The following is a 55,742-nucleotide window of genomic DNA, read 5'->3' on the forward strand; positions in this document are numbered from 1 at the left end:
GCGCGCCCGAAAGGAAGGCAGGGCATCCAAGGCGCTGGTGGCGCGCGATATCGTGCGCTTCGTCACGGCGGGCACGCTCACTGAGGAATCGTTGCTGGAGCCGCGCCGCGCCAATGTGCTGGCGGCGGCCTGCGATCTGCGCGGCGTGGTCGGCATTGCCGCCTGCGACATCTCCACCGGGCAGATGGTGCTGGAAGAGTGCCCGCCCGAGCGGCTGGGCGCCGCGCTGGCGCGTCTGGGCGCGAGCGAGCTGGTCGTGCCGGAAGGCTGGGAACTGGCGCCAGACGGTGCGATCCCGCGTTCCGCGCATGAGTTCTCCTCCGATGGCGGCGATGAGCGATTGAAGCTGGTCCACGGCGTTGCGACGCTCGACGGCTTCGGCACGTTCACGCGCGCCATGCTGGCAGCGGCGGGCGGCCTCATCGCCTATCTCGACCATGTTGGGCGCGGCAAGCTGCCGCTGCTGCTGCCGCCCGAGGCGCGCAGCAGCGATGCGGCGCTGGCGATGGACGAGGCGACCCGCGCCAGCCTGGAAATTCTCGAATCGTCGCAGGGCGGGCGCAAGGGCAGTCTGGTCGAGGCGATCGACCGCTGCGTCACCGGCGCCGGCGCGCGCCAGCTTGCGGAAGACCTCTCTGCCCCGCTGATGGACCGCCATGCCATTGCCGAGCGGCTGGAACTGGTCGAATGGCTCCACGACGATGCCCTGCTGCGCGAAGACATGCGCGCGGCGCTGCGGGCGCTACCGGATGTGGGCCGCGCGCTGGGCCGCGTGGTGGCGGGGCGCGGTTCTCCGCGCGACCTGGGCCAGCTTCGCGACGGTCTCTCCGGGGCGCGGCGGATCGGTGAGCGGCTGGCCCAGATGGACGGCCTGCCGGTGCTGCTGGAGCGGCTGATGCCTCACCTCGGCGGCCATGCGGCGCTGACCGACCATTTCGCGCAGGCGCTGGTGGAGAGCCCGCCGACCGAGCGCGGGCAGGGCGGCTATATCGCCGGAGGCTACGACGCCGCGCTCGACGAACTGCGCGTCACGTCGGGCAATGCCCGCCGTGCGATCGCCGCGCTGGAAGCGAAGTACCGCGAGGAGACCGGCGTCGCCGCGCTGAAGATCAAGCACAACAACGTGCTCGGCTACTTTATCGAAGTGCCGCAGCGCCATGCCGACAAGCTGCTGGAGCCCGACAGCGGCTTCTCGCACCGCCAGACGATGGCTGGCGCCATGCGCTTCAACGCGCTGGCCCTGCATGAGGAAGCGAGCCGCATCACCGAGGCGGGGGCTCACGCGCTCGCCGCCGAGGAGGCGCATTTCGAGGAACTGGTGGCCGAGGCGGTCGCCGCCCGCCACGCCATTGCCGGCACTGCCGCCGCGCTGGCGCGTCTCGACGTGGCCGCCGGGCAGGCGGAGCGCGCGGCCGAAGGCGGTTGGACGCGGCCCGAAGTGGTGGACGGCCTTTCGCTCGACATCGAGGGCGGTCGTCATCCGGTGGTCGAGGCGGCGCTGAAGGTTCAGGGTGAGCGCTTCGTCGCCAACGATTGCCGTCTGGCGAGCCATGACCGGCTCTGGCTGATCGGCGGGCCGAACATGGGCGGTAAATCGACCTTCCTGCGCCAGAATGCGCTGATCGTGCTGCTGGCCCAGGCAGGCGGCTTCGTGCCCGCCCGGTCGGCGCGGATCGGCATGGTGGACCGGCTGTTCAGCCGCGTCGGTGCGTCCGACAATCTCGCGCGCGGGCGTTCGACCTTCATGGTGGAGATGGTGGAGACTGCCGCGATCCTCTCGCAAGCGACCGAGCGCAGCTTCGTCATCCTCGACGAAGTGGGGCGCGGCACTTCGACCTATGACGGCCTCGCGCTGGCCTGGGCCGTGGCCGAAGCCGTCCACGAGACAAACCGCTGCCGCTGCCTGTTCGCCACGCACTATCACGAGATGGCGCGGCTGGGCGAAACCTGCGAGGCGCTGTCGCTCCACCATGTGCGTGCCCGCGAGTGGAAGGGCGATCTGGTACTGCTGCACGAACTGGCCGAAGGGCCTGCGGATCGCAGCTATGGCCTTGCCGTAGCACGCCTTGCGGGGGTTCCGCCCAAAGTCATCAGTCGCGCCAAGTCGGTGCTGGAAAAGCTGGAGAAGGGCCGCGCCGAAACCGGCGGCCTCGCGGCGGGGCTGGGCGATCTGCCGCTGTTCGCGGCGGCGCAGGAAGCGCAGGAGGAACAGTGCGACGTGCTGCGAGACAAGCTGCGCGATATGGATATCGATGCGCTGTCACCGCGCGATGCGCTGGAGATTCTCTACGATCTCAAGCGCGAGGCAGGCACGGAGTCTTAACCGGATCGCGCTTATGCCGGGCGCATGTTCGGACCGGGAATCAGGAATGTCTTCAGGAGCCGCTGGCATGCGCTGTTCTGGTCGGCGAGCATGCTGCTGACCGCCTATTGCTCGGTGCCCGCACCGGACGATGCGGCGCAGGACGATAAAGGGCTCGAGGGCGGGGCAGCCAAAGTCGCCGCGAAACCTTCGCACAAGAATCCATGGGCGAAGGATTCGGCGGCGAACTGAGTGTCAGCTGTCGTCGTCGGCGAAATCCTCGTCAGCCGCGTTTTCCTTGCCGTAGCGGTCTTCGAGGTCGTCCATGGTTTCCTCGCCGCGATAGGCCGACATGTCGATCACGCCGCTCGAATCCATCTGGTTCATGTGATCGACCAGATCCTCGATATCGTCCTCGTCGGCGATGCCGCCCTTCACTTTCTCGCTCTCCTCGAGGCCGAAGCCGCTGGAGGCGCGGCCTTGCGCTTCTTCCGAGAAAGTCTGAGCCTGGGTGTCTTCGTCTTCCTGCTCGGGATTGACCGTTTCCGGGGCGCGGTCGTCGGGGCGTTCGCTCATTGCAGGTCTCCTTTGCCGCATTAACGGTTAGGCCGCGCGCCGGGTTCCGGTCTTGTATGAAGCGTTCCGAAAGGAGGGCTCAGCGGGAGGGGACGGGAACCTCGCCGGAGTAGTCGTAGAAACCCCGGCCCGTCTTGCGGCCATACCAGCCCGCCTCGACGTATTTCTGGAGCAGCGGCGCGGGCCGGTATTTCGGATCGCCGGTAGTGGCCTGGAACACCTTCATGATCTCGTAGAGCGTGTCGAGGCCCACGAAGTCGGCCAGGGTCAGCGGGCCCATCGGATGATTGGCGCCCAGGCGCATGCCCGCATCGATATCCTCGACCGAGGCCAGCCCTTCGCCCAGCACGAAGATCGCCTCGTTGAGCAGCGGGCAGAGGATGCGGTTGACCACGAAGCCCGGCGCGTCGCCCGCCAGCACCACGGTCTTGCCCAGCGCCTCGCCGAAGGCCTTCATCCGCGCGGTCGTCTCGTCCGAGGTCGCAAGGCCGGGGATCACTTCGACAAGGCCCATGACCGGCACCGGATTGAAGAAGTGCAGCCCGCAGAACCGTGTCGGATCGGGCGAGGCCGCGGCCATGCGGGTGATCGGGATCGAACTGGTGTTGGAGGCGAGGATCGCGTTCGCACCCAGAACTTCGCCCACGGCGGCGAAGATCTTGAGCTTGATGTCCTCGCGCTCGGTGGCGGCCTCGATGATGAGATCGCAGTCACCCATCGTGGAATAGTCACCTGCGGTGGCGATGCGGGGAAGCAGCGCGTCGACCTCTGCCTGCGCGATCTTTTCCTTGGCCACCAGCCGGGCAAGGCTCTTGGCGATTCCGGCCTTGCCCTTCTCGGCATTTTCGATCGAGATGTCGGACAGGACCACGTCCATGCCTTTGCTCGCCACGGTTTGGGCGATGCCCGAACCCATGATGCCCGCGCCGATGATTCCGACTTTGCGCACTGCCAAACTCCTCTGATGATCCCGTTGTGCCGGAACGATTATCACCGGCCTTCGGGAAGGGAACCTAGCGATAGATCTAACGATTCTGGCCGGGCACCCAAAGCACGTCGTCGGCGCCATTGGCATTCACCGCCCGGGCGAGGACGAAGAGATAGTCGCTGAGCCGGTTGAGATAGCCGAGCGCGGCCGGGTTGGCGGGGACTTCGGCCGCCATGGCAACGGCGGCGCGCTCGGCCTTGCGGGCGGAGGCGCGCGCAATGTGGACGCGCGCGGCGGCCTCGCTGCCGCCGGGCAGGATGAAGCTGCGTAGCGGCTGGAGATGGGCGTTGATCGCGTCGATCTCGCTTTCCAGCCATGTCACTTGCGAGGGGACGATGCGCAGGGTCATTTCGCCGGGGGTGAAGTCCTCGCCGGGCGTGGCGAGGTCGGCGCCGAGGTCGAACAGGTCGTTCTGGATGCGCGTGAGCACGGCGCCATGCGACGTTTCGGCAAGCGCGCAGACGGCAAGGCCGATCGCGCAATTCGTCTCGTCCACCGCGCCGATCGCTTCCATGCGCGGCGCGTATTTCGGCAGGCGGGAGCCGTCGACGAGGCCCGTGGTGCCGTCGTCACCCGTGCGGGTGTAGATCTTGTTGAGCTTTACCAAGGTGGAATCCCTAACGCGCCATCGCAAGGAGGATGGCGCAGACGATCACCGCCGCCGCCTGATACTTGATGCGGTTGAACATCATCTTGTTCTGGAGAAGCTGGTTCGCGGTCGGTTCGGTCGAACCCGGATCGCGGTTCAGGTCTTCCTTCGTGCCCCGCATGAAGGCCACGATGCCGCGCACGAGGCTGACGACGACCAGGATCATCAGGATAATGATGATCGGGATGAGAATGGTGCTCATGCCTTTTGGTCTACGCCTGCCGAGAGCGAAATGCCAGCCGGGAAGCGGCCTAGGCGGAGCGCCTCCACGATGGCTGGCCCATCCTCTCCGGCACGCCTGCGATCGCCGAGCGAGGGCGCGCCGCGCCGCTTGGCGAGCTTGCGGCCGTCCGGTTCGATCAGCAGCGGGTGATGGTGCCAGAGCGGCACCGGCAGTCCGAGCAGAGCCTGTAGCAGGCGGTGGACATGGCTGGCCGGAAACAGGTCCATGCCGCGCGTGACGAGGGTGATGCCGTCTTCCGCATCGTCGAGCGTGGCGGCGAGGTGATAGCTTGCCGGCAGGTCTTTGCGCAGCAGAACGACATCGCCGAATATCTCCGGTGCCGCCGTCTGCGTGCCCGCTGCTTCGTCGGTCCATTGGAGCGGGCCGGTCAGGTCGAGCGCGCGCGTGACGTCCAGCCGCCAAGCCGCGCCATCAGGATCGACGCTTTCGGAAGTGCCGGGGCGATGGCGGCAGGTGCCGGGATAGACCGGGCCGTCCGGGCCCATCGCGGTCGCGGCGGCGGCGATCTCGGCGCGAGTGCAGCGGCAGGGGTAGAGCAGGCCCATGGCCTTCAGGCGCTCGCCCGCCGCGGCATAGCTTTCCAGTCGGCGCGACTGAAAGCGGACTTCTCCGTGCCAGGCCCCATCCCGGACGAGCCCGAGCCATGCGAGATCGAGGAAGAATTCCTCGACGAACTCGGCGCGGCTGCGCTCGCCGTCGATGTCCTCGATCCGCAGCAGGAACTCGCCGCCCCTATCGCGGGCCAGATCATGCGCGACCATGGCCGCATAGGCATGGCCCAGGTGAAGTGGGCCGTTGGGGCTGGGGGCGAAGCGCGTGCGGATCATCGTCTTCGCTCCTAGCCGGGCGGGCGTCGGTCGCAAGCGGGTAAGCTTCTGGACAAGAGCTGGGTAATGTTGGGACAGACTGTTGGCAGCCTGTGGACCGTCTGTGGAATCCTTGTGGCAAACCTGTGGATTGTTGTATGGAGCGCACCCCGGCGCCGCTTGACGGCGACTCGCGCAAATGCTGCAAAGAAACACATGAGCTGCCATGAAACCGCAATCAGGGCCTGCGACAGGAGGCCATGCTCAAGTCGGAGCTGATAGAGCGCGCGGCCCGGTTCCGCAGCGCGGAGGATGATCCCTCCCGAAGTCTTTCGGACTGTCCTGCTCTAGTGCTCAATGCGGATTACACGCCGCTTTCCTATTACCCGCTCAGTCTCTGGCCCTGGCAGACCGCGATCAAGGCGATTTGTCTCGAACGGGTGGACATCATTTCCAGTTACGACCGGGTGGTCCACTCGCCCAGCTGGTCGATGCAGATCCCCTCGGTGATCGCGCTCAGGCAATATGTCCGGCCTTCCGAATTCCCCGCCTTCACCCGCTTCAACCTCTTCCTGCGCGACCGGTTCAGTTGCCAGTATTGCGGTTCCCCCCAGCAGCTGACCTTCGACCACGTCGTCCCGCGCCGTCTCGGCGGCAGGACGAGCTGGGAAAACATCCTCACCGCCTGCGCGCCCTGCAACCTCAAGAAGGGCGGCCGCACCCCCAAGCAGGCGAACATGCCCCCCCTGGTGGCCCCGATCCGGCCGACCAGCTGGCAACTCCAGGAACGCGGCCGGGCCTTCCCCCCGAACTACCTCCACGAAACCTGGCGCGACTGGCTCTACTGGGACATCGAACTGGAGGCTTGAGGGGGCGGGATGCAGACGTTTCGAATCCCGCTTGGCGATCTCGCGCGACGAGCGATGGAAACCGTCGCCCTCGTGGCGCCGCTTTTGATGGGTTGCTTGTACCTCGTCGCGGCAGTCGTGCTGCCGTTCGGCGGCGCGTTCGAACAAGGCGAAAGTTCCGTGCATGTGGCGGCGGCGCTGTTCGTCTTGTCAGCCGCGGTGGGGCTTCATCTGATGCGCCGCAACACGATCACCAGCATTATCGGCATTCTTTGCGCGGGAATGGCGCTGATCGTTATCAGCTATACCTTTGCCCGGCATCAACTGCTGGGAAGCGCGGGTTATTGGCAGGCCTTTGCCGTGCCCGTCCTGAGCGCCATGTTCTGTGGATGGCATTTGCGCGAAAGCAGGCAGGCTCGCACCGATCCGTTCTGACGTAGCGAATTCGGGCCGACTTCCGGCATATCGCATCCGTTTTCGGTTCCTTCCATGATGGCGTTTCGCGAGCGGCGCCGCTAGAGAACGCCCGAGGGAGCCGCGCAAGCGGTGCGGAAGATCATCCGGCATTAACGAGACAGTCTCCAAGGGGAGGTCATGAGCAAGCAATTCTTCGGCACCGACGGCATTCGCGGCCGTACCAATCAGGGCGCGATGACCGCCGCCATTGCCATGAAGGTCGGCCAGGCGGCCGGCACCCGCTTCCTGCGCGGCACGCACCGCCACCGCGTGGTGATCGGCAAGGACACGCGCCTGTCCGGCTACATGCTGGAAAACGCGATGGTCGCGGGCTTCACCAGCGTGGGCATGGACGTGGTGCTGCTCGGCCCGATGCCGACCCCGGCGGTCGCCCTGCTGACCCGCGAACTGCGCGCCGACGTGGGCGTGATGATCTCGGCCAGCCACAACCCTTACGAGGACAACGGCATCAAGCTGTTCGGCCCCGACGGCTTCAAGCTCTCCGACGAGGATGAGCTGGCGATCGAGGCCATGCTGGCGCAGGATATCCCGCTCGCTGCATCCGAAGACATCGGCCGTGCCCGCCGCATCGACGACGCGGGGGGGCGCTATATCCACGCCGTCAAGCGCTCGCTGCCCGAGGCAGTGCGCCTCGACGGCCTCAAGATCGCGCTCGATTGCGCCAATGGCGCCGCCTATCAGGTCGCGCCTTCCGCCCTGTGGGAACTCGGCGCGGAGATCGTCGCGGTGGGCGTCTCGCCCAATGGCCGCAACATCAACGCCAAGTGCGGCTCCACCCATGTCGAACTGCTCCAGGAAACCGTGGTCTCCTCGGGCGCCGACATCGGCATCGCCCTCGATGGCGACGCCGACCGTCTGATTGTCGTGGACGAGAAGGGCAAGACCGTGGACGGCGACCAGATCATGGCGCTGATCGGCACCCAGCTTGCCGCGCGCGGCGCCCTGCGCGGCGGCGGCGTGGTGGCCACGGTCATGTCGAACCTCGGCCTCGAACGCTATCTGCAAGGGCAGGGGCTGAAGCTCGAACGGACCAAGGTGGGAGACCGCCACGTCCTCGAACGCATGCGCGCGGGCGGTTTCAACGTCGGCGGCGAACAGTCCGGGCACATGATCCTGCTCGACCACGCAACGACCGGAGACGGCACCGTGGCCGCGCTCCAGGTGCTGGCGGCGCTCGTCCAGTCGGGCAAGCGGGCGAGCGAACTGCTCCACCTTTTCGATCCCGTGCCGCAACTGCTGCGCAACGTGCGCTTCTCGGGCGGGAAGCCGCTGGAGGCGGCAGGCGTCAAGACGGCCATCGCCGAGGCGGAAGCCTCGCTCAACGGCAGCGGACGGCTGGTCATCCGCGCCTCGGGCACCGAGCCGCTGATCCGCGTCATGGCGGAAGGCGACGATGCCGGACAGGTTGAGGCCGCCGTCGCCTCGATCTGCGCCGCCGTGGAAGAGGCTGCCGCCTGATGGCCCTGGAAATGCGCCCCGACTGCGAACGCTGCGGCACCGACCTCCCGGCCGATGCCCCCGGCGCCTTCATCTGCAGCTTCGAATGCACCTACTGCGCGGAATGCGCGGACGACCTCGACGAGCTTTGCCCCAATTGCGGGGGCGAACTGCTCGACCGGCCGACGCGGGCAAAGCGGCACTTCGATTCTGCGCCGCCTTCGAAAGAGCGCAGGTTCAAGGGGTAGAATTAAGCAGGGGAGCCCTTCGGCGAAGCTCAGGATAAACTTCGCCCCCTGCACCCCCGATACCGTCTAGGTCACGCGCGCCAACGCCGTTGTGCGCTCATGGTGGCGTCGGGAGACTTAATGGCTGCGCCGCAGGGAGCGCACGACGGACAGGCGGCGCGCAGCGTTTACATTTAGAGGGTCTGGGGGATCATCCCCCAGGACTTCCCTTTTCTCTTCTCTCGACACCGCCCCAACCAGACGGCAAGGGAGCGCCATGATCACACCGCCCCGCATCCTCTCCATCGCCGGTTCCGACAGTTCGGGCGGCGCCGGTATTCAGGCCGATATCAAGACCATCGTGATGCTGGGCGGCTATGCCATGACCGCGATCACCGCGATCACCGCGCAGAATACCTGCGGGGTGACGGACGTGGTGGCGCTCTCGCCGGAGATGGTGGCGGCGCAGATCGATGCCTGCCTCGGCGACATCGGCGTGGACGCGGTGAAGATCGGCATGCTCGGCAGTCCCGAGATCGCCCATGTCGTGGCGGACCGCATTGCCGGGCTGGGCGTGCCGGTAGTGTTCGACCCGGTGATGATTTCCACCAGCGGCTCGGTTCTGGCCGACGCGGCGACGGTCGAGGCATTCGAGCGCTTGATGGCCGTCGCCACGCTGACCACGCCGAATGTGCCGGAGCTGGCGGCGCTGGGCGGGGACGGAGCGATGGCGGCGCGCGGTGTCGCCTACATCGCCAAGGGCGGCGATGCCGAAGGTCCGATCGTGGAAGATCGGTTGCTGCGGCCCGGCGAACTGCCGCTGTCCTGGACGGCACCGCGCATCGATACGCGCCATACCCACGGGACGGGCTGCACGTTTTCCAGCGCCATCGCCACCTTCATGGGGCAGGGTGCCGGGCTGGAAGCGGCGATTGTCGGCGCGCGAGATTATGTGCGCGCGGCGCTGCTCAATGCACCCGGCTTCGGCGCGGGGCATGGGCCGCTGGGGCACCACGTTCGGGGGTAGATTTGTTCCCCAAGCTATCAACCAGAACACACGTCATCCTGAACTTGTTTCAGGATCCATCGCGCAGCCGAGACCGTCGGTCTGATCGGCGAAATGGATCCTGAAACAAGTTCAGGATGACGATGTGTCATGTGATGGCTTGGGGGCAGGAAGGGAGCAGGCCGCAGCCCACTCCCCAAACCCTCAGCAGCAGTCCAGGTCGTAGAACTTCTGCACCACTTTCCAGCCTTCCTCGGCGGTTTCGCACCAGTGGAACAGCTTGAGGTCGGCGGCGTTGATCACGCCTTCCTCGGCCAAGGCCTCGAAGTTGACCACGCGTTCCCAGAATTCCTTGCCGTAGAGCAGGATCGGCAGCGGCTTCATCTTGCCGGTCTGGATCAGGGTGAGCAGTTCGAAGAACTCGTCGAACGTGCCGAAGCCGCCGGGGAACACCGCCACCGCGCGGGCGCGCAGCAGGAAGTGCATCTTGCGCAGGGCGAAGTAGTGGAACTGGAACGAGAGCCGCGGCGTGACGAAGAGGTTGGGTGCCTGCTCATGCGGCAGCACGATGTTGAGGCCCAGCGATTCCGCGCCCACTTCGCTCGCACCGCGATTGGCCGCTTCCATGATCGAGGGCCCGCCGCCCGAGCAGACCACGAACTGGCGCATGCCCTTTTCCACCACCGAGCACTGGCTGGCGAGGCGGGCGAGCTTGCGGGCTTCCTCGTAGTATTTCGCCTTGGCGACGAGGCGTTCGGCAACCTTCTTTTCTTCGTCGGTCTTGGCGCGGGCGAGCACATCGTCGCACTGGTCCGGCGCGGGGATGCGGGCCGAGCCGTACATCACCATGGTCGAGCCGATATTGGCCTCTTCCAGCAGCATTTCCGTCTTGAGCAGCTCAAGCTGGAAACGCACCGGGCGTAGTTCGTCGCGCAGCAGGAATTCGGTGTCCTGGAAGGCGAGGCGATAGGCCGGGTTCTGGGTCTGGATGGTGCCTTCCTGCGCATCGGCGAAGGTGGCTTCCTGCTCCGCCTTGTAGAAACGGCGGTTGGTTACTTTCTTGTCTTCTTTTTCGGTCATCTGCATTCCATGGCCGCTCGGAGGCGCGGCGTCGAGGGGTAAGGATTTAAGTTCCTTACGGTTGCGTGCAAGTATGGGCTTCCCTAGCCTGCCTTCATGTCGAAACAGATACTGACGCGGCGCTCGGTTCTCGCGGGTGGGAGCATGGCCTTGGCGGCGAGCATGCTGCCTGCGCTTCCGGCCCTCTCCGCGCCTTCGCGCAAGCTGGTGAAGCCGCCGCGTCTGCGCGAGGGTGACGTGCTTGGCCTCGCGGCGCCTGCGCGTTTCGTGGGGGACCGGTTCGGGCTGGATTCGATCATGGCCACCGTTCGCGCCATGGGTCTGGAGCCGAAGGCGGCGCCGCATCTGCTGGACCGCGAAGGCTATCTGGCCGGTTCGGACGCGGCGCGGGCGGGCGATCTCATGGCCATGTTCACCGATCCGAAAGTGCGCGGGATCATGTCGGTGGCGGGCGGCTGGGGCTGCGCGCGAATCCTGCCGCTGCTCGATTTCGACCGGATCGCGGCGAATCCCAAGATCTTCGCCGGCTTCAGCGACAATACCGCGCTCCACCTCGCTTTCGCGGCGCGCACCGGAGTGGCCAGCATCCATGGCCCCAACGCCTCCGCCTCCTGGCCGCCTGCCGCGTGGGATTCGTTCCATGCGCTTGCTTTCGAAGGGGCGACGCCGACTTGGCGCGTGCCGGAAGGAGCAGGCGCGAACCTTTCCGGGCGGGGCAAGGACTTGCGCACCTTTCGCGGCGGCAAGGCGCAGGGGCGCCTGCTGGGCGGCAATCTCACCGTGCTCACCGGGCTGGTCGGCACGCCCTATCTGCCCGACTTTACCGGCGCGGTGCTGTTCATCGAGGATACCAACGAATCCGAATACCGGATCGACCGGATGCTCACCCAGTTCGCGCTGGCGGGGGTGTTCGACAAGGTCGCGGGCGTCGTCTTCGGCCAATGCACCGGCTGCCGGAACCCCGACGGCGGTTATTCGAACTTCACGATCTACGAGGTGCTGGACCGCCAGTTCTCCGCGCTCAAGGTGCCCGCGTTCCAGGGGCTCCAGATCGGCCATGTCGCCGCGCAGCTGAGCGTGCCGGTGGGCCTCCCAGTAGAGATCGACGCCGATGCCGGCACCATGCGCCTGCTGGAACCGGCCGTGATCTGAGTTTGGGAGTCCGTTTGGAAAATGCCCGTATAGGCATTTTCAGAGCGGCACCGGCCCACGCCCCCACCCTACCACCCGCAGGATACTACCGTTGGGTGGTAGGGTGGGGGCGTGGGCCGGTGCCGCAAAATTCGCATTCTGCGAATTTTCAAACAGACTCTGTGAAAACCCCGAGTTCCTCCAAATGGCTTCAAGCGGTCTGGGGACCCGCTCTTGAGCCATGCGGAAGTGGCTGTTATCGCAGGCGCCATGTCCAACTGTGACCTGTGCGTCGTTCGTAACCGGGCGATCTGTTCATCCCTCGATGCGAAAGAGCTGGAGGCGCTCAACGCGATCGGGCGCACGCGCACGATCGAACCCGGCGAATCGCTGATCTGGGAGGGCGAGGATTCGGTTCTCGTCGCCAATGTGATCGAAGGCGTGCTCAAGCTATCGACCAATACCGAGGACGGGCGCGAGCAGATCGTGGGCGTGGTTTACCCTTCCGACTTCATCGGCAGGCCCTTCGGCGGCACGACCGGCCACGGCGCCACGGCCCTGACCGAGGCCAAGGTCTGCGTCTTCTCGCGCCGCGATTTCGATGCCTTCGCGCGCGAGCATCCGGCGCTGGAACACAAGCTGCTGGAACGCACCCTCGCCGAGCTTGACCGCACGCGCCGCTGGATGCTGCTGCTCGGCCGCAAGTCGGCATCGGAAAAGCTGGCCAGTTTCCTGCTGGAAATGGACGAGCGGCTCCAGCCTCCGGGCTGTACGTGGAATTTCGAGGATGCCGCGCCGCGCCGCATCACCCTGCCGTTCTCGCGCCAGCAGATCGCCGACGTGCTGGGCCTGACCATCGAGACGGTGAGCCGCCAGTTCACCCGTTTCAAGAACGACCGCGTGATCGACCTGCCCTCGCGCCGGGACGTGACGATCCTCGACCATGCGGCGCTGGTGGCAGAGGCGGGGTAGACGAAGAAAGGGGAGCACGAAGCTCCCCTTTTTCCTTTTGGATCTCGGCGCCGTTCAGAAGCGGTAGGATACGCCCGCGCTGAGCACCCAGGGATCGAGGTCGTGGCGCGTCTTCAGCGCCAGGTCGTCGCCTTCGTAGAACGATGCGGTGGGCTTCACCCAGTACTTCTTGGCGTCCAGCGAAAGGCCGAGGCCCTTGTCGTTGATGGCGATGTCCATGCCCGCCTGCAGCGCGAAGCCCAGCTTGTTCGACATCTTCACTTTGTCCACGCCCAGCGAACGCGCGGTCGCGCCGGGCTTTTCGTCGAACACGAAGAACCAGGCAGGGCCCGCGCCGACATAGGGCTTGAAGGGGGTGCCGGTGTCGAGGTGCGCCTTGGCGGTCACCGTGGCGGGCAGGATCAGCACGTGATCGACGAGGCCCGCGCCCGCGATATCGCCGGTTCCGTTGACATGGTGCTGGGTGAAACAGCAGATCGTCTCCACCGAGAAGGCCTTAGTGAAGAAGTATTCCACCGCCAGCGTCGGCACGACGTTGTCGTTGGCCTTGGTGCCCACGGTGTCGAGCGTGGCCAGGGTGCCGCCGAGGGTGGTGTCGGTGTCGATCGACTTGATCTTGTCGATTCCGCCGTCCGGCAGCACGGCGGTGCCGAGGACCTTGACCTGCCACTTGCCGTCCGGGCTTCCGGCCATGGCCGGGGCGGCGATCGCGGTGGCGGCGGCAACGAAAGCGGTAGCCGCGAGCAGGGTCGTCTTGCGCATGTTCGGTCTTTCCTGCGCCGCCGGGGCCGCACCGTGCGGGTCCCCCCTCTTGAGCGGCAGCAGGGACGCTTTGGTCCCATTGGCGGCGCGGGGAATTGATCGCGCGCAAAAATCGGCGAATTTCCGCCGATCGGCGCAAGTTGATCGAACGCAATGACGGCAGGGGCGGCGCGCGCGATGCTGCGGGGCATGTGGACCTATCATCCCGAGCTGCTGGCGATCCCGGTGCCCCGCTACACCAGCTTTCCCACGGCGGCGGAGTTCGACGAGAGCGTCGGCGCCGATGCTTTCGTGCAGGCGCTGTCGGGGGCGGGGGGCGAGGTTTCGCTCTACGTCCATATCCCCTTCTGCGAAAAGATCTGCTGGTACTGCGGCTGCAACACCAGCGTCGCCAACCGCACCGACCGGGTCTCCGGCTATCTCGACGCCCTGCACCGGGAGATCGGCCTCGTTGCCGAGCGGCTCCCGCAAGGCGCGCGGGTGACGCGGATCGCGTTCGGCGGGGGCAGCCCCAACGGCATTGCGCCGGTCGATTTCGTGCGGCTGGTGGATGCGCTGGCGCTGCAGTTTTCCGCCTCGAACCCGGTCCTGTCGATCGAACTGGACCCGCGCACGATGCGCGCTGAATGGGCGGCGGTGATCGGCGCAGTGGGGATCACCCGCGCCAGCCTGGGCGTCCAGACGTTCTCCGAAGACCTCCAGCAGGCGATCGGCCGCGTGCAGCCGGCGCGGATGATCGAGGAGACCACGGCCATGCTGCGGCAGGCCGGCGTCGATTCGCTCAATTTCGACCTGATGTACGGATTGCCCGGGCAGACCATGGCGCATCTGGAGGATTCGCTTCGCCGCACCGTCGCGCTCGGCGCGGACCGGATCGCGCTGTTCGGATATGCCCATGTCCCCCACCTGATCGCGCGCCAGCGCAAGATCGATGCCCATGCCTTGCCCGGCGCCGAGCAGCGCTTCGCCATGGCCGCGCGGGGTTATGCGCTGCTGGTTGACGCGGGCTATGTGCCGATCGGCTTCGACCATTTCGCCCGGCCGGGCGACGCCCTGGCGCAGGCCACGCTTTCCGGCAGGCTGCGCCGCAACTTCCAGGGCTTTACCGAGGACAGGGCGCCGGTGCTGCTGGGCCTCGGCGCGTCCTCCATCAGCGGATTTCCCGATCTGCTGGTGCAGAACGAGAAGAACAGCGGGCGCTACCGCATGATGCTGTCGCAGGACCGGTTGACGGCCAATCGCGGTATCCGGCGCAGCGCGGAAGACCGGCGGCGCGGCGCGGTAATCGAAGCGCTGCTATGCCGGGGCAGGGCACGCATCGACCCGGACCTTCAGTGCGAGGCCTGGCCGCTGCTCCTCCCCTATTTCGAGGCGGGCCTGTGCGACGGCGACGGCGCCGACCTCGTGATCCTGCCGGAGGGCCTGCCTTACGCCCGCTCGATCGCGGCGCGCTTCGACCCCTACCGCAAGGATTCGCTGCGGCGCTTCAGTTCCGCGGTCTAGGGGCGCACGGCACTAGGCCACGTGGACAAATCCGCTCTGAATGAACTTCCTCTTTCGGGCAGGTACGCAAACTGGGTGAATGGCAGAGAAGTCGGGGTTAGCGGATATGTTCACGCTTGCCAGGATTTAACCCCACCCCCGCTCAGGCTGAGCTTGTCGAAGCCCGCCCGCAACGCCAGACTTCCCACCCGATGGCGTTCCACACTTACATTCTGCGTTGCCGGGACGGCACGTACTACGTCGGCCGTACCGATGACCTCGAACGCCGCATTGCCGAACACCAGAGCGCCGCATTCCAAGGATACACGTCCCGGCGCTTGCCGGCGGTGTTCTTGTGGGCTCAGGATTTTCAGACCCGCGATGAAGCCTTTGCGGCAGAACGCAAACTCAAGGGTTGGAGTCGCGCCAAGAAGGAAGCGATGATGGCTGGGGATTGGATATTGGTCAGCGAACTGGCCCGTAGCGCCTCGCCGCAGGGGGCTTCGACAAGCTCAGCCTGAGCGGGTGGGGAGGTCAGCTTTGTTGGGGGCGGACAGGCAGCTATTGGCTGCAATGTCAGCGTGACCTGAATAGCGGATTTCAGGAGAATTTCCCAGATAGCCACCGCTGCCATGCGTCCTCGAATGTGCCCATGCAGCCTAGGAGCCGGTGTCGAATTCCACGCCGATGACGTTGCCTTTCACCCAGCGCACCAATCCCCAGAGTTCCCGGCCGTCTCCCATGACCGCGCGGACGACGGCGTTGCAGTGGGGCGGAGTTCCCGCGCAGGCGGCGCTGAGGCCGCGCGAGGAGAGGTTGCGGACCATGACGTCGATGGCATTTCCCGCCGAATCGGTCAGCGTCACATGCGTGCAGCGCTTGCGCCGCCGTGGGCGCGGGATCGGCGTCGGCTGGAATCTGGGGGCGTCCATGAAGACCGTAACGACCATCGCGGCGGATTTTTAAGCGATGGGCCGGATTTTCAAGCGAGTGGTTTGACCGCGATCAATGCGGGTTCGCGATTCGGCGGCGATAAGGGCCTTGTCGGTCGCGCACCGCCAGGGCGAACCTTGCGGGCGGTGTGAAACCGCTTCTCCCCAACTTCGGGCGGCTCCTCGTGGGTCGCCCGTTTTTCCGTGCCCGGCCCGGTCTCGCAATTGCACCGCGAAGTGATTCGCGGGCTGCGCGCCGTGATGGGCGCAGCGCTTGCGAGCGGCGCAGCCAAGGCAGGGAGTGCCCGAATTTCAGCGATTTAGGGAGAATTGGATGCCCCGCGAGGATTCGAACCTCGATAGACGGAATCAGAATCCGTAGTCTTACCATTAGACGACGGGGCATCGGGAGGCGCCCCTCTAGTAGGGCTTCTGATTCGCGTCAAGCACCCTTTTTGCAGTCAGGGTTGCTCCATGGGCCGGGGGGCGTTAGCATCGCCTCAGGTATCCGCCACGTATGGCGGTAAGATTTATTCGAACGAGATTATTTATCATGGCGGAGCAAGATCCGCCGGCAGCAAGAGTCGATGTGTCGGGCCGCACGGGAAGGCGGCGCAAGGCGAGGAAGGGCAAGTCACGCTCAACTGGACCCGGCACGGCCAAGGACAAGGCGCGCCCGCCGGGCAGCGCCGCCGAGGCAGGCGGAGCGCCGCGCGAAGAGAAGACATCCGGTTCGCAGGCGTCGCCCCGCCAGTCGGAATCACGCCGAACCGGCAGCCGCAAGCGGGGCTCCCGCAAGAGCGGTGCGCGTTCAGCGAAGAAGCCGCGCGTTCAGACCAAGGCCGCTGAAAGCAAGGTCGCGGAGAGCGCCGCGCCTTCCGCCGCGCCCGCATCGCTTCCCCAGAACGGCGTGCTGGGGCCGATCGGCGCCCGTCCCTACCGGCAATCCTATGCGGCGATCGATCTCGGCACCAACAACTGCCGCCTGCTCATCGCCCGTCCCTCCGGCGAGAACTTCACGGTGATCGATGCCTTCAGCCGCGTCGTGCGGCTGGGCGAGGGGCTCGCGCAATCGGGCAGGCTTTCCGAAGAGGCGATGGAGCGCACGCTGGCCGCCCTGCGGGTCTGCGCGGACAAGCTGATGCGGCGCAATGTCTATCTCGCGCGCTCGGTGGCGACCGAGGCCTGCCGCCGTGCGGAAAACGGGCCGGAATTCATCGAGCGCGTGCGCGAGGAAACCGGCATCGCGCTGGATATCATCAGCGCCCGCGAGGAAGCGCGGCTGGCCGTGCTCGGCTGCCACGTCCTGCTGGAAGAGGGGATCGGCCCGGCGATGATCTTTGACATCGGCGGCGGTTCGACCGAGCTGGTCCTGATCGAAAGCACCGATACGGTGCCGCGCATCCTGGACTGGCAATCGGTGCCCTGGGGCGTCGTCTCGCTGACCGAAAGCTGCGGCCCCGAAGGCAATACGCTGGAAGAGCGCCTGGAGCGTTACCGGCACATGCACGGCCTCGTGTCCGACAGTTTTGCCGCCTTTGCCAAGCGCGTCGCCACAGCGCGGGAGAGCGCCGCGCAGACCGGGCCGCTGCGCCTGCTGGGCACCAGCGGCACGGTGACGACGCTGGCCAGCCTTCATCTCGAACTGCCGCAGTACGACCGGCGCATGGTCGATGGGCTGATCGTGCCCGCCGAATCGATGCGGTCGATCAGTTCGCGGCTCTCGTCGATGTCGATCGAGGAGCGGCGCGAGGTGAACTGCATTGGCCGCGAGCGGGCGGACCTTGTCGTCGCGGGCTGCGCTATCCTCGAATCGATTCTCGACCTCTGGCCCGCCGCGCGTCTTGGCGTGGCCGATCGCGGCATCCGCGAGGGCATCCTGCGCAGCCTCATCGCCTCGCATTCCAGCGGCAAGAACCCCGCCATGACCGGCAGACCGGATCACCTGGCCCATCATTTGGAGAACCGGCCATGAGCCGTTCAGGACGCGACCCCAACGAGCGGCTTCGCACCGCCAAGAAGCGGACCACCAGTTCCGCGCGCTGGCTGACCCGCCAGCTCAACGATCCTTACGTCAAGCAGGCCAAGGCCGACGGCTATCGCAGCCGCGCGGCCTACAAGCTGATCGAGCTCGACGAGAAATTCGACTTGTTCAAGGGCGTCACCCGCGCCGTCGACCTCGGCATCGCGCCGGGGGGCTGGAGCCAGGTGCTGCGCCTGAAGTGCCCCAAGGCCAAAGTGGTCGGCATCGACCTGCTGCCCACCGATCCCATCGAGGGCGTGACCATCTTCGAGATGGACTTCATGGCCGATGAAGCCCCCGCCGCGCTGGAAGGGGCGCTGGAAGGCGCGCCGGACCTGGTGCTTTCGGATATGGCCGCCAATACCGTGGGCCACAAGCAGACCGACCACTTGCGCACGATGGGCCTGGTCGAAACGGCGGCGGACTTCGCGATCCAGTATCTCGCGCCGGGCGGCACTTTCGTGGCCAAGGTCTTCGCGGGCGGCACCGATACCGAACTGCTCGGCATCCTGAAGAAGCGCTTCACCAGCGTGAAGCACGCCAAGCCGCCGGCCAGCCGCAAGGGCTCATCGGAATGGTACGTCATCGCCAAGGGCTTCAAGGGGCCGGTGGAAGCGTCCGAATAAACTGATCGAAAATCCGATCGACCAAGAAAAACGGTCCGCGAGGCGCCTGCCTTGCGGACCGTTTTTCTGTCGGGCCGAAATGGCTTACTGCGCGGCGGCTTCGCCGGCTTCGGCAGCGGGGGCGTCGGCTGCGGGTGCTTCCGCGCCTTCCGACGGGGCAGCGGCAGTGTCGGCCGCCGGAGCAGCCGCATCGGCGGCAGGCGCTGCGGGAAGCGGCAGGTTGGAGCCCTGCGCGTTGAGATAGGCGATCACGTTGGCGCGGTCCTCACCCTTGGGCAGGCCTGCGAAAGTCATCTTGGTGCCGGGGGCGAAAGCCTTGGGGTTCTTCAGCCAGTCGTTCAGCTTGTCGAAGTCCCAGTTGCCGCCGACTTTCTTGAGCGCGTCGGAGAAGGCAAAGCCGCCCACGCCCTTGCCGATCGCTTCGCCGACGACGCCGTGGAGGTTGGGGCCGATGCCGTTGGCGCCGCCCTGGTTGATCGTGTGGCAGGAGGCGCACTTGGCGAAGGTCGCCTGGCCCTTGGCCGGATCCGCGCTGGCAAGGAGCGTGGCGATCGGCGGTTCCGCGCCTGCTTCGCCTTCCTGTTCCACGCCTTCGATGGCGTATCCCATCGTTTCGGGGCGATGCGGCTTGTCGGCACTGAAGTAATGAGAGCTTACGGTGGTCAGACCAAGACCGACGATACCGGCGAACAGCGCCCAACCGGCAATGGTGTTGAAACGATCATCCATTTCTTGTTTGCCCTTGCCCCACGGGTGGAGTTTTTTATCATCCTCTTTGGTCACAGGCTCTAGAGTTGCCAGCAAGTTAGCGCAAGAGCCATTGCGGACATCGCCTTTGCGGCTTAATCGCCCGGTCGCTATGCATTCCTATCCCGAACCCGCTCTCGATCTCGTTGCCCGCATGACGGAGGCCGCTGCGGGCGATCCTTCCCGCGCCGCAGCCTTTCAGGGCGCCCCCGGATGCAATTCGCACCGCGCGGCGCTGGAGCACGATCCCGATTGCCTGCCGCTTCCCTGCTTCTCGTTCGAGGATGCGTTGGACGCGGTGAAGGAAGGGCGGGCCGACCGGGCGATCATCCCGATCGAGAATTCGCAGCACGGGCGCGTGGCGGATATCCACTTCCTCCTGCCGGAAAGCGGCCTGTCGATCGTGGGCGAACACTTCATGGGCATCGAGCATGCGCTGATGGCGCTGGGCGAGGGGCCTTTCTCCGCCGCCTACAGCCATCCGCAGGCGCTCGGCCAGTCGCGCCACTACTTGCGGGCGCGGGGCATCGTGCCGATGGCCTATGCCGATACCGCCGGTGCCGCCGCCTTCGTGCGCGAGCAGGACGATCCCGAGGCCTGCGCCATCGCGCCCCGGCTTGCCGCCGAGCTTTACGGTCTGAAGATCGTCGAGGACAACGTGGAGGACGCCGCCGACAATACCACGCGCTTCGTGGTGCTGTCGCGCGAGCCGCTCGATCCGTTCGAGATCAAGGGCGAGAAGGCGATGACCACGTTCATCTTCGAGGTGAAGAACATCCCCGCCGCGCTCTACAAGGCGCTGGGCGGCTTTGCCACGAACGGCGTCAACATGACCAAGCTGGAAAGCTACCAGATCGGTGCCAGCTTCGCCGCGACGACGTTCTACGCGGATATCGAAGGTGCGCCGGGCGAGCCGCGCATCGACATGGCGCTTCAGGAACTGGCGTTCCATTGCAAGTACGTGCGTCCGCTGGGGACTTATCGTCAGGCCCGCGCGCGGGGGTGAGGTCGGGCCAGGTTTGAAAATCCGCCGCAGGCGGATTTTAGCGGCACCGGCCCACGGCCCCACCCACCACCCAACGGTAGTATCCTGCGGGTGGTGGGTGGGGGCGTGGGCCGGTGCCGCAAGCTCGTCACGGATGTGACGAGCGCACTCAACAAAGACTCCCGCTCCCAACAACGACTCCCATCGCGGATTTCCAAACAAACTCCTCCAATTCCCGCAATGCCTTGCGCAGCCGATCCCCCCATGCCAATCATCGCGCCGGTATGGCTGATGGGGCTCAGATGTCAGGTGCGAATGCGGCCGGGAAGGCCGCAAGCGACTGGGAAGCCGTGCGGGGCGCGGCCGATGTCCAGTATGCGCCGCTCGCGCCGGTAAAGCCGCCCGAACCGGCGCAGGTCCCCGAGTGGCTCCAGGCGTTGGGGCACCTGCTGGAGGCGATCTTCGCGCCGGTCGGCAGGCTGCTGGGCATGTCCTGGCCGGTCTTCTCGAACATATTGATCGTGCTGGCCGTGGTTCTGGCGCTCTTCGTGCTCTGGCGCATCTTCGGCCCGGCGATCGAGGCCTGGCGGGGTCGCAGCCGCGAGGAAGCGCCGGAAGGCTGGGTTCCCGCCGAAGCGGAAGCCCTGGCCCTGCTGGAAGATGCCGATCGTCTGGCGGCGCAGGGCCGCTTTGCCGAAGCCACGCACCTGCTCCTGCGCCGCAGCGTCGGCCAGATCCGGCAGGCGCGGCCGGACTGGCTCCACCCCGCCAGCACCGCGCGCGAGATTTCCGTGCTGCCGATGCTGCCGGATACCGGGCGCGAGGCCTTCGCCACGATCGCCACGCGCGTGGAGCGCAGCCGCTTCGCCTTGCGGGACCTCGACGCCGGAGACTGGGCCGCCGCGCGCGAGGCCTATGCCCGCTTCGCCCGCACGGAACTGCGCGCATGACCGATATCGCAAGCAGCGCGCCCGAGAGCGCTTCGCCTCGGCCGGACCTCCATCCCGCCGTTGCCGTGGGCGCCAATCCCTTTTCGCGCTGGGCGGTGCTGGCACTGGTCCTGCTCGGTTCGGCGCTGTTCCTTGCCCTGCTGTGGATGATCGGCACGGGCACCGGTTTCGGCACTACCAACGACGGGCAGGCCCATGCCGACGGGCGCGGCCTCAATGGCTATGCCGCCATGGCGCGCTATCTCGAACGGCGCGGTCATCCCGTCGTCCGCGCGCGCAATGCCGGGCAGCTCGACAAGGCCGGCCTGCTGGTGTTGACGCCGCCTGCGGGAGCGGACGGCAAGGATATCGAGAAGATCGTGTCCGGGCGGCGCTATGTCGGGCCGACCCTGGTGATCCTGCCCAAGTGGATGGCGCTTCCCGCAGGCCGCCAGCAGAAGGACGCCAGGACCGGCTGGGTCAACCTGCAAGGCATGCGGCCCCTGGAATGGCGCGGTTTCCTAGACGACGTGTCGCTCGTCCAGGGCGATGTCGATGCCAATGGCCAGCCCGCGCGCTGGGAGGGGCTCGGGCTGGCGGGGATCCTGCCGAGCCGCAAGCACCTGCAATCGGCGCGCGGCGAGACCCTGGTGCCGCTGGTGCGGGAGCAGGACGGGCGGACCCTGGCGGGGTTCATCGACGACGGCGGCAGCTATCCGGCGCTGGAAAAGGCGGCGCTGGGCCCGCGCTACGCGGATGTCGAGGACGAGGACCTCTATCCGCTACTCGTCGTGTTCGAGCCCGATCTGCTGGACAACTGGGGCATGGCCGATCGCCGCGCCGCAGGGTTGCTGGAGGCGCTGGTCGCGGCGGGCGAACTGGAGCCTGGCGGCACGGTCACTTTCGATCTCACCATGAACGGCTTCGGCCGCGCGCAGAACCTGCTGACCCTGGCCTTCACGCCGCCGTTCCTGGCCGCCACGCTGTGCCTGCTGCTGGCCGCGCTCGTGCTGGGCTGGCGGGCGTTCCTGCGCTTCGGCCCGCCGCTCGCCGCCGAACGGGCCATCGCCTTCGGCAAGCGCGCGCTCGTGGCCAATTCCGCCGGGCTGGTGCGCCGTTCGCGCCGCCTGCACCTGATCGGCGGGCCTTATGCCGACCGGGCGCGCGAACGGCTGGTCCATGCCCTGGCCCTGCCGCGCACGCTGGCGCCCGAACAGGCCGATGCCGCGATCGACCGGGCGCTGGCCTCGCGCAAGGGCGATGTCGAACCTTTTTCCGCGATTGCCGCGCGCCTCAGGCACGCGCGCAAGCCGCATGATCTCGTCAAGGCTGCGCGCGATCTCCACGCGCTCGAAAGGATGCTGACTCGATGACCGATCTCCCATCTCCTGTTCCCGGGGGCGATCTCACGGCCGATCGCGCCATCGACCTCGCCATCGACCTCGGCGGTGTTTCGGCGCTGGCCGGGCGTATCCGCGAGCAGATCGCCAAGGCCGTGGTCGGCCAGAGCGAGACGGTGGAGCACCTGCTGATCGCCCTGCTGGCCCGCGGGCACGTGCTGCTGGAAGGCCCTCCGGGAACCGCCAAGACCTTCCTTGCGCAGTGCTTCGCGGCGACGCTGGGGCTGGATTTCGGCCGCATCCAGTTCACACCGGACCTGATGCCGGGCGATATCCTGGGTTCCAACCTGTTCAATTTCCAGACCAGCCAGTTCACCCTCACGCATGGCCCGATCTTCTGTGACCTGCTGCTGGCGGACGAGATCAACCGCACGCCGCCCAAGACCCAGGCGGCGCTTCTCGAAGCCATGCAGGAGCGCCGCGTCACGCTGGACGGCACGGCCCATGCCCTGCCCGAGCGGTTCATGGTCGTGGCGACGCAGAACCCGATCGAAAGCCAGGGCGTCTACCCGCTGCCCGAGGCGCAGCTCGATCGCTTCCTGTTCAAGCTGAACGTCGATTATCCGAGCTTCGAGGAAGAACTGCGCATCGTCGCCCGCTTCGGCGAGAATCGCGGCGCGCCCAGTCCCGCGGCCTGCGGCGTCGAACCGGTGGCCGACCACGGCGTGATCGCGGCCGCTTCGCAGGCGGTCTCGCAAGTGACCCTGGCCGAGAGCGTGACCGACTACATCGTGCGCCTGGTGCGCGCCACGCGTGAGAGCCCGGACCTTGCCAGCGGGGCCAGCCCGCGCGCGGCCGTGTTGCTGGCAGGCGCTGCCCGCGCCCGCGCCGCGCTGGACGGGCGCGACTATGTGGTGCCGGACGACGTCAAGGCGCTGGCCGGATCGGTGCTGCGCCACCGCCTGCTGCTCAGCCCCGCCGCTGAGATCGAAGGCAAGCAGGTGGAGGCGCTCGTCGCCCAGCTTGTCGAGCAGACCGAGGCGCCGCGCTGACCGGATGAGCGTGATTCGATGAGCCTCGGTTCCGCCCCCATGGTTCCCACCGCGCGCGCGGCCGGGCTACTGGCGCTGGCCGCGCCGGTGGCGCTGGTGATCGGCGCCACCCGGCCAGAGGCCTGGGTCGTGGCCCCCCTTTTCGGGTTGGTCGTGCTGGCGCTCATCGTCGTGGATGCGCTGCTGGCCGGGCGGCTCGGGGATCTGCGCGTCGCCGTTCCGGGCGATGTCGAGGTCGGCGTTCCGTTCGACGCGACGGTTACGCTGGACTTGTCCGGCGCCCGCGCCGCCCGCGTGGAACTGGCGCTGGAATGCGATCCCCGGCTGGCAAGCGGCGGCAGGGCGGGCCTCAGCCTGACGCGCGGGCCGGAAAGCTGGGGCGGAACCCTGAAGCTTCAGGCCTCCCGGCGCGGTACCGGGCGGATCTCGCGGACATGGCTGCGCTGGACCGGGCCGATGGGCCTTGGCGCGCGGCAGTTTCGGGGTGATCTGGACAAGGACGTGCGGGTATGGCCGAACATTGCCGCCGTGCGCTCGCCTGCCTTGCAGACTTTCCTCAAGGACGCGCAGTTCGGTCTGATCGCCCGCCGCATCCGGGGCGAGGGTACCCAGTTCGAATCGCTGGCTGAATATCAGCCGGGCATGGACCGTCGCCGGATCGACTGGAAAAGCTCGGCGCGCCACGTCCATCTCTATGCCAAGGAATACGAGACCGAACGCAACAACCAGATCGTCTTCGCCTTCGATTGCGGGCAGACGATGTGCGAGCCGATCCAGGGTATGCCCCGGCTCGACCGCGCGGTCTCGGCGGCGCTCGCCACCGGCTATGTCGCGCTGAAGGGCGGCGACCGGGTCTCGCTGTTCGGTTTTGCGGCGCGCCCCGAAGTGGCGACGCCCTTCGTTACCGCCTCGCGCGATTTCCACCGCCTGCAGCGCGCGGCGGCCGGGTTGGAGTATCGCTCGGAAGAGCCCAACTTTACGCTGGCCCTGGCGACTCTGGCCGCGCGGCTTCAGCGCCGCTCGCTGATCGTGGTCTTCTCTGACTTTACCGATCCCACCAGCGCCCAGCTCATGATCGAATCGATCGGACGCCTCGTCTCGCGCCATGTCGTGCTCTTCGTCACCATGGCGGACGATGAACTGGAGGCGATCTCCGGCGCTGCGCCGGACGATCTGGAAACGCTGTCCATGGCGGTTTCGGCCGATACCCTGCTGCGTCAGCGCGCGCTGGTGACGAAGAAGCTGCAACAGCTGGGCGTCGACGTGATCGAGGCACCCTATCATACGATCGGCACGCGCCTGATCGACGCCTATCTCGAAATCAAGCGCTCGGGAGCGATCGGATGAACCTCGCCGGCCTGTTCTCCAATTCGGGTCTGCCCGATTCCGTTGCCGCCATCGAAAGCGCCGCGCTGCGTTCCGACCGTTTCCGGCTGGAGCGCGAGGCGGATTGGCAAAGGCTGGAAGCGATCGTCAGCCGCATGGAAAAGGGGCGCCTGCGCCGCCTTTCCGACGAAGATCTGCTGGCCCTGCCGGGCCTCTACCGCACGGTGGCCTCCAGCCTTTCGATCGCCCGCGAGACATCGCTGGACGCCGCGACGCTGGCCTATCTGGAAGGGCTGGTGCAGCGCGCCTGGTTCGTCGTCTACGGTCCGCGCAGTTCGCTGTGGGACTGGCTGCGCGGCTTTCTGGGCGGCGGCTGGAGCGCGGCGGTGCGAACGATCTGGCTCGACATTCTGGTGGCCCTGGCGGTCATGGTGGCAGGCACGGCGGTCGGCTGGCTGCTCGTGGCGCATGACGTGGACTGGTATCACGCGCTGGTCGGCGGCGACATGGCGGGCGGGCGCGTGCCCGGCGCGACGCCGGAGGCCTTGCGCCGGACCCTGTTCGGTGAAGCCGACCGCAGCGGCATGAGTCTGTTCGCCACCCAGCTTTTCAGCAACAATTCGCAAGTCTCGATCCTGGCCTTTGCGCTGGGATTCGCGTTCGGCATCCCTTCGCTGCTCCTGCTGATCCACAACATGGCGATGCTGGGGGCAATGCTCTGGCTCTACAACGGTGCGGGGCTGCTGGTCGATTTCGCGGGCTGGCTGGCCGTCCACGGCACGACGGAGCTTTTCGCGATCCTGCTGGCGGGCGCGGCGGGGCTGCATATCGGCCGTGCCCTGACCTTTCCCGGCAATCGACCCGTGCTTCAGGCCACGGCCGAGGCGGGCCGCCGCGCCGCGCTGGTCATGACCGGGGTGGTGCTGATGCTGATCGTTGCTGCGCTGCTTGAGGGTTTCGCGCGCCAGCTGGTAGACCAGACCTTCGGCCGCTTCGCGATCGGCGGCTTCATGTTGGCCCTGTGGTGCGCCTATTTCTTCGCCTTCCGGGGCAATCGCGGCAAAGTGCGCATCGCATGAGCGTGGTCCCGACCCGCTACCGCCGCACCCGGCAGGACCGCGTGCTGGTGACGCCCGAGGGCATTTCGGTGCCCGTGACCGTCGCCAGCCGGGGTGCGCGGGCCGGTGCGCTGATTCTCGATTTCGTGGTGATCCTGGTGCTCATGGGCCTGACCACCTGGGGCCTGATCGAGATCGCGGGCGGCGTCAGCGGCATCGATCGCAATCTCGATCAGAAGAATGCGCTAGGCCATGCGCTGCAGTTTCTGGTGATCCTCTGGGTCGTGGCCATGTTCCTGTTTCGCAACGCCTATTTCCTGTTCTTCGAACTGGGGCCGCGCGGCGCCACGCCGGGCAAGCGGATCGTCGGCATCCGCATCGCCGCGCGCGACGGCGGGCGGCTTACGGCGGAAATGGTGATCGCGCGCAACCTGCTGCGCGATATCGAGCTGTTCCTGCCGATCGTCTTCATCATGCAGGCGGGCGCGGAAAGCGGCATGGGCTGGCTGGCGGCCACCGGCTGGTTGGCGATTTTCCTGCTGATGCCCCTGTTCAACCGCGACGGGTTGCGCGCGGGCGACATGATCGCCGGAACCTGGGTGCTGGAGCGGCCGCGTCAGAAGCTGGAGGCGGCGATGTCGGTCGGTTCACCGGCCCCCGTTCCCGCCGAGCAGCAACCGGATGCGCCCCGCGCCGGAGACACCCGCCGCCACTACCGGTTCGAGGAAGCGGAACTGGCGGTCTACGGCGAATACGAGCTTCAGGCCCTCGAACGGGTGCTGCGCGACGACCGCTCGCATTCGTTGGAGAACGTCTATCAGACAATCGCCCACAAGATCGGGCGGACCGACGGCTGGAACGACGAGCGTGCCTTCCTGGAGGACTACTACACCCAGTTGCGCGCCCGGCTGGAAGCGGGCATGCGCATGGGCCGCCGCAAGGCCGACAAGTTTTCCGGGACCCAGGGATGACGCTTAAATTTTCGTTGGTGCAGGACGATCTCACCGATCGCCGGGTGCTGGACCTGCTCCAGTTTCATCTCGACGAGATGCACCGCTGGTCGCCGCCCGAAAGCGTCCACGCCATGCCTGCGGAGCGTCTGCGCCAGCCGGACGTGACGTTCTTTTCGGCCTGGGACGGGGAGCGCGTGGTCGGCTGCGGCGCGATCAAGCACCTCGATGCGGAGCACGGCGAACTCAAGTCGATGCGCGCTGCGCCCGACTATCGCGGCAAGGGCGTGGGCAAGGCGATCCTGCTGCGCCTGATCGAGGAGGCCCGCGCGCGGGGCTATGCGCGGGTCAGTCTGGAAACCGGGCGGCCCGAGCCGTTCCATGCGGCGCACGGGCTTTACCGCGCGCACGGTTTCGTGGAGTGCCCGCCCTTCGGCAGCTATGAGCCCGATCCTTTCTCCATGTGCATGACCAGGGAACTGTGATGAATCTGCGCCTCGCCGCCGCCGCCGATGCCGCCGCGCTGGCCGACCTTGGCGCGCGCAGCTTCGTCGCCAAGTTCGGGTACATGTATACGCCGGAGGATCTCGCCGATTTCCTGGCCGATTCGCATAGCGAGGCGAAGGCCGCGAAGGAGATCGCCGATCCGTCCATGCGGGTGTTCCTTGCCGAGGAAGAAGGCAGGCTGCTGGGGTTCTGCAAGCTGGTGCTTGCCTGCGGCTGGCCCGACCATGCGCGCGGGCAGAGCGTGATCGAGCTCAAGCAGCTCTACACCGATCCGCAGACCACCGGACGCGGGATCGGCACGGCATTGATGGACCGGGCACTGGAAATCGCTCGTGAACAGGCTGCCGACGAAGTGCAGCTGTCCGTGTGGAGCGGCAACGAAGGCGCGCAGCGGTTCTATGCGCGCTACGGTTTCGCGAAAGTGGCCGACATCTACTTCATGGTCGGCGAGCAGCGGGACGACGAGTTTCTCTACGCCCGGATGATGTGAGGCGTGTTCTACCGCCTCTGGCGGCGCTCCATGGGCAGCGTGGGCTTGTGCGAATCCGATAGCGCCCTGGCCTGGGCGGCGGGCAGGCCAAGGTCGGTGAGCGCCCGTTCAAGCGCCTGCTCCTTGGGTACGGCCTCATCCGGCGCGACGCCGTCTCCTTCCCAGTCCTTGCCGGTCGTAGGATCGTAAGTACGCCCCACCGGCAGGAAAACCGCGAGACCGCCCGGCAGATCGACCTGACCGCCGAAATGGTTCGCCCCGGCTGTCGGCTCTCCCACCAGGGTCGCGCGGTGGGTGATCTTCATGGCAAGGGCGAAATGCTCGGCGGCAGAGGCCGTGCGGGGGCCGGTGAGCAGGTAGACTTTGGCGCTGCGCAGCCGGGTATCGGCATTGGGCGTGACCCAATGCTCGCGCCGCACCATGCGCGGGTCAGGCAGCAGCTTCATCGAGGGGATGCCCGCGATGGGAGAGCCGAGTTCCTCTTCGGCGGCGCGCGGGCTTTCCATCGTCACCAGCCGCGTCGGCGTGGCGAAAAGCCAGGGCAGCATGACGTCCATCTGCTGGACCCCGCCGCCGTGATGGGTGCGCAAGTCGAAGATCAAGGCCCGCGCGGCGGCGTGATCGGCCATGAACTGCGCCATGGCGCGGGTGGTCGCCTCGTCGTCGGGAAATTCGTTGATGCGGATATAGGCGACGCCCGGCGCGATCCAGCCGGGCTGCTCGTAGAGCGGGATGGGCGGGCGTGTCGCCGTTGCTGCCGCGCCTGCCTGGGACGAGGCTTCCGGCTCGGCCGCCCAGACGCGCAAGTGGCCGTCCGGTGCGGCCGATTGGAGATCCGCAGTCATTGCTCTGGCGGCTTCGTCCTTCGGCAGCGTGGCGTAGCGACCCGCGCCGACGGCGCCGCGCAAGGTGGCGGCATAGCGGGCGCCTTGCTCGGGGGAGATGAACATGCGTTCCAGCAGGTCCGCCAGCTTGCAGGCAGCCGCATCGTTGCTCTCGGGCGCTGCGGCAGGGCAGGGTGAGGGGGGAGATGACGACACAGGCGGCGGCGTGGCGAGCGCCGTCCCCGAGGCCAGCGCAGAGGCGATCGAGAGGGGGAGGACGAGGGCTGAAACGATGCTCTTCATGGCGGACTTTCGGATGTCTTCTCTGCCTTGGAGAATGCCCCGATTCCCCGGAAAACGACAAATGCCCCCGACGGCAGGTTTCAGGCTTTCGTCGAAAGCCGCAATGGTGCTTCAAACCGTCACCGCAAAGGCCTATAGGGGCGGCATGTCATCCGTACGTCCCTGGCGCGACATCGAGCGCCGCAAGAGCCGCCAGATCATGGTCGGCAATGTGCCCGTCGGCGGCGATGCCCCGATCACGGTGCAGACCATGACCAATACCCTCACGTCCGACGCGAAGGCGACGATCGAGCAGATCCGCCGCTGCGAGGATGCCGGGGCGGACCTGATCCGCGTTTCCTGCCCGGACGTGGAGAGCACGGCGGCGATGAAGGAAATCGTCCGCGCCGCCCGTGTGCCGCTGATCGCGGACATCCATTTCCATTACAAGCGGGCGCTTGAGGCCGCCGATGCCGGTGCCGCCTGCCTGCGCATCAATCCCGGCAATATCGGATCCCACGACCGCGTGGCCGAAGTGGTGCGCGCCGCCAAGGCCAACGGCTGTGCGATCCGCATCGGCGTCAATGCGGGCAGTCTCGAAAAGGACCTTCTGGAAAAGTACGGCGAGCCGTGCCCCGAAGCGCTCGTCGAATCGGCGCTGGATCACATCAAGCTGCTCCAGGATCATGACTTCCACGAATACAAGGTGGCGGTGAAGGCCAGCGACGTGTTCCTGGCCGTTGCCGCCTATCAGGGCCTTGCCGATGCGGTGGACTGTCCGCTGCACCTGGGCATTACCGAGGCGGGCGGGCTGATCGGGGGCACCGTGAAGTCCTCCATCGGCATGGGCATGCTGCTCTGGTCCGGCATCGGCGACACCCTGCGCGTCTCGCTCTCCGCCGAGCCGGAAGAGGAAGTGCGCGTTGGTTTCGAGATGCTCAAGGCGCTGGGCCTGCGCACGCGCGGCGTGCGCGTGGTGTCCTGCCCCAGCTGTGCGCGGCAAGGCTTCGACGTGATCCGCACGGTAGAGGCGCTGGAAGACCGCCTCCAGCACATCAAGACCCCACTCTCGCTCTCGGTGCTCGGCTGCGTCGTCAACGGCCCCGGCGAGGCGCGCGAGACCGACATCGGCCTGACTGGTGGCGGCAACGGAAAGCACATGGTCTACCTTTCGGGCGTGACCGACCACGTCGTCCAGTCCGAGGACATGCTCGACCATATCGTCAAGCTGGTAGAGGCCAAGGCTGCCGAGATCGAAGCCGCGAACGAGGCGCAGGCCCAGGCAGCCGAATGACTCCTGCCGAATGAGTTTCAGCCAGCGCATGGGCGGGGAGGTACGCGCTTTCCTCGCCTCGCTGCGTGACGGCGTCAGGCTGTGGAAGCTGGCGCCGATCATCCCCGCGCTCGCCGTGCTGCCGGAGTTTGCGCAGCATGTCGTCGAGATAAGGCTGGGCATGTTCGCCAGCCACGATGCCTTCGCTGCGTTCGGTTCCGCGCCCGCGCGGATGTCGCTGGGGGCGATCAAGATGGCGGGGTTCCTTATCGCCATCCTGCTGGCCGCGCGCTTCTGGGCCAATCGGGCGGAAGGCGCGCGGTTCTGGAGCCTTGCCGGGATCGGCTGGAAGCAGGTGCTGCTGGGCTTTGCCGTGCAGGTGCTGTGCTCGATCCCCGGCCTCTTCGCCTTTCGCCTGCCGCCTGCCGGGCAGTTCGCGCTGTCGGCGTCGCTCTTCGTGGCCAGCCTGCCGGGTCTGGTGCTGATGATCGGCGGACTGCTGGGAGACCGGACCAGCGGGTTGAAGGACGCCTATCGGAACGGCTGGGGGCAGGCGTTGCGCATGGCGCTCTTTACCGGGCCGGTCTTCGCGTTGCTGCAACAGCTCCATCACGGCAACCACGTCTTCGCGCTCGGCAAGCCCTTGGCGGTGGTCTGGGGATTGATGACCTGGGATGCCCTGCTGGTCGGCCTGATCGCGACCATGGTGGGGACGGGGCTTTACTACGGCTATCGGGGCGGGCGCTTCCTTAGCTCGTCATTACAAGCGTAGCGCGCCGCTTGATCGGGATGCCAGGTCGAGGGGGCAGGGGCCGCCCTCAGGCCACCCCTCCGATCCCCGCAAGGCTGGACCAGACTGCGAACGCGGCCATGGCGATGACCGAGGCCATCGCTGCGGGTACGAACTTGGACTCGGGATTGCCCATCTGGAATCAGCCTTGCGGAGCGAACGGAAGGTAGCGCCTCTATGCCCGTGACGGGGCGGGCAGGCCATGTCGCCGGTCGAGCTTGGTAAGCCGCCCATCGAAGCGCCTGTCATCGAACCTCAAGCAAAAGGCCCCGCCGGAGCGATCCGGCGGGGCCTTTCGTGTGCCTGTCAGGTGGAGGCGGGAAGCTTACGCTTCGTCGCCACCTTCCGGCTGTTCGTCACCCTTGATCAGGTAATCGCCGGCATCGGCGTCCAGACCATGGGTTTCACCTTCGACTGCGGCGAGCGGATCGTTGCCGATCGCGGCTTCCGGGCCCTGGGCCAGTTCGGCTGCATGCTCTTCTTCCGCCGAATTGGCGGCGATCAGGGCTTCCTGCATGCGGCGGTAGGACGCGCGCAGGGCAGCATCGCGGCTGGTGGCCGCCACGCGGACGCGGTTCATGCCGGCGCCGGTACCCGCCGGGATGAGGCGGCCGACGATGACGTTTTCCTTGAGGCCGATGAGCGAGTCCTTCTTGCCCTCGACAGCCGCCTGCGTGAGCACGCGGGTGGTCTCCTGGAACGACGCCGCCGAGATGAACGAGCGGGTCTGGAGCGACGCCTTGGTGATGCCGAGAAGCACCGGCTTGCCTTCCGCGGGCTGCTTGCCCTCGGGAAGCTTGCTGTTGATCTCGAACATTTCCTCGTAGTCGACCTGTTCGCCCGGCAGCAGGGTGGTGTCGCCACCGGCCGTGATCTCGACCTTCTGCAGCATCTGACGAACGATCGTCTCGATGTGCTTGTCGTTGATCTTCACGCCCTGCAAGCGGTAGACTTCCTGGATTTCCGCGACGAGGTATTCTGCCAGAGCCTCGACGCCGAGGACTTCCAGAATGTCGTGCGGATCGGGCGAGCCCGAGATCAGGTTGTCGCCCTTCTTGACGAAGTCGCCTTCCTGCACATCGATCACGCGGCTCTTCGGGATCAGGTACTCAACCGGATCACCCTCTTCCGGGATGATCGCGATCTTGCGCTTGGCCTTGTAGTCACGCACGAACTCGATGCGGCCGGAGACCTTGGCGATGATCGAGTTGTCCTTCGGCTTGCGGGCCTCGAACAGTTCGGCAACGCGCGGCAGACCGCCGGTGATGTCGCGGGTCTTGGCGGCTTCGCGCGAAGCACGGGCGATGATGTCGCCGGCTTCGACGGTCTGGCCGTCCTCGACCGAGAGCGTGGTGCCCGGCGCCATCATGTAGCGTGCGGTTTCACCCGAACCCTCGTCCAGAAGGGTGATGCGCGGACGCAGGTCTTCCTTCTTCTTCGCGCTGCGCGACGAACGGTCTTCGGTGACGACGCGGCTGGTCATGCCGGTCGCATCGTCGACCTGCTCGGTCAGCGTGCGGGTGTCGATCAGGTCCTGATACTTCACCGTACCCGAGGTTTCGGTGATGATCGGGAGCGAGAACGGATCCCACTCGGCCAGGCGTTCGCCTTCCTTCACCGCCGCACCGTTGGTGTGCAGCAGCACCGTACCGTAAGGCACGCGGTGCATGGCGCGCTCGCGGCCTTCGCTGTCGAACACCACGATCTCGCCGTTGCGGGCGAGCGACAGGCGGCGACCGCGCTTGTCGACGATCGTCGGGATGTCGCGGTACTCGACCTTACCGTCGCAGATCGATTCCAGGTGGCTGGTTTCGTTGAGCTGCGCGGCACCGCCGATGTGGAAGGTACGCATGGTGAGCTGCGTGCCCGGTTCACCGATCGACTGTGCGGCGATGACGCCGACGGCTTCACCGATGTTGACCGGGGTACCACGGGCAAGGTCACGACCGTAGCACTTGCCGCAGACGCCCTGCTGGGCTTCGCAGACCAGCGGCGAACGGATGCGGGCAGCCTGCAGGCCGGTCGCCTCGATAGCCGCCACGGCGGCTTCGTCGAGGAGCTGGCCCTTGGCGGCAACCACGTTGCCTTCCTTGTCGACGATGTCCTCGGCCAGGGTACGGCCCAGGATACGCTCGGCGAGCGAGGCGATGGTGGAACCGCCCTGCACGATCGAACGCATTTCCAGCGCGCGCTCGGTACCGCAATCCTCGATCACGACGACGCAGTCCTGCGACACGTCGACCAGACGGCGGGTCAGGTAACCCGAGTTCGCCGTCTTGAGCGCCGTATCCGCCAGGCCCTTACGGGCGCCGTGGGTCGAGTTGAAGTATTCAAGAACGGTCAGACCTTCCTTGAAGTTCGAGATGATCGGCGTTTCGATGATCTCGCCCGACGGCTTGGCCATGAGGCCGCGCATACCGCCCAGCTGCTTCATCTGCGCCGGGGAACCACGCGCACCGGAGTGGCTCATCATGTAGATCGAGTTGATCTGGGCCATGCGGCCGGTCTCGGGATCGATCGGCTGCGCCTTGAGGTCTTCCATCATGGCGTTCGCCACCTGGTCGCCGCAACGGCTCCAGGCGTCGATCACCTTGTTGTACTTTTCCTGCTGGGTGATGAGGCCGTCCTGGTACTGCTGCTCGTAGTCGGCAACCAGTTCCTTGGTCTCGTTCACCAGGGCTTCCTTCGATTCCGGGATGATCATGTCATCCTTGCCGAAGGAGATGCCGGCCTTGAACGCGTTGCGGAAGCCGAGCGACATGATCGCGTCGGCGAACAGCACCGTGTCCTTCTGGCCGGTGTGGCGATAGACCTGGTCGATGACGTCACCGATTTCCTTCTTGGTGAGAAGGCGGTTGACGACGTCGAAGGGCACGGTGTGCGACTTGGGCAGGCATTCGCCCAGCAGCATGCGGCCCGGCGTGGTCTCGAAGCGCTTCATGTACTGCTCGCCGTTCTCGTCGGTCTGCGGCACGCGGGCCTCGATCTTCGAGTGCAGCGTCACGGCACCGACGTGAAGCGCCTGATGCACTTCGGCCATGTCCGCGAACTTCATGCCTTCGCCCGGCTCGCCGGTACGGTCCATCGACAGGTAGTAGAGGCCGAGAACCATGTCCTGCGAAGGCACGATGATCGGCTTGCCGTTGGCGGGCGAGAGGATGTTGTTGGTGGACATCATCAGCACGCGCGCTTCCAGCTGGGCTTCCAGCGAGAGCGGCACGTGGACGGCCATCTGGTCACCGTCGAAGTCGGCGTTGAAGGCCGAGCAGACGAGCGGGTGCAGCTGGATCGCCTTGCCTTCGATCAGCACGGGCTCGAACGCCTGGATGCCCAGACGGTGGAGCGTGGGCGCGCGGTTCAGCATGACCGGGTGCTCGCGAATGACTTCGTCGAGGATGTCCCAGACTTCCTTGCGCTCCTTCTCGACCCACTTCTTGGCCTGCTTCAGGGTCATGGAGAGACCCTTGGCGTCCAGGCGGGCGTAGATGAACGGCTTGAACAGCTCGAGCGCCATCTTCTTGGGAAGACCGCACTGGTGCAGCTTGAGTTCGGGACCGGTCACGATGACCGAACGGCCCGAATAGTCGACGCGCTTACCCAGAAGGTTCTGACGGAAGCGGCCCTGCTTGCCCTTGAGCATGTCGGACAGCGACTTCAGCGGACGCTTGTTGGCGCCGGTGATGACGCGGCCGCGGCGGCCGTTGTCGAACAGGGCGTCGACGGCTTCCTGCAGCATGCGCTTTTCGTTGCGGACGATGATGTCCGGCGCGCGCAGCTCGATCAGCCGCTTCAGACGGTTGTTGCGGTTGATGACGCGGCGATAGAGGTCGTTGAGGTCCGAGGTCGCGAAGCGGCCGCCGTCCAGGGGCACCAGCGGGCGCAGTTCGGGCGGAATGACCGGCACGACGTCAAGGATCATCCACTCGGGGCGGTTGCCCGAATCGATGAACGATTCCACGACCTTGAGGCGCTTGATGATCTTCTTGGGCTTGAGTTCCGACTTGGTCGTCTCAAGTTCCTGGAGAAGGTCCGCACGCTCCTGCTCGAGGTCGAGGTTGATGAGCATGTGCTTCACCGCCTCGGCGCCGATACCGGCCGAGAAGGCGTCTTCGCCGTACTCGTCCTGGGCGTCGAGCATCTCGTCTTCGGTGAGGAGCTGGTACTTCTCGAGCGGGGTCAGGCCCGGCTCGATGACGATGTAGCTCTCGAAGTAGAGGACGCGCTCAAGCTGCTTGAGCTGCATGTCGAGCAGCAGGCCGATGCGCGAGGGCAGCGACTTCAGGAACCAGATGTGCGCGACAGGCGCGGCCAGCTCGATATGGCCCATGCGCTCGCGGCGCACCTTGGTGACGGTGACTTCGACGCCGCACTTTTCGCAGACGACGCCCTTGTACTTCATGCGCTTGTACTTGCCGCAAAGGCATTCGTAGTCCTTCACGGGACCGAAGATGCGGGCGCAGAAGAGGCCGTCACGCTCAGGCTTGAACGTACGGTAGTTGATGGTTTCCGGCTTCTTGATCTCGCCGAAGGACCAGGAGCGGATGCGCTCGGGCGAGGCGAGACCGATCTGGATCTGATCGAAGGTCTCGGGCTTCGCCATCTGGTTGGTGAACTTGGACAGGTCGTTCATAGTTTCAGTCCCCTGGGGGTGAATTCTCTAGGCGGAAGGTGGGAGGGCGGAGCGCGAACCCCGCCCGATCCCGTTATTCCGCCGCCAGCGCCACGCCGTCGTCGTCCTCGTCGTTGTCGAGCGAGGAGAGTTCGACGTTGAGGCCCAGCGAGCGCATTTCCTTGACGAGCACGTTGAAGCTTTCGGGAATGCCGGCCTCGAAGGTGTCGTCGCCCTTGACGATCGCTTCGTAGACCTTGGTGCGGCCGACCACGTCGTCCGACTTCACCGTGAGCATTTCCTGGAGCGTGTAAGCCGCGCCGTAGGCCTGGAGAGCCCAGACCTCCATTTCACCGAAGCGCTGGCCGCCGAACTGCGCCTTACCGCCCAGCGGCTGCTGGGTGACGAGCGAGTAGGGGCCGATCGAACGGGCGTGGATCTTGTCGTCGACAAGGTGGTGCAGCTTGAGCACGTACTTGCAGCCGACGGTCACCTTGCGGTCGAAACGGTCGCCGGTGCGGCCGTCGTAGAGATCGACCTGACCCGATTCGTCGAGACCGGCGAGCTTCAGCATGGCCGAGACGTCAGCCTCGACCGCGCCGTCGAACACCGGCGAGCCCATCGGCACGCCCTTGCGGACGGACTGGGCGAACTCGACGATCTGTTCGTCGCTGCGCGCTTCGATGTCGGCGGTGTAGTTCTCGCCGTAGATCTCCTTGAGCAGTTCGCGAACGGCTTCCGGCGGCTGACCGGCTTCCGGGTTCGGATTGGCTGCGCGCCAGTCGTCCAGAGCCGCGCCGATACGCGCGCCCAGGCCGCGAGCGGCCCAGCCGAGGTGCGTTTCGAAGATCTGGCCGACGTTCATGCGCGAAGGCACGCCGAGCGGGTTCAGAACGAAATCGACCGGGGTACCGTCTTCGAGGAAGGGCATGTCCTCCAGCGGCAGGATGCGGCTGATGATACCCTTGTTGCCGTGACGGCCGGCCATCTTGTCGCCCGGCTGAAGCTTGCGCTTCACGGCCACGAAGACCTTGACCATCTTCAGGACGCCCGGGGCCAGCTCGTCGCCGCGCTCCAGCTTTTCCTTGCGGTCCTCGAACTTCTCCTGGATCGCCTTGACGGTGAGGTCGTACTGGGTCTTCACCGCTTCGAGCTGCGACTGCATGTGATCGTCCGCAACCGCGAACTTCCACCACTCGTGACGCTCGACCTCGTCCAGCACCTCTTCCGTGATGTCCACGCCCTTCTTGAGGCCCTTGGGCGCCGAAGCGGCGACCTGGCCGAGGAGCATGTCCTTCAGACGGTTGTAGGTGGCGCGGTTGAGGATGGCGCGTTCGTCCTCGCGGTCCTTGGCGAGGCGTTCGATTTCCTCGTTCTGGATCGCGCGGGTACGGTCATCGACCTCGATACCGTGGCGGTTGAAGACGCGAACGTCGACGATCGTGCCCGAAACGCCCGGCGGCAGACGCAGCGAGGTGTCGCGGACGTCCGAAGCCTTTTCACCGAAGATGGCGCGCAGGAGCTTTTCTTCCGGCGTCATCGGGCTTTCGCCCTTCGGCGTGATCTTGCCGACCAGGATGTCGCCCGGATGCACTTCGGCGCCGATGTAGACGATGCCCGCTTCGTCGAGGTTGCGCAGGGCTTCCTCGCCGACGTTGGGGATGTCGCGGGTGATGTCTTCCGGGCCCAGCTTGGTGTCGCGGGCCATCACTTCGAACTCGTCGATGTGGATCGAGGTGAAGACGTCTTCCTTCACGATCCGCTCGGAGATCAGGATGGAGTCTTCGTAGTTGTAGCCGTTCCAGGGCATGAACGCGACGAGCACGTTGCGGCCCAGGGCCAGTTCGCCCAGCTCGGTGGAGGGACCGTCGGCGATGGTGTCGCCGGCCTGGACCACTTCGCCCACCTTCACCAGCGGGCGCTGGTTGATGCAGGTCGACTGGTTCGAACGCTCGAACTTCTGGAGACGGTAGATGTCGACGCCCGACTTGCCGGGTTCGATATCGCCCGAGGCGCGGATGACGATACGGGTGGCGTCCACCTGGTCGACGATACCGGCGCGCAGCGCCGAGATCGCGGCGCCCGAGTCACGCGCAACCGTTTCTTCCATGCCGGTGCCGACGAACGGAGCGTCCGCCTGCACGAGCGGCACGGCCTGACGCTGCATGTTCGATCCCATGAGCGCGCGGTTGGCGTCGTCGTTTTCCAGGAACGGAATGAGCGAGGCGGCCACCGAGACGAGCTGCTTGGGCGAAACGTCCATCAGCGTGATCTGGTCGCGCGGGCTCATCACGAATTCGCCGTTCTGGCGCGCCGAGACGAGTTCTTCGACGAACGAACCGTCGGTGTTCAGCCCTGCCGACGCCTGCGCGACGGTGTGCTTCTGCTCTTCCATGGCCGAAAGGTAGACGACCTCGCCCGAGACGTGACCGTCCACGACGCGGCGGTACGGGGTTTCGATGAAGCCGTACTTGTTGACGCGGGCGAACGTCGAGAGCGAGTTGATCAGACCGATGTTCGGGCCTTCCGGCGTTTCGATCGGGCAGATGCGGCCATAGTGGGTCGGGTGAACGTCGCGGACTTCGAAGCCGGCGCGCTCACGGGTAAGACCACCCGGCCCAAGTGCCGAGACGCGGCGCTTGTGGGTGACTTCCGAAAGCGGGTTGGTCTGGTCCATGAACTGCGAGAGCTGCGAGGAACCGAAGAACTCGCGCACAGCGGCCACGGCGGGCTTGGCGTTGATGAGGTCGTTCGGCATGACCGTCGACACGTCCACCGACGACATGCGCTCCTTCACGGCGCGCTCCATGCGAAGCAGGCCGACGCGGTACTGGTTCTCGAGCAGCTCGCCCACCGAACGCACGCGGCGGTTGCCGAGGTTGTCGATGTCGTCAATTTCGCCCTTGCCGTCCTTGAGGCCGACCAGTTCCTTCACGACCGCGAGAATGTCGTCGGTGCGAAGGGTGGTGACGGTATCCTCGACGTCAAGGCCGAGACGCATGTTCAGCTTGACGCGGCCCACGGCCGAGAGGTCGTAGCGGTCGGCGTCGAAGAACAGGCCGGCGAAGAGGGCTTCGGCGGTTTCCTTCGTCGGCGGTTCGCCCGGACGCATGACCTTGTAGATCGCTTCCAGACCCATGTCGCGATTGTCGGCCTTGTCGGCCTTCATCGTGTTGCGGATCCAGGGGCCGGTATTGATGTCGTCGATGTCGAGCAGGTCGATCTGGTCGATGCCCGCGCGGTCGAGCGCTTCGAGGTTCTCCGGCGAAACTTCGTCGCCAGCCTCGATGTAGATGCGACCGGTCGACTCGTCGATCAGGTCCTTCGACGAATAGCGGCCGAAGATTTCCTCGGTCGGGATCAGCAGTTCCTCAAGACCGTCCTTCTGCGCCTTGTTGGCGGCACGCGGGCTGATCTTCTGGCCGGCCGGGAACACGACTTCGCCCGACTTGGCGTCGACGATGTCGAAGGCGGGCTTGGCGCCGCGCCAGGCTTCGGGCTGGTAGGGCAGCTGCCAGCCGCCCGAACCGCGCTTCCAGGTCACGGTCTGGTAGAAGTAGTCGAGGATCTGCTCGGAATCGAGGCCGAGGCTGTAGAGCAGCGCCGTGACCGGCAGCTTGCGCTTGCGGTCGATACGGACGTTGACGATGTCCTTGGCGTCGAACTCGAAGTCCAGCCACGAACCGCGATAGGGGATCACGCGGGCAGCGAAGAGGAACTTGCCCGAGGAGTGGGTCTTGCCGCGGTCATGGTCGAACAGGACGCCCGGCGAACGGTGCATCTGCGAGACGATCACGCGTTCGGTGCCGTTGATGAAGAAGGTGCCGTTTTCGGTCATGAGCGGCATGTCGCCCATGTAGACGTCCTGCTCCTTGATATCGAGGACCGAGCGGGTCTCGGTCTCGGCGTCCACTTCGAACACGATCAGGCGCAGCGTGACCTTCATCGGGGCCGCGTAAGTGATGCCGCGCTGGCGGCACTCGGTCACGTCGTACTTCGGCTCTTCCAGCTCGTAGTGGACGAAGTCCAGCTCGCTGGTGCCCGCGAAGTCGCGGATCGGGAAGACCGAACGCAGGGTCTTTTCCAGGCCCGAGACATAGCCGGTGGCCGGATCCGAACGCAGGAACTGTTCGTAGCTCTCGCGCTGGACCTCGATCAGGTTGGGCATCTGGACGACTTCGTGGATGTCGCCGAAGATCTTGCGGATCCGCTTCTTCGCGGATCGGACGCTTGCGGGCTTGGTGGCCATGAGCTGGTCTTTGCCTCTTCGCTTCTGAGGCCGATTCGCATGAACCGGCCCGTAAAAATTCGTCGTCGCGAGTGACGTTTTCCCTGCCTGGAGGCAGGGCATCAAAACGCCAAAAGGCCGCCCGGCACGCGCGCAAAACCTGGGGTTTCACGGTTGCGGCCAGCAGCCTTCTGCGTCAGATGAAACCCGTATCGCTTCCTTCCCGAGCCCGTTCCCGCGCATGAACGAACCTTGCTCGAAGCGATCGAGCGAGGGCGTCATATAGAAGTGGGCAGGGTCGATGTCAAACGGTCCGCTGCGGCGCCCGGGGGTGATCGAGGGTGTTCGGGCGGTCGGTGGTGCCACGATGCAAGAATCGAAGAAGTCGAGGCGTGTTCTGGGCGTGGTCGGTGAATGAACACGCCGGCCCTTGATGGCGTCTCGACAAGGAAGGCTTTTGTCTCCTTGTGTGCAGTTGTTCGTATTAGACTGCATTTCATCGGTATTTTTATTTCAGCTCGTCCCTGCAGTTGCGGATTTCTGTAACCCGATCGTGGCTCAGGCATTCAGTCTGCATGGAAAAAGAATACGCCCCCCGCTCGTATGGCGCGGTAACGGCGATTTCCGCCGTTCTCGCGCTCACCGCCATCCCTGCTCTCGCGCAGGACATGACGTCCGGCACCAGCTTGCCGACCCAGCCCGGGTCCGCGCCGATGCCGCCGACCGTCATCGTCCCGTCCGTGCCGAGCGCTATACCGCCTTCGGCAGCGCCCCCTCCTGCGAGTTCGGTGCCCGAACGCCCGGTGGTCACGCTTCCCGAGATTGGTGAGGCCCCAGAGCCAGCGCCGGAAGCGGCGGCCCCCGCCGAAGCCGCGCCTCCTGTCGCAGCGCGATCTAGCGATGCTGCGCAGGCGGTCGCACGTTCCGCGCCTGAGGCGACACGGGTTCCGACCCAGGCCGACCTCGGCACGGCGCGTGACGGTGCGCTCGCGCAGGGCGATGCGGTTACTCCCGTCGCAGCTGCCGCACCTCGCCGCGCCGAGCCTGTCCAGGCGCCCGCGCAGCGCGAGCCCGGCAGCGGTGATTTGCCCGCCCAGGGCGTGCTTGGGCTTCTGGCCGCGCTCGGCGTGGCGGGTGCCGGCATAGCGGCCATGCTGATGCGCCGCCGCAAGGTCTTGGACGAGCACGCCAACCATGCGTGGCCCGCAGCATCGACATCGGTCGATGACTTCGCGTCGATTCAGCCGCTCGAACCTGCGGCCGAGGCACGCCCCGCCGAAGCCGGGGTTCCCGTTGCGCGCGCCGGCCCGTCGTCCGAGGCCCTGTCTCAGGGGCCGGTGCCACTGGCGGAGGACCGCCAGGCCCTGCTCGACGCCATGGTCGCGGCGGCGCCCAATGCTGCCAACCCGTTCACCTCGCACAAGGCCCGGATGCGCCGCGCGCGGCTGATTCTCCAGCACCGCGAGCATATGCAGATGCAGGGCAAGCCCTTCGACTGGCGCACGTATCGCCCGACCATGCAGACCACTTCGACAGAGCCCGTGCCCGAGCGCGAGGATGCCGAGAAGGTGTGATGCCGAAATTGCCTGACGCCGAAATGGCGTGACTCCGGCCTGCTGCACCCCTTGCGCGGCAGGCCGGAAGGAGCGGGGCGGTTCCTTCGGGAATCGTCCCGTTTCCTTATGCGCGTCCGAGGTTCTCCCGCACGGTTTTTCGAAAAGCGATGCGGCACATATCGTTTTTCAATATTATTGTTTGACGATAAGCCGAATCAGGTTTATTGAATTTCGATATCAGGCATATCGGAGAACGAACAATGACCTTCTCGAACGCACGCTTTTCGCCCGCACAGGCCGCTTCTCGCCCCGCCGCAGCCATGCTCTCGCTGGCCTTCGTGGCCGCATTCTGGTTGCCGACGATTTCGACGCCCGCCCATGCGGCGCCCGCAGCCGAGGCAGCGGTTCATGAGGCGCCCCAGAGCGAGGCGGCTTTCGGCAATCGCATCGTCATCGCGGCCCCGGTCGCACCGGCACTGATGTAAGCTAGGGAAAAGGGGCAAGGACGATGACTTCCACCATGCAATCGATCACCCGCGATCCGCTGCTCGCCATTGCCAAGGGTCTGCTCTGGTTCCTGATGGCCAGCATGGTCATCGGCATTGCCGCCTGTGTCGTGGCGATCCCACTGCTTTTGCTGTTCCAGAGCGATATTTCCGCCGAAATGGCCAAGGAAATGCCGTTGTTCCTGCCGCAGTTCTACTGGGTGGTCAGCGCGATCCTGGTGGTGGCAGCGGTGCTTTGCGGCGTCCTGTTCCGCATCTTCCAGCTCCTCAAGCGGATCGTCGGTACGGTCGCTGACGGCGATCCTTTCGTGCCGGACAATGCCGCGCGGCTGACGCAGATGGCGTGGCTCAGCCTCGTCGTCCAGCTTCTGGGCCTGCCGCTTTCCGGGCTTGGCGCATGGATCAACCATATCGGCGAGGGTCATACCAGGATCGAGACCATGGGCGGCGTCTCCGGCAACGGCCTGCTGCTGATGCTGATCCTCTTCATCCTGGCCCGGGTCTTCCGCAAGGGCGCCGAAATGCGCGCCGAACTGGAAGGGACCGTGTGATGGGGGAAGACGGCACCGAAGGCGCGGGCATCGTGGTGAAGCTGGACGACCTGCTCCATGCCCGCCGCATGACGCTGACCGAACTGGCGGAGCGCATCGGCATCACGCTCGCCAATCTCTCGATCCTCAAGACCGGCAAGGCCAAGGCGATCCGCTTCTCCACGCTGGAGGCGATCTGCCGGGAACTGGACTGCCAGCCGGGCGACCTGCTGGGATACGAGCCGGCGGTTTGAAGTTCCCGCATTACCCGCGAATCGCTTGACTTCGGGCGCGCTTTCCTTCAGAGGCGCGCCCGAACCGTTGGGTTTCGGCCCATCGTTCATCCGTCCGAGACAGTTGGTGCCCTCGATTCGCGGGGGCTTAATTTCCAGCCTAGACGGGGAACAGGAAATTTTCCGGCCCTCGCTCATGAGCGTGGTGTCCATTCGGGTTTCGACCCGAAAACTCCTTCCCCATCGCCAACGGACTCGCCCGAAGTGCATCAGCGCTTCGGACAAACGTAGCCGGCCGTGCGGGGCGCAAGTCCCAAGCGGTCACATGTGAAGGAGTAAGGCATGGATCGTTCGCAGAAAGCCGATTCGGTCGCCCAGCTCAACGCGGTCTTCAACAAGGTCGGCGTGGTGGTCATCACCCGCAACCTCGGCATGACGGTGGCTCAGTCCACTGCCCTGCGCGGCAAGATCCGTGACGCGGGCGCGACCTACAAGGTTGCGAAGAACAGTCTTGCCAAGCTTGCCATCGTGGATACCGACTATGCCGGTATCGACGACTTCCTGACCGGCCCGACGGCCATCGCCACTTCGGTGGACCCCGTCGCTGCTGCAAAGGCTGTCGTGGACTTCGCCAAGACGACCGACAAGATCGAGATCGTCGGCGGCGCGATGGGTTCGCAGGTTCTGGACGCAACGGGTGTCAAGGCTCTCGCCTCGATGCCCTCGCTCGACGAACTGCGCGCCAAGCTCATCGGCCTCGTTCAGGCTCCGGCGACCAAGATCGCCCAGCTTCAGACCGCTCCGGCGGCCAAGCTGGCGCGCGTCTTCGCTGCCTACGCCGACAAGGCTGCTTGAGTTCAAGCTTAAGCAACGCTTTTCTAACGATTTATTCCGCCGTTGGGCATGAGGCTCACGGTGGACCACAGATCAGGAGTTATTATCATGGCCGATATCGCCAAGCTTGTTGAAGAACTGTCGCAGCTGACCGTCCTCGAGGCCGCTGACCTCGCCAAGGCTCTCGAAGAAGCATGGGGCGTTTCCGCCGCTGCTGCCGTTGCCGTGGCTGCTGCCCCGGCCGGTGAAGCCGCTGCCGTCGAAGAAAAGACTGAATTCGACGTGATCCTCACCGGCGACGGTGGCAAGAAGATCAACGTCATCAAGGAAGTCCGCGCCATCACCGGTCTGGGCCTGGCTGAAGCCAAGGCTCTCGTCGAAGGCGCTCCGAAGGCCGTCAAGGAAGGCGCTTCGAAGGCTGAAGCCGAAGAAATCAAGAAGAAGATCGAAGAAGCCGGCGGCACCGTCGAGCTCAAGTAATCTGCTGCGGGCCCTGGCCCGCGCCGATTATCGATCTTCTCGGTTTTTCCGAGCAGACAGGGAAGGGCGGCTCTTCGGAGCCGCCCTTTCTCTTTGCCCTGTTGACGCGCCAGCCGAATATCCATAACGCGATATATAACGTGGTATGGAGTTAACGAAATGACCGATGTGATCGCGCGCCTCGGCGGTGTCTATCTGGGCAGCCGCCTCAAGCGACTGGCCGAGCGTCTCCAGGGCGATGCAGCGCAGATCATCCAGGCGGCCGGCATCCCGGCGCAGCCCGCCCATATGCCGCTGCTGACGGCGCTGGATGCGGGCGCGATGACGGTGGGCCAGCTGGCCGAGGCGGTCGGATCCAGCCAGCCGGGGGTGACACGGGCGATCGGCCAGCTGACCGCGCTGGAATTGGTGAAGGCGGAGCAGGGCAGCGATCTTCGCCAGCGCCTCGTCTCCCTGACTCCGGCGGGGCAGGCGGTCATGAAGCGCACGAAAATGCAGGTCTGGCCGGGTATCGGCCTTGCCGTGGACGAGATGTGCGGCGGCGAGACGGCGGCGCTGCTGGCGCTTCTGGAGCGCGTCGAAAACGCGCTGGACGAATCGTCGATGGTGGCGCGCTGCGAAAGGCTCCAGCCTCCGGTCCTGACCATCCGCGAATTCAGCGACGACCTCGCCCAGGACTTCCATGACATCAATGCCGAGTGGATCGAGGCGATGTTCCAGCTGGAGCCCACCGACCGCGACGTCCTCGAAAACCCGCGCCGCCGCATCGTCGAACCGGGCGGCACCATCCTTTTCGTCGAAGCACAGGGGCTGGGCGTGGTCGGCGCCTGCGCGCTGCAGAAGACGGGCGAGCGTGCGTTCGAACTGACGAAGATGGGCGTGCGGCAATCGGCGCGCGGGCTCAAGGCGGGGGAGTTCCTGCTCGCCGCGATGATCGGCCGGGCGCAGGAAATGGGCGCCGATCCGCTCTACCTGCTGACCAACAAGCACTGCGAGGCGGCGATCCATCTTTACGAGAAGCTGGGCTTCCGCCACGACGCCGAGATCATGGCGCGATACGGCGCGCGCTACGCACGATGCGACGTGGCGATGCGCTATGCGGGGCCCGGCCTGTAGGACGCAGGCCGGGCCCTGCGCGTCACTTCAGGGTTTCGAGGTAGTCGATCACGTCCTTGCGCCGCTGCGGGTCGGGTACGCCGATCACCATGCGGGTGCCGGGGACCATCTTCATCGGGCCTTGCAGCCAGGTGTCGAGCGACTGGCGGTCCCAGGTCACGCCGGATGCCTTGAGAGCGGGGCTGAAATTGAAGCCCGGCACTTCGCCGGCCCGGGTGCCGACGATCCCGAACAGCGAGGGACCGATGCCGTTCCGGCCGGGTTCCACCGAATGGCAGGACCGACAGGTGGCGAAGCCGGGCGGGGCGCCCGCGAGGCGGGCGCTCGTCGCGACGGGGTTCGAGGATGTGGTCTTATCGGCATCAGGCGTTTGGGAATTGTCCTGCGACCCGCCGCAAGCGGTCAGCAGGAGCAGGGAAAACGCGATAGTCAGGCGTGAAGTCGTCATGGTTTCTCCGGCGCTGGCGGTGCCCTATTCCACCGCCCGTCCGATGGGAAGACCATGACATCGCGCAAATCCCGCGAAAGAGACCCCTGAATTTCCTTTCGCTTGCCGGTCCCGTCCCCTATCGACCCTGCCGAAATGGCGACACAGCACCTTCCCTCGACTTTCCGTGCCGAACTCGGCGCCACCCTGCGCCTTGCCGGGCCGCTCGCGCTCGCCAATCTCCTGCAGATGGCGGTCTTTGCGACCGACGTGATCTTCGTGGCGCGTCTCGGCCAGCAGGCCCTGGCGGCATCGAGCCTGGCGATCGCCATCGTTGCGCTGATGATGATGGGCATCAACGGCGTGACCGGCGCGGTCGCCCCGCTGATTGCCGCCGAGATCGGGCGTCGTTCCACTTCGGTGCGCGACGTGCGCCGCTCCGCGCGCACGGCGCTCTGGGTCGCGGTGATGTTCAGCCTGGGCGCCATCGCGATCTCGCAGTTCGGCGACTGGCTGATGGAAGTGACCGGGCAGGAGCCTGAAGTCGCAGGCCTCGCCGCGCATTTCCTCAGGATCGTCTCGATCGCGGTGCTGCCGATGACGATCGCCAATGTGTTGCGCACTTTCGTGTCCGCGCTCGGCAGGCCGATCTTCGCGACCGTCATCACCGCGCTCGCGATCGCCGTGAACGCCATGGGCAACTATGTGCTGGTCTTCGGCCACTTCGGTTTTCCGGCGCTTGGCCTGATGGGTTCGGCGCTGGCCAGCATCACCACCGCAAGCGTGATGGTCATCGCCTATGCCCTGGCCATCCGCAGCGACCGCAGGCTGCGGCGCTATCATGTGTTCGGACGCATCTGGCGGCCCGAGTGGCTGCGCCTGCGCCAGATCCTGGCGCTCGGCCTGCCGATCGCGGCGACGCTGATCGCCGAGGGCGGCCTGTTCAGCGGCGCCGCCTTCCTGATGGGCCGCCTTGGCGAGGCGCAGCTTGCCGCCCATACCGTGGCCCTTCAGATCGCCGCTTTCGCCTTCCAGGTGCCGTTCGGCGTCGGCCAGGCGGCGACGATCCGGGTCGGCTATCACTACGGGGCGGGCAACCGCGTCGGCGTCGGCATGGCGGGCTGGGCGGCGATCACGGTGGCGATGATCTTCATGGTCGTCTCCGCCTCGACGATGCTGCTGGCGCCGCGCTTCATTCTCTCGGCTTATGTCGACGTGGACGCGCCCCGGAACGCCGTCCTCGTCGGTTTCGCGCTGCAATTCCTGTTCGTGGCGGCGATATTCCAGCTGACCGACGGCCTCCAGGCGGTGGCGGCAGGCGCGCTACGCGGGATACAGGATACCCGCGTGCCGATGGCCATCGCCCTGTTCGGCTACTGGGCCGCCGGGTTCGCCACCTCCGCCGTCCTCGGCCTGTTCACCCCGCTGGAAGGCGTGGGTGTGTGGATCGGCCTGGCAGTGGGCCTGACCGTGGCGGCGCTGATGCTGATCGCCCGCTGGCACTGGCGCGAAGAGTTCCACCTCGACCGGGTGTAATGCTCTCGTCTCATCCCGCACCCATACCGGATGAGAATTTTTTGAAAGCTGCGCGCTTGACGCCGCCCATGGGCCGAACCATATCCACGGCCGTTGGCACTCTTCGAGTGTGAGTGCCAATTCCAGTTTCTTGCCCTTTTAGTTCGTAGGATAAGGGAGATCCCCATGACTTTCCGCCCGCTGCACGACCGTGTTCTCGTGCGCCGCGTCGAGGCCGAAGAAAAGACGGCCGGTGGCATCATCATCCCCGACAGCGCCAAGGAAAAGCCCGCTGAAGGCGAAATCGTCGCCGTCGGCACCGGCGCCCGCGCTGAAAACGGCACCATCACCCCCCTCGACGTCAAGGTTGGCGACCGCGTGCTGTTCGGCAAGTGGTCGGGCACCGAAGTCAAGGTCGGCGGTGAAGACCTGCTGATCATGAAGGAATCGGACATTCTGGGCGTGATCGGCTGATCACCCGAATTTCCGCATTTTTCATAATTTCTGGAAGGATTTAAAACATGGCAGCCAAGGACGTAAAGTTCGGCCGCGACGCGCGTGAACGCATTCTCGCCGGCGTCGACACCCTCGCCAACGCCGTCAAGGTGACCCTGGGCCCCAAGGGCCGCAACGTCGTGATCGAGAAGAGCTTCGGCGCTCCCCGCATCACCAAGGACGGTGTCTCGGTCGCCAAGGAAATCGAACTCAAGGACAAGTTCGAGAACATGGGCGCCCAGATGCTGCGCGAAGTGGCCTCGAAGGCCAACGACGCAGCCGGTGACGGCACCACCACCGCGACCGTTCTCGCCCAGGCGATCGTGCGCGAAGGCATGAAGTCGGTTGCCGCCGGCATGAACCCGATGGACCTGAAGCGCGGCATCGACCTCGCTGTCGGCAAGGTCATCGAGAACATCAAGGGCCGTTCGAAGGCCGTTGCCGGTTCTTCGGAAATCGCCCAGGTCGGCGTGATCTCGGCCAACGGTGACGTGGAAGTCGGCGAAAAGATCGCCGAAGCCATGGAAAAGGTCGGCAAGGAAGGCGTCATCACCGTCGAAGAGGCCAAGGGTCTCGAATTCGAACTCGACGTCGTCGAAGGCATGCAGTTCGACCGCGGCTACCTGTCGCCCTACTTCGTCACCAACCCCGAGAAGATGACGGTCGAACTCGAAAACCCGTACATCCTCATCCACGAGAAGAAGCTGTCGTCGCTCCAGGCGCTGCTGCCGATCCTCGAAGCCGTGGTGCAGTCGGGCCGTCCGCTCCTCATCATCGCCGAGGACATCGAGGGTGAAGCCCTTGCCACGCTCGTCGTCAACAAGCTGCGTGGCGGCCTGAAGATCGCTGCCGTCAAGGCTCCGGGCTTCGGCGATCGCCGCAAGGCCATGCTGGGCGACATCGCCACGCTGACCGCCGGCGAGATGATCTCGGAAGACCTCGGCATCAAGCTTGAGAGCGTCACGCTCGGCATGCTCGGCCAGGCCAAGAAGGTCACCATCGACAAGGACAACACTGTCATCGTCGACGGCGCCGGTGCGGCGGACGACATCAAGGGCCGCGTCGAGCAGATCCGTGCCCAGATCGAAGTCACCACCAGCGACTACGACCGCGAGAAGCTGCAGGAGCGTCTGGCCAAGCTTGCTGGCGGCGTGGCCGTCATCAAGGTCGGCGGTGCGACCGAAGTCGAAGTGAAGGAACGCAAGGACCGCGTCGACGACGCTCTCCACGCGACCCGCGCTGCCGTTGAAGAAGGCATCGTCCCCGGTGGCGGCACCGCGCTGCTCTACGCAACGCGCGCCCTCGAAGGCCTGACCGGCGTCAACGACGACCAGACCCGCGGCGTGGACATCGTCCGCAAGGCGATCACCGCTCCGCTGAAGCAGATCGCTGAAAACGCGGGCCACGACGGCGCCGTCGTCGCCGGCAAGCTGCTCGACGGTTCGGACGAATCGCTGGGCTTCAACGCCGCGACCGACGTCTATGAAAACCTCGTCGCCGCCGGCGTCATCGACCCGACCAAGGTCGTGCGCACCGCGCTGCAGGATGCGGCTTCGGTCGCAGGGCTCCTGATCACCACCGAAGCGGCGATCAGCGAAAAGGCCGACGACAAGCCCGCCATGCCGGCGATGCCCGACATGGGCGGCATGGGCGGCATGGGCGGCTTCTAAAGCGCTCACGTCACCGACGCGAATTGGGGCCGGAAGGAGCGATCCTTCCGGCCCTTTTCGTTTGCGTGATTCAAACTGGACGGATTCGTTCATCTGGGCGACAGGATTGTTCGAATCCAAGCAATTGCCCGCATGGATCATGCATTTCATCGCGCAGGACTGGCGCTTTGCCTTATTGTCGTTAACCGTTCGGGAACATGGACAAGATTAGGGTGGGATCTGCATGATCGGGGCAGACGAACTCATCGCGCGGTGCCGCAAGGGCACTCGGCGCTTTCTCAACGCTGCGGGCCTTCTCGCGGGAGGCGTCGCTCTCGCTGCGGTGACGGCCCTGCCGGCGCAGGCGCAAGTGCGTACCCAAGTCCGCGCCCAGGCTGGCGCTATCGGCGATGTTCAGGATTCCTTCGATTCCGTCTTCGGAACCGAGCAGCGCGCGCCGCGCACTTATTCCAGCGATTTCGGCAGGCAGCTCGCCACCGTTGCGGAAGCCTCGCGTGGGCGCATCGGCGTTGCCGCCATGGACCTTGCGACCGGACGCATGGTCGATGTGCTCGGCAACCAGCGTTTTCCGATGGCCAGCACCAGCAAGATCGCCATTGCCGCGACGTTCCTGGAAGGCGTGGACAAGGGCAAATGGACGCTTTCCAGCGAATTTCCGCTGATGGTGCCGGTGCCTTCGGCGCCGTTCTCCAGCGCGGTCGCGCCGGTCCGCGCCGGGACCTACATGAGCGCGCGCCAGCTGATCGAGCTGATGATCACCCGCTCCAACAACTATGCCACCGATGCCCTGCTCAAGGTCGTCGGCGGCCCCTCGGCGGTGAATGCCTGGGTGCGCCGCACCGGCATCGACGAGTGGCATATCGACCGCGACATCGCCACGCTGGTGCGCGATGACGGCGCCATCGATCCCGCCAAGGTCGTCGACAAGCGCGACAGCGCCACGCCGATTGCCGTGGTCGAGCTGCTGGCGGGCATCTACAACGGCAAGTGGATGAGCAAGCAGGGCCGCGACGTGCTGCTCGGCGCCATGAGCCGCACCGTCACAGGCAAGCGCCGCATCCGTGCCGGGCTTCCCGCCGAAGTCGTGGTTTCGCACAAGACCGGGTCGCTCAACAACACGTCGAGCGACATCGGCATCATCGAGACGCCGGACGGCCATGCCTATGCCGTGGCGATCTACGTCACCGGCCAGGGCACCCGCCCCAATCGCGAGGCGCGGATCGCCAGCATCGCCCGTACCATCTACGACGGCTATCTGGCCGAAGGGTCGTCCTACCGCACCGCCGCGCGCTGAGGTTCATTAAGTCCGGCACGCATGAAAAAAGCGCTTCGGAGCCACTCCGAAGCGCTTTTTTGTGGCCTGAAGGGCCGGGCCGCGAAGCCCGGCGCTTGCAAGTGATCAGTGCTGCTGGGTGCCGTCGTGGGGCGTGCCTTCGGCATCGGTGACGTCGGCAGCGGCCTTTTCGGCATCGGCGGCGATGTCGTCGGTGGTCTTTTCGGCCTTCTTGGCGGCATCGGCGGCGGCATCCTTGACGCCGTCGGCGGCGTCATTGGCGGCATCCGAAGCCTTGGCGCCGAGATCGCTCACGGCATCGCCCACGTCGTCGGCGGCTTCCGACATGTCGCCGGCAGCCGAAGTGGCGGTGTCCGAAGCCGCGTCCTGCGTCTTTTCCGAGCAGGCGGCGAGCGACAGGGCCGCAACGGCGGCAGTGGCGGCGATAACGATCTTGCGCATGTTCTCGGTATTCCCTCGTTTGCTAAAAAGCGTTTGCTGAAAAGACAAACCCCGTGAGCCCAACCGCGAATGCGGGCGGCTTCGCCCCTTGGGCAGGGAAACTAGGCCGGTCGCAAACGCGATTCAAGCAGTCGCGGGCAAACGACGGTGGAGCGAATTGGTTCCCGCCTGATCATCCGCCCGATCCTCCGGGCCGATTTCACCCGCCGCGCCTCACTGCCCTGCTGACGACCAGCCCCGGCGCTGCTAGGGGTCTTGCCATGGATTCCAAGCAGCATCTCTATCTCGTCGACGGCTCGGCCTATATCTTCCGCGCCTATCACCGCCTGCCGCCGCTCACCAACCCGGAAGGAACGCCGGTCGGCGCGGTCTACGGCTATACGACGATGCTGTGGAAGCTGGCGGACGACCTCAACAAGGCCGATGGCCCCACTCACCTTGCGGTGATCCTGGATGCGGGCAGCCATTCGTTCCGCAACGACATCTACGAGGATTACAAGGCCAACCGCCCGCCGCCGCCCGAAGACCTGGTGCCGCAGTTCCCGCTGATCCGCGACGCGACGCGGGCCTTCTCGCTGCCCTGCATCGAGGAACCGGGCTTCGAGGCGGACGACCTCATCGCTTCCTATGCCCGCGCCGCCACGGCGCAGGGCTGGGACGTGACGATCGTGTCCTCCGACAAGGACCTCATGCAGCTGGTCGGCAAATGCGCAATCGGCGGCGGCTGCGTCGACATGCTGGACACGATGAAGAACCAGCGCATCGACATTCCCGAAGTGGTCGAAAAGTTCGGTGTGCCCCCTGAAAAGGTGGGCGACGTGCTGGCGCTGATGGGCGACGCGGTGGACAACGTGCCGGGAGTCTACGGCGTCGGCCCCAAGACCGCGACCAAGCTGATCCAGGACTACGGCGACCTCGAAGCCGCCCTGGCTGCCGCGCCCGCAATGAAGAAGTCGAAGCTTCAGGAGCGTCTGATCGAACAGGCCGAGCAGGCCCGCCTGTCCAAGGTGCTGGTGACGCTGAAGGAAGACTGCACGCTGCCGATGGCGCTGGACGCCTTCAAGCTCGATGCCATTCCGCCCGCGCCGCTCGCGGAGTTCCTTGGCAAGCACGGCTTCACCAGCCTGCTCAAGCGGCTCGACGGCGGCCATGGCAGCCCGGACCGTCCGACCCAGCTCAATCCCGCCAAGCCTGTAACGGCGGCTGGCGGCCCCGGCGAAGGCGCCTCGCGGCAGTCGCTGCCGGAATGGCCGGCGGTGGACTATGCCGCCTACGAATGCGTGCAGACCGTGGAGGCGCTGGAGCGCTGGGTGGCGCGTGCGCAGGCGGCGCATATGGTGGCCGTCGATACCGAGACCTCGATGCTCGATGCGATGAAGGCGGAGCTTGCCGGAATCAGCCTGGCGCTGGGCCCGAACGACGCCTGCTACATCCCGCTCGGCCACGGCGGCAGCGACATGTTCGCGGAGAAGCCGCAGCAGGTGCCGCTCCAGACCGCGCTGGCGCTGCTGAAGCCGCTGCTGGAAAGCGATGCCGTGCTCAAGGTCGGTCAGAACATCAAGTACGATCTCAACGTGCTGGCCCGGCACGACATTCTGGTGGCGCCGGTGGACGATACGATGATCGTCAGCTTCTGCCTCGACGCGGGCCGCCAGATCGAGGGCATCGGCGGCGGCCACGGCATGGACGAGCTGTCGGAGCGCCACCTTTCGCACAAGACGATGGCGTTCAAGGATGTCTGCGGTACCGGCAAGAAGGCGATTCCCTTCGGCGAAGTGCCGCTGGACCGTGCCACGCCCTATGCGGCCGAGGATGCCGACGTCACCTGGCGCCTGCACAATATCCTCAAGCCGCGCCTGTCCGACGAGGGCGGCACGCGCATCTACGAGCGGGTGGACCGGCCGCTGATCCCGGTCGTCGCGCAGATGGAGCGCCACGGCGTGAAGGTGGACCGAGACAGGCTGGCGGGCCTTTCCAGCCAGTTCGCCGAGGCCATCGGCGCGCTGGAGGCCGAGATCCACGGCAAGGTCGGCCAGGAATTCACCATCGGCAGCCCCAAGCAGCTCGGCGATATCCTGTTCGACAAGCTGGGCTACAAGGGCGGCAAGAAGGGCAAGAGCGGGCAATATTCCACCGACCAGTCGGTGCTGGAAAAGCTGGCGGGCGAGGGTGCCGAAGTCGCCACCAAGGTGCTCGAATGGCGCCAGCTCTCCAAGCTGCGCTCGACCTATACCGAGGCCTTGCAGGCGGCGATCAATCCGCGGACCGGGCGCGTCCACACCAGCTACAGCCTTGTCGGGGCGCAGACCGGGCGTCTGTCCTCGACCGAGCCGAACCTCCAGAACATCCCAATCCGCACCGAGATCGGCCGCCAGATCCGCGACTGTTTCGTGGCCGAGCCGGGCAATGTCCTGCTCGCGGCGGACTATTCGCAGATCGAGCTGCGCCTTGCCGCGCACATGGCCGATGTGCCGAGCCTGAAGGAAGCCTTCGCCCAGGGCGAGGACATCCACTCGCGTACGGCTATGGAGATGTTCGGCACGGTGGACCGCGATACGCGCGGACGGGCCAAGACCATCAACTTCGCCATCCTCTACGGCATTTCGCGCTGGGGCCTCGCAGGCCGTCTCGGCACCGAGGCGGACGAGGCGCAGGCCATGATCGACCGCTATTTCGAGCGCTTCCCGGGCATCCAGCGCTATATCGTCCACACGCTGGAGCAAGTGCGCGAGCGCGGCTATTCGGAAACCCTGTTCGGCCGCAAGACCTGGTTCCCGCGCATCACCTCGAAGAACGGCGCCGAGCGCCAGGGCAGCGAGCGTGCCGCCATCAACGCCCCGATCCAGGGCACCAGCGCCGACATCATCAAGCGCGCCATGGTGCGCATGATGCCTGCACTGGAGGCGGCGGGCCTCGGCCATGTGCGCATGTTGCTGCAGGTCCACGACGAACTCGTGTTCGAACTCCCCGAGGGTGATGTCGCAGCGGCTTCGGACGTGATCCGCGCCGTCATGGCGGGCGCGGCCGAGCCCGCGGTCAGGCTGGACGTGCCGCTGGGCGTCGAAATCGGCTCCGGCCTCAGCTGGGGCGCGGCGCACTGAGGGGGATCCCCGTCGTCATCCATGAACGTAGCGCAGCAAGCCGGCGTGGTCATGCCCGTCTCCGGTTTGCTTCGCTGCGCTCGCGGATGACCGGCAACCCCCTTGCGGAGAACCCCGCCTTCCGGCACCTCCCGCGCATGCTTTCTCCCGCCCGTGTCCTGATTGCAGCCGCCCTCAGCCTCATCGCCGCGCCCACGGCGCAGGCGAAGAGCCCGCCGGTCTGCACCTACCGCATCGACAACGCCTACCCCCACGATACCGCCGCCTTCACCGAAGGCCTGCTGTTCGACCGTGGGCTGCTTTACGAAAGCACCGGCCGCGAGGGCGATTCCCGCATCGTCGTGCGCAAGCTGGAGACGCTCGATCCCGTGCGGGAGGCCCAGGTCGATCCTAGCGTTTTCGGCGAAGGGCTGGTCGACTGGAAGGACCAACTCATCAGCCTCACCTGGCGCGACGGCATCGGCTATCGCTGGGACCGCGCGACGCTGAAGCTATTGGGCACGTTCCGCTATGAGGGCGAAGGCTGGGCCATGACCCGGCACGGGGAGACGATCTACCAGAGCGACGGCTCCGCCACCCTGCGCCTGCGCGATCCGGCGACGATGCGCCAGACCGGCAGCCTTACCGTCACTGCCGAGGGCAAGCCGGTGGCGAACCTCAACGAGCTGGAATGGATCGGCGGCGAGATCTGGGCCAATGTCTGGATGACCGACCGCATCGCCCGGATCGATCCGAAGACCGGCAAGGTCACGTCCTGGCTGGACCTGACCGGCCTGCGCGAAAAGGCGGGCGGGGTCGGCGTCGATGCGGTGCTGAACGGCATTGCCTGGGATGCCCCGGCAAACCGCATTTTCGTGACCGGCAAGAACTGGAACCAGATCTTCCAGATCGTCCCGGACTGCACCAAAGGCGCCTGACTTGCGCATGACTTGCCGGATCGGGCCGTTTGCAATAGAAAGCGGCCCGCAAGCGAAGGAATGGATCGATGAACAACTGAGCACATAGCCCGTTTTTCCCAAACGCTATCTGCCGGTGTTCTCATGACATTCCTGACTCTCGACCGCGTGGCCTGCTCGGCCCCGGACGGTTCCCCGCTTTTCTCCGATCTCACGTTCTCGCTCGGCCGCGAGACGCTTGGCCTCGTCGGTCGCAACGGCGCGGGCAAGAGCACCCTGCTGCGCGCGATCGCCGGGGAAGCGCCGGTTCTGGAAGGCACGATCACGCGGCAGGGCCGGGTCGGCCTGCTGCATCAGCTTCCTCCCGATGAGAGCGCCAGCGTGGCCGAGGCACTGGGCCTCGCCGCGCAGTTCGCCCGGCTCGATCGCATCGCTGAGGGCCGCTTCGAGGACGACGACTTCGATCTGGCGGACTGGACCTTGCCCGAACGCTTCGAAAAGGCCGCCGCACTGGCCGGCTTTGCTGATCTCGATCCGCAGCGGCCGCTCTGTGCCTTCAGCGGCGGTCAGCGCACCCGGCTGATGCTGACCGGCCTCCTCATGGGCGAGCCGGACGTGCTCCTGCTGGACGAGCCGACCAACAATCTCGATGAGGCAGGGCGCAAGGTGGTGGCGGACCTGCTCGACGGC

General features: G+C 65.9%; 52 protein-coding genes and 1 tRNA gene (2 of these 53 only partly in view). 38 read left to right on the forward strand and 15 right to left on the reverse strand.

What is annotated here, in order from left to right; all coding sequences use genetic code 11:
• Positions 1-2,323, forward strand: the 3' portion of a protein-coding gene (gene mutS, locus NTCA1_RS03570) for a DNA mismatch repair protein MutS (protein ID WP_159828945.1). The gene continues 275 nt to the left of window position 1, outside the view; 2,323 of the gene's 2,598 nt are visible here — the last part of the coding sequence; the start codon falls outside the window, past its left edge; its stop codon occupies positions 2,321-2,323.
• 90 nt (positions 2,324-2,413) lie between these two features.
• Positions 2,414-2,554 (forward strand): hypothetical protein, encoded by a 141-nt coding sequence (locus NTCA1_RS03575; RefSeq protein WP_236549085.1) that lies wholly within the window; start codon positions 2,414-2,416, stop codon positions 2,552-2,554.
• A 3-nt stretch (positions 2,555-2,557) separates the two neighbouring features.
• On the opposite strand, the gene NTCA1_RS03580 is transcribed toward NTCA1_RS03575, so the two are convergent.
• The 5 genes from NTCA1_RS03580 to gluQRS form a co-directional block, all read right to left on the reverse strand.
• Positions 2,558-2,878: a hypothetical protein gene (locus NTCA1_RS03580; RefSeq protein ID WP_086492617.1), complete on the reverse strand. Its 321-nt coding sequence runs from the start codon at positions 2,876-2,878 to the stop codon at positions 2,558-2,560.
• 79 nt (positions 2,879-2,957) lie between these two features.
• Positions 2,958-3,827, reverse strand: a complete 870-nt coding sequence (locus NTCA1_RS03585; protein ID WP_201282409.1) for a 3-hydroxyacyl-CoA dehydrogenase family protein — start codon at positions 3,825-3,827, stop codon at positions 2,958-2,960.
• Positions 3,828-3,903: 76 nt separating this feature from the next.
• Positions 3,904-4,473, reverse strand: coding sequence for a cob(I)yrinic acid a,c-diamide adenosyltransferase (locus NTCA1_RS03590; RefSeq protein WP_159828445.1), 570 nt, complete (start codon positions 4,471-4,473; stop codon positions 3,904-3,906).
• 10 nt (positions 4,474-4,483) lie between these two features.
• Positions 4,484-4,717, reverse strand: coding sequence for an HIG1 domain-containing protein (locus NTCA1_RS03595; protein ID WP_159828448.1), 234 nt, complete (start codon positions 4,715-4,717; stop codon positions 4,484-4,486).
• The gene (gene gluQRS, locus NTCA1_RS03600) at positions 4,714-5,586 is read right to left on the reverse strand and encodes a tRNA glutamyl-Q(34) synthetase GluQRS (protein ID WP_159828451.1); all 873 of its coding nucleotides are present in this window, start codon (positions 5,584-5,586) and stop codon (positions 4,714-4,716) included. The genes NTCA1_RS03595 and gluQRS overlap by 4 nt, the downstream gene beginning before the upstream one ends.
• A gap of 239 nt (positions 5,587-5,825) precedes the next feature.
• On the opposite strand from gluQRS, the gene NTCA1_RS03605 reads away from it, so the two are divergent.
• The 5 genes from NTCA1_RS03605 to thiD all read left to right on the forward strand — a co-directional run bounded on the left by NTCA1_RS03605 (position 5,826) and on the right by thiD (position 9,581).
• On the forward strand, positions 5,826-6,434 hold the full coding sequence (locus NTCA1_RS03605; protein WP_086492622.1) for an HNH endonuclease: 609 nt from the start codon (positions 5,826-5,828) through the stop codon (positions 6,432-6,434).
• A gap of 9 nt (positions 6,435-6,443) precedes the next feature.
• Positions 6,444-6,848 (forward strand): hypothetical protein, encoded by a 405-nt coding sequence (locus NTCA1_RS03610; RefSeq protein WP_159828454.1) that lies wholly within the window; start codon positions 6,444-6,446, stop codon positions 6,846-6,848.
• 159 nt (positions 6,849-7,007) lie between these two features.
• Complete coding sequence (glmM, locus tag NTCA1_RS03615; protein WP_159828457.1) at positions 7,008-8,348, forward strand: phosphoglucosamine mutase; 1,341 nt, start codon at positions 7,008-7,010, stop codon at positions 8,346-8,348.
• Complete coding sequence (locus tag NTCA1_RS03620) at positions 8,348-8,575, forward strand: DUF1272 domain-containing protein (protein ID WP_086492625.1); 228 nt, start codon at positions 8,348-8,350, stop codon at positions 8,573-8,575. The genes glmM and NTCA1_RS03620 overlap by 1 nt, the downstream gene beginning before the upstream one ends.
• Before the next feature lie 256 nt (positions 8,576-8,831).
• On the forward strand, positions 8,832-9,581 hold the full coding sequence (gene thiD / locus NTCA1_RS03625; RefSeq protein ID WP_159828460.1) for a bifunctional hydroxymethylpyrimidine kinase/phosphomethylpyrimidine kinase: 750 nt from the start codon (positions 8,832-8,834) through the stop codon (positions 9,579-9,581).
• Between the two features lie 183 nt (positions 9,582-9,764).
• Here thiD and NTCA1_RS03630 read toward each other — a convergent pair whose 3' ends face one another.
• On the reverse strand, positions 9,765-10,640 hold the full coding sequence (locus NTCA1_RS03630) for an LOG family protein (RefSeq protein WP_159828463.1): 876 nt from the start codon (positions 10,638-10,640) through the stop codon (positions 9,765-9,767).
• A 96-nt stretch (positions 10,641-10,736) separates the two neighbouring features.
• On the opposite strand from NTCA1_RS03630, the gene NTCA1_RS03635 reads away from it, so the two are divergent.
• The gene (locus NTCA1_RS03635) at positions 10,737-11,792 is read left to right on the forward strand and encodes an LD-carboxypeptidase (RefSeq protein WP_159828466.1); all 1,056 of its coding nucleotides are present in this window, start codon (positions 10,737-10,739) and stop codon (positions 11,790-11,792) included.
• 249 nt (positions 11,793-12,041) lie between these two features.
• Positions 12,042-12,743: a Crp/Fnr family transcriptional regulator gene (locus NTCA1_RS03640; RefSeq protein WP_086492627.1), complete on the forward strand. Its 702-nt coding sequence runs from the start codon at positions 12,042-12,044 to the stop codon at positions 12,741-12,743.
• A 54-nt stretch (positions 12,744-12,797) separates the two neighbouring features.
• Here NTCA1_RS03640 and NTCA1_RS03645 read toward each other — a convergent pair whose 3' ends face one another.
• Complete coding sequence (locus NTCA1_RS03645) at positions 12,798-13,505, reverse strand: OmpW family protein (RefSeq protein WP_086492628.1); 708 nt, start codon at positions 13,503-13,505, stop codon at positions 12,798-12,800.
• A 189-nt stretch (positions 13,506-13,694) separates the two neighbouring features.
• Here NTCA1_RS03645 and hemN point away from each other — a divergent pair, with 189 nt between their 5' ends.
• Positions 13,695-15,008 (forward strand): oxygen-independent coproporphyrinogen III oxidase, encoded by a 1,314-nt coding sequence (gene hemN, locus NTCA1_RS03650; RefSeq protein WP_159828948.1) that lies wholly within the window; start codon positions 13,695-13,697, stop codon positions 15,006-15,008.
• Between the two features lie 191 nt (positions 15,009-15,199).
• Positions 15,200-15,508, forward strand: a complete 309-nt coding sequence (locus tag NTCA1_RS03655) for a GIY-YIG nuclease family protein (RefSeq protein WP_159828469.1) — start codon at positions 15,200-15,202, stop codon at positions 15,506-15,508.
• A gap of 138 nt (positions 15,509-15,646) precedes the next feature.
• Here the strand turns inward: NTCA1_RS03655 and NTCA1_RS03660 are convergent, their stop codons facing one another.
• Entirely contained in the window at positions 15,647-15,937 is a 291-nt protein-coding gene (locus tag NTCA1_RS03660) for a histidine kinase (RefSeq protein WP_236549086.1), read from the reverse strand.
• A gap of 313 nt (positions 15,938-16,250) precedes the next feature.
• A tRNA-Gln gene (locus NTCA1_RS03665) sits at positions 16,251-16,324 on the reverse strand.
• A gap of 148 nt (positions 16,325-16,472) precedes the next feature.
• Here NTCA1_RS03665 and NTCA1_RS03670 point away from each other — a divergent pair.
• Together NTCA1_RS03670 and NTCA1_RS03675 are read left to right on the forward strand one after the other, a co-directional pair.
• Positions 16,473-17,894: a Ppx/GppA phosphatase family protein gene (locus NTCA1_RS03670; protein ID WP_159828472.1), complete on the forward strand. Its 1,422-nt coding sequence runs from the start codon at positions 16,473-16,475 to the stop codon at positions 17,892-17,894.
• Positions 17,891-18,568, forward strand: coding sequence for an RlmE family RNA methyltransferase (locus tag NTCA1_RS03675; protein WP_086492631.1), 678 nt, complete (start codon positions 17,891-17,893; stop codon positions 18,566-18,568). Before NTCA1_RS03670 ends, NTCA1_RS03675 begins: the two co-directional genes overlap by 4 nt.
• An 84-nt stretch (positions 18,569-18,652) precedes the next feature.
• Here the strand turns inward: NTCA1_RS03675 and NTCA1_RS03680 are convergent, their stop codons facing one another.
• Complete coding sequence (locus NTCA1_RS03680) at positions 18,653-19,297, reverse strand: cytochrome c family protein (protein ID WP_159828475.1); 645 nt, start codon at positions 19,295-19,297, stop codon at positions 18,653-18,655.
• Positions 19,298-19,427: 130 nt separating this feature from the next.
• Here NTCA1_RS03680 and NTCA1_RS03685 point away from each other — a divergent pair, with 130 nt between their 5' ends.
• The 9 genes from NTCA1_RS03685 (at position 19,428) to NTCA1_RS03725 (ending at position 27,952) form a co-directional block, all read left to right on the forward strand.
• Positions 19,428-20,321, forward strand: coding sequence for a prephenate dehydratase (locus NTCA1_RS03685; RefSeq protein WP_086492633.1), 894 nt, complete (start codon positions 19,428-19,430; stop codon positions 20,319-20,321).
• 281 nt (positions 20,322-20,602) lie between these two features.
• Positions 20,603-21,250, forward strand: a complete 648-nt coding sequence (locus tag NTCA1_RS03690) for a hypothetical protein (RefSeq protein WP_236549087.1) — start codon at positions 20,603-20,605, stop codon at positions 21,248-21,250.
• Positions 21,247-22,602 carry a DUF4350 domain-containing protein gene (locus NTCA1_RS03695; protein WP_159828478.1) on the forward strand — a complete coding sequence of 452 codons (1,356 nt, stop codon included), beginning with the start codon at positions 21,247-21,249 and terminating at the stop codon, positions 22,600-22,602. The genes NTCA1_RS03690 and NTCA1_RS03695 overlap by 4 nt, the downstream gene beginning before the upstream one ends.
• Positions 22,599-23,621 carry a MoxR family ATPase gene (locus NTCA1_RS03700; protein WP_159828481.1) on the forward strand — a complete coding sequence of 341 codons (1,023 nt, stop codon included), beginning with the start codon at positions 22,599-22,601 and terminating at the stop codon, positions 23,619-23,621. Before NTCA1_RS03695 ends, NTCA1_RS03700 begins: the two co-directional genes overlap by 4 nt.
• A gap of 18 nt (positions 23,622-23,639) precedes the next feature.
• A complete protein-coding gene (locus tag NTCA1_RS03705) occupies positions 23,640-24,968 on the forward strand; it encodes a DUF58 domain-containing protein (RefSeq protein ID WP_159828484.1) in 1,329 nt (442 codons plus the stop codon).
• Positions 24,965-26,026, forward strand: a complete 1,062-nt coding sequence (locus NTCA1_RS03710; RefSeq protein WP_159828487.1) for a stage II sporulation protein M — start codon at positions 24,965-24,967, stop codon at positions 26,024-26,026. Before NTCA1_RS03705 ends, NTCA1_RS03710 begins: the two co-directional genes overlap by 4 nt.
• The gene (locus tag NTCA1_RS03715; RefSeq protein ID WP_159828490.1) at positions 26,023-26,976 is read left to right on the forward strand and encodes an RDD family protein; all 954 of its coding nucleotides are present in this window, start codon (positions 26,023-26,025) and stop codon (positions 26,974-26,976) included. Before NTCA1_RS03710 ends, NTCA1_RS03715 begins: the two co-directional genes overlap by 4 nt.
• On the forward strand, positions 26,973-27,440 hold the full coding sequence (locus NTCA1_RS03720) for a GNAT family N-acetyltransferase (RefSeq protein ID WP_159828493.1): 468 nt from the start codon (positions 26,973-26,975) through the stop codon (positions 27,438-27,440). Before NTCA1_RS03715 ends, NTCA1_RS03720 begins: the two co-directional genes overlap by 4 nt.
• Positions 27,440-27,952 (forward strand): GNAT family N-acetyltransferase, encoded by a 513-nt coding sequence (locus NTCA1_RS03725; protein ID WP_159828496.1) that lies wholly within the window; start codon positions 27,440-27,442, stop codon positions 27,950-27,952. The genes NTCA1_RS03720 and NTCA1_RS03725 overlap by 1 nt, the downstream gene beginning before the upstream one ends.
• A gap of 8 nt (positions 27,953-27,960) precedes the next feature.
• Here NTCA1_RS03725 and NTCA1_RS03730 read toward each other — a convergent pair whose 3' ends face one another.
• Entirely contained in the window at positions 27,961-29,079 is a 1,119-nt protein-coding gene (locus tag NTCA1_RS03730) for a S41 family peptidase (protein WP_159828498.1), read from the reverse strand.
• A 145-nt stretch (positions 29,080-29,224) separates the two neighbouring features.
• Between NTCA1_RS03730 and ispG the strand changes: the two genes are divergently transcribed.
• Both ispG and NTCA1_RS03740 read left to right on the forward strand, forming a co-directional pair.
• Positions 29,225-30,352 carry a flavodoxin-dependent (E)-4-hydroxy-3-methylbut-2-enyl-diphosphate synthase gene (gene ispG / locus NTCA1_RS03735; protein ID WP_159828500.1) on the forward strand — a complete coding sequence of 376 codons (1,128 nt, stop codon included), beginning with the start codon at positions 29,225-29,227 and terminating at the stop codon, positions 30,350-30,352.
• Between the two features lie 10 nt (positions 30,353-30,362).
• On the forward strand, positions 30,363-31,103 hold the full coding sequence (locus tag NTCA1_RS03740) for a hypothetical protein (protein ID WP_159828502.1): 741 nt from the start codon (positions 30,363-30,365) through the stop codon (positions 31,101-31,103).
• 343 nt (positions 31,104-31,446) lie between these two features.
• Here NTCA1_RS03740 and rpoC read toward each other — a convergent pair whose 3' ends face one another.
• Both rpoC and rpoB read right to left on the reverse strand, forming a co-directional pair.
• Positions 31,447-35,751 (reverse strand): DNA-directed RNA polymerase subunit beta', encoded by a 4,305-nt coding sequence (gene rpoC, locus NTCA1_RS03745; RefSeq protein WP_133084414.1) that lies wholly within the window; start codon positions 35,749-35,751, stop codon positions 31,447-31,449.
• A gap of 73 nt (positions 35,752-35,824) precedes the next feature.
• A complete protein-coding gene (gene rpoB, locus NTCA1_RS03750; protein WP_086492645.1) occupies positions 35,825-39,979 on the reverse strand; it encodes a DNA-directed RNA polymerase subunit beta in 4,155 nt (1,384 codons plus the stop codon).
• 554 nt (positions 39,980-40,533) lie between these two features.
• Here rpoB and NTCA1_RS03755 point away from each other — a divergent pair.
• The 7 genes from NTCA1_RS03755 (at position 40,534) to NTCA1_RS03785 (ending at position 45,213) form a co-directional block, all read left to right on the forward strand.
• Positions 40,534-41,532: a hypothetical protein gene (locus NTCA1_RS03755; RefSeq protein ID WP_159828504.1), complete on the forward strand. Its 999-nt coding sequence runs from the start codon at positions 40,534-40,536 to the stop codon at positions 41,530-41,532.
• A gap of 242 nt (positions 41,533-41,774) precedes the next feature.
• On the forward strand, positions 41,775-41,999 hold the full coding sequence (locus NTCA1_RS03760) for a hypothetical protein (RefSeq protein ID WP_086492649.1): 225 nt from the start codon (positions 41,775-41,777) through the stop codon (positions 41,997-41,999).
• Between the two features lie 23 nt (positions 42,000-42,022).
• Positions 42,023-42,571 carry a DUF2975 domain-containing protein gene (locus NTCA1_RS03765; RefSeq protein WP_236549088.1) on the forward strand — a complete coding sequence of 183 codons (549 nt, stop codon included), beginning with the start codon at positions 42,023-42,025 and terminating at the stop codon, positions 42,569-42,571.
• Positions 42,571-42,804, forward strand: a complete 234-nt coding sequence (locus tag NTCA1_RS03770) for a helix-turn-helix transcriptional regulator (RefSeq protein WP_086492651.1) — start codon at positions 42,571-42,573, stop codon at positions 42,802-42,804. Before NTCA1_RS03765 ends, NTCA1_RS03770 begins: the two co-directional genes overlap by 1 nt.
• A 321-nt stretch (positions 42,805-43,125) precedes the next feature.
• Positions 43,126-43,638: a 50S ribosomal protein L10 gene (gene rplJ, locus NTCA1_RS03775; protein ID WP_159828506.1), complete on the forward strand. Its 513-nt coding sequence runs from the start codon at positions 43,126-43,128 to the stop codon at positions 43,636-43,638.
• 87 nt (positions 43,639-43,725) lie between these two features.
• Positions 43,726-44,097, forward strand: coding sequence for a 50S ribosomal protein L7/L12 (gene rplL / locus NTCA1_RS03780; RefSeq protein WP_021232876.1), 372 nt, complete (start codon positions 43,726-43,728; stop codon positions 44,095-44,097).
• A gap of 159 nt (positions 44,098-44,256) precedes the next feature.
• Positions 44,257-45,213, forward strand: coding sequence for a GNAT family N-acetyltransferase (locus NTCA1_RS03785; RefSeq protein ID WP_159828510.1), 957 nt, complete (start codon positions 44,257-44,259; stop codon positions 45,211-45,213).
• 22 nt (positions 45,214-45,235) lie between these two features.
• Here NTCA1_RS03785 and NTCA1_RS03790 read toward each other — a convergent pair whose 3' ends face one another.
• Positions 45,236-45,661, reverse strand: coding sequence for a cytochrome c family protein (locus NTCA1_RS03790; RefSeq protein WP_159828512.1), 426 nt, complete (start codon positions 45,659-45,661; stop codon positions 45,236-45,238).
• A 135-nt stretch (positions 45,662-45,796) separates the two neighbouring features.
• On the opposite strand from NTCA1_RS03790, the gene NTCA1_RS03795 reads away from it, so the two are divergent.
• From NTCA1_RS03795 to NTCA1_RS03810, 4 genes are all read left to right on the forward strand, one after another.
• Positions 45,797-47,176 carry an MATE family efflux transporter gene (locus NTCA1_RS03795; RefSeq protein ID WP_159828514.1) on the forward strand — a complete coding sequence of 460 codons (1,380 nt, stop codon included), beginning with the start codon at positions 45,797-45,799 and terminating at the stop codon, positions 47,174-47,176.
• Positions 47,177-47,341: 165 nt separating this feature from the next.
• A complete protein-coding gene (groES, locus tag NTCA1_RS03800; RefSeq protein ID WP_086492655.1) occupies positions 47,342-47,629 on the forward strand; it encodes a co-chaperone GroES in 288 nt (95 codons plus the stop codon).
• Between the two features lie 47 nt (positions 47,630-47,676).
• Positions 47,677-49,320, forward strand: coding sequence for a chaperonin GroEL (groL, locus tag NTCA1_RS03805; protein ID WP_086492656.1), 1,644 nt, complete (start codon positions 47,677-47,679; stop codon positions 49,318-49,320).
• A 223-nt stretch (positions 49,321-49,543) separates the two neighbouring features.
• Positions 49,544-50,614: a serine hydrolase gene (locus tag NTCA1_RS03810; RefSeq protein ID WP_086492657.1), complete on the forward strand. Its 1,071-nt coding sequence runs from the start codon at positions 49,544-49,546 to the stop codon at positions 50,612-50,614.
• Between the two features lie 105 nt (positions 50,615-50,719).
• Here the strand turns inward: NTCA1_RS03810 and NTCA1_RS03815 are convergent, their stop codons facing one another.
• Positions 50,720-51,055, reverse strand: coding sequence for a hypothetical protein (locus NTCA1_RS03815; protein ID WP_086492658.1), 336 nt, complete (start codon positions 51,053-51,055; stop codon positions 50,720-50,722).
• Positions 51,056-51,315: 260 nt separating this feature from the next.
• Here NTCA1_RS03815 and polA point away from each other — a divergent pair, with 260 nt between their 5' ends.
• The 3 genes from polA to NTCA1_RS03830 form a co-directional block, all read left to right on the forward strand.
• Complete coding sequence (gene polA, locus NTCA1_RS03820) at positions 51,316-54,156, forward strand: DNA polymerase I (RefSeq protein ID WP_159828516.1); 2,841 nt, start codon at positions 51,316-51,318, stop codon at positions 54,154-54,156.
• Between the two features lie 86 nt (positions 54,157-54,242).
• Positions 54,243-55,073, forward strand: coding sequence for a glutaminyl-peptide cyclotransferase (locus NTCA1_RS03825; protein ID WP_159828518.1), 831 nt, complete (start codon positions 54,243-54,245; stop codon positions 55,071-55,073).
• Positions 55,074-55,196: 123 nt separating this feature from the next.
• Positions 55,197-55,742 carry the start of an ABC-F family ATP-binding cassette domain-containing protein gene (locus NTCA1_RS03830; RefSeq protein WP_159828520.1) on the forward strand. The gene runs 1,044 nt beyond the window's last position, so the window shows 546 of its 1,590 coding nt (coding positions 1-546); it begins with the start codon at positions 55,197-55,199; its stop codon lies beyond the right edge, outside the window.

Origin of the sequence: Novosphingobium sp. TCA1 (assembly GCF_009811895.1) — a bacterium.
Lineage (GTDB): Bacteria > Pseudomonadota > Alphaproteobacteria > Sphingomonadales > Sphingomonadaceae > Novosphingobium > Novosphingobium panipatense_A.

Excerpts from the sequence above, each read along its gene's own strand:
- NTCA1_RS03725 (WP_159828496.1), top strand. The coding sequence starts at position 27,440 with ATGAATCTGCGCCTCGCCGCCGCCGCCGATGCCGCCGCGCTGGCCGAC.
- NTCA1_RS03580 (WP_086492617.1), bottom strand. The coding sequence starts at position 2,878 with ATGAGCGAACGCCCCGACGACCGCGCCCCGGAAACGGTCAATCCCGAG.
- NTCA1_RS03770 (WP_086492651.1), top strand. The coding sequence starts at position 42,571 with ATGGGGGAAGACGGCACCGAAGGCGCGGGCATCGTGGTGAAGCTGGAC.
- groL (WP_086492656.1), top strand. The coding sequence starts at position 47,677 with ATGGCAGCCAAGGACGTAAAGTTCGGCCGCGACGCGCGTGAACGCATT.
- NTCA1_RS03660 (WP_236549086.1), bottom strand. The coding sequence starts at position 15,937 with ATGGTCGTTACGGTCTTCATGGACGCCCCCAGATTCCAGCCGACGCCG.
- NTCA1_RS03685 (WP_086492633.1), top strand. The coding sequence starts at position 19,428 with ATGCATTCCTATCCCGAACCCGCTCTCGATCTCGTTGCCCGCATGACG.
- rplJ (WP_159828506.1), top strand. The coding sequence starts at position 43,126 with ATGGATCGTTCGCAGAAAGCCGATTCGGTCGCCCAGCTCAACGCGGTC.
- glmM (WP_159828457.1), top strand. The coding sequence starts at position 7,008 with ATGAGCAAGCAATTCTTCGGCACCGACGGCATTCGCGGCCGTACCAAT.
- ispG (WP_159828500.1), top strand. The coding sequence starts at position 29,225 with ATGTCATCCGTACGTCCCTGGCGCGACATCGAGCGCCGCAAGAGCCGC.
- NTCA1_RS03605 (WP_086492622.1), top strand. The coding sequence starts at position 5,826 with ATGCTCAAGTCGGAGCTGATAGAGCGCGCGGCCCGGTTCCGCAGCGCG.
- NTCA1_RS03790 (WP_159828512.1), bottom strand. The coding sequence starts at position 45,661 with ATGACGACTTCACGCCTGACTATCGCGTTTTCCCTGCTCCTGCTGACC.
- NTCA1_RS03630 (WP_159828463.1), bottom strand. The coding sequence starts at position 10,640 with ATGACCGAAAAAGAAGACAAGAAAGTAACCAACCGCCGTTTCTACAAG.
- NTCA1_RS03740 (WP_159828502.1), top strand. The coding sequence starts at position 30,363 with ATGAGTTTCAGCCAGCGCATGGGCGGGGAGGTACGCGCTTTCCTCGCC.
- NTCA1_RS03695 (WP_159828478.1), top strand. The coding sequence starts at position 21,247 with ATGACCGATATCGCAAGCAGCGCGCCCGAGAGCGCTTCGCCTCGGCCG.
- NTCA1_RS03690 (WP_236549087.1), top strand. The coding sequence starts at position 20,603 with ATGTCAGGTGCGAATGCGGCCGGGAAGGCCGCAAGCGACTGGGAAGCC.
- NTCA1_RS03755 (WP_159828504.1), top strand. The coding sequence starts at position 40,534 with ATGGAAAAAGAATACGCCCCCCGCTCGTATGGCGCGGTAACGGCGATT.
- NTCA1_RS03655 (WP_159828469.1), top strand. The coding sequence starts at position 15,200 with ATGGCGTTCCACACTTACATTCTGCGTTGCCGGGACGGCACGTACTAC.
- NTCA1_RS03795 (WP_159828514.1), top strand. The coding sequence starts at position 45,797 with ATGGCGACACAGCACCTTCCCTCGACTTTCCGTGCCGAACTCGGCGCC.
- polA (WP_159828516.1), top strand. The coding sequence starts at position 51,316 with ATGGATTCCAAGCAGCATCTCTATCTCGTCGACGGCTCGGCCTATATC.
- NTCA1_RS03715 (WP_159828490.1), top strand. The coding sequence starts at position 26,023 with ATGAGCGTGGTCCCGACCCGCTACCGCCGCACCCGGCAGGACCGCGTG.
- NTCA1_RS03815 (WP_086492658.1), bottom strand. The coding sequence starts at position 51,055 with ATGCGCAAGATCGTTATCGCCGCCACTGCCGCCGTTGCGGCCCTGTCG.
- NTCA1_RS03595 (WP_159828448.1), bottom strand. The coding sequence starts at position 4,717 with ATGAGCACCATTCTCATCCCGATCATCATTATCCTGATGATCCTGGTC.
- NTCA1_RS03675 (WP_086492631.1), top strand. The coding sequence starts at position 17,891 with ATGAGCCGTTCAGGACGCGACCCCAACGAGCGGCTTCGCACCGCCAAG.
- rpoC (WP_133084414.1), bottom strand. The coding sequence starts at position 35,751 with ATGAACGACCTGTCCAAGTTCACCAACCAGATGGCGAAGCCCGAGACC.
- gluQRS (WP_159828451.1), bottom strand. The coding sequence starts at position 5,586 with ATGATCCGCACGCGCTTCGCCCCCAGCCCCAACGGCCCACTTCACCTG.
- NTCA1_RS03640 (WP_086492627.1), top strand. The coding sequence starts at position 12,042 with ATGTCCAACTGTGACCTGTGCGTCGTTCGTAACCGGGCGATCTGTTCA.
- NTCA1_RS03575 (WP_236549085.1), top strand. The coding sequence starts at position 2,414 with ATGCTGCTGACCGCCTATTGCTCGGTGCCCGCACCGGACGATGCGGCG.
- rpoB (WP_086492645.1), bottom strand. The coding sequence starts at position 39,979 with ATGGCCACCAAGCCCGCAAGCGTCCGATCCGCGAAGAAGCGGATCCGC.
- groES (WP_086492655.1), top strand. The coding sequence starts at position 47,342 with ATGACTTTCCGCCCGCTGCACGACCGTGTTCTCGTGCGCCGCGTCGAG.
- NTCA1_RS03785 (WP_159828510.1), top strand. The coding sequence starts at position 44,257 with ATGACCGATGTGATCGCGCGCCTCGGCGGTGTCTATCTGGGCAGCCGC.
- NTCA1_RS03705 (WP_159828484.1), top strand. The coding sequence starts at position 23,640 with ATGAGCCTCGGTTCCGCCCCCATGGTTCCCACCGCGCGCGCGGCCGGG.
- NTCA1_RS03710 (WP_159828487.1), top strand. The coding sequence starts at position 24,965 with ATGAACCTCGCCGGCCTGTTCTCCAATTCGGGTCTGCCCGATTCCGTT.
- NTCA1_RS03620 (WP_086492625.1), top strand. The coding sequence starts at position 8,348 with ATGGCCCTGGAAATGCGCCCCGACTGCGAACGCTGCGGCACCGACCTC.
- thiD (WP_159828460.1), top strand. The coding sequence starts at position 8,832 with ATGATCACACCGCCCCGCATCCTCTCCATCGCCGGTTCCGACAGTTCG.
- NTCA1_RS03765 (WP_236549088.1), top strand. The coding sequence starts at position 42,023 with ATGACTTCCACCATGCAATCGATCACCCGCGATCCGCTGCTCGCCATT.
- NTCA1_RS03810 (WP_086492657.1), top strand. The coding sequence starts at position 49,544 with ATGATCGGGGCAGACGAACTCATCGCGCGGTGCCGCAAGGGCACTCGG.
- hemN (WP_159828948.1), top strand. The coding sequence starts at position 13,695 with ATGTGGACCTATCATCCCGAGCTGCTGGCGATCCCGGTGCCCCGCTAC.
- NTCA1_RS03680 (WP_159828475.1), bottom strand. The coding sequence starts at position 19,297 with ATGGATGATCGTTTCAACACCATTGCCGGTTGGGCGCTGTTCGCCGGT.
- NTCA1_RS03760 (WP_086492649.1), top strand. The coding sequence starts at position 41,775 with ATGACCTTCTCGAACGCACGCTTTTCGCCCGCACAGGCCGCTTCTCGC.
- NTCA1_RS03700 (WP_159828481.1), top strand. The coding sequence starts at position 22,599 with ATGACCGATCTCCCATCTCCTGTTCCCGGGGGCGATCTCACGGCCGAT.
- NTCA1_RS03720 (WP_159828493.1), top strand. The coding sequence starts at position 26,973 with ATGACGCTTAAATTTTCGTTGGTGCAGGACGATCTCACCGATCGCCGG.
- NTCA1_RS03825 (WP_159828518.1), top strand. The coding sequence starts at position 54,243 with ATGACCGGCAACCCCCTTGCGGAGAACCCCGCCTTCCGGCACCTCCCG.
- NTCA1_RS03645 (WP_086492628.1), bottom strand. The coding sequence starts at position 13,505 with ATGCGCAAGACGACCCTGCTCGCGGCTACCGCTTTCGTTGCCGCCGCC.
- NTCA1_RS03610 (WP_159828454.1), top strand. The coding sequence starts at position 6,444 with ATGCAGACGTTTCGAATCCCGCTTGGCGATCTCGCGCGACGAGCGATG.
- NTCA1_RS03635 (WP_159828466.1), top strand. The coding sequence starts at position 10,737 with ATGTCGAAACAGATACTGACGCGGCGCTCGGTTCTCGCGGGTGGGAGC.
- NTCA1_RS03670 (WP_159828472.1), top strand. The coding sequence starts at position 16,473 with ATGGCGGAGCAAGATCCGCCGGCAGCAAGAGTCGATGTGTCGGGCCGC.
- rplL (WP_021232876.1), top strand. The coding sequence starts at position 43,726 with ATGGCCGATATCGCCAAGCTTGTTGAAGAACTGTCGCAGCTGACCGTC.
- NTCA1_RS03730 (WP_159828498.1), bottom strand. The coding sequence starts at position 29,079 with ATGAAGAGCATCGTTTCAGCCCTCGTCCTCCCCCTCTCGATCGCCTCT.